Source organism: Micromonospora sp. NPDC047620 (assembly GCF_043205005.1).
In the GTDB taxonomy this organism is placed as follows: Bacteria; Actinomycetota; Actinomycetes; order Mycobacteriales; family Micromonosporaceae; genus Micromonospora.
Genome location: NZ_JBIDDG010000044.1, coordinates 1 through 43,916 on the forward strand (window position 1 = coordinate 1; position 43,916 = coordinate 43,916).

General features: G+C 73.6%; 40 protein-coding genes, 1 tRNA gene and 4 pseudogenes. 23 read left to right on the forward strand and 22 right to left on the reverse strand.

Features of this window, described 5'->3' with window-relative positions:
- A pseudogene (locus tag ACGF5C_RS32060) lies at window positions 1–389 on the forward strand (transposase); the annotation flags it as partial.
- Window positions 390–905: 516 nt separating this feature from the next.
- Here the strand turns inward: ACGF5C_RS32060 and ACGF5C_RS32065 are convergent.
- From ACGF5C_RS32065 to ACGF5C_RS32075, 3 genes are all read right to left on the reverse strand, one after another.
- Window positions 906–1,724, reverse strand: a complete 819-nt coding sequence (locus tag ACGF5C_RS32065) for a tyrosine-type recombinase/integrase (RefSeq protein ID WP_393307738.1) — start codon at window positions 1,722–1,724, stop codon at window positions 906–908.
- Window positions 1,725–1,917: 193 nt separating this feature from the next.
- On the reverse strand, window positions 1,918–2,199 hold the full coding sequence (locus ACGF5C_RS32070) for an AbrB/MazE/SpoVT family DNA-binding domain-containing protein (RefSeq protein ID WP_111132268.1): 282 nt from the start codon (window positions 2,197–2,199) through the stop codon (window positions 1,918–1,920).
- 328 nt (window positions 2,200–2,527) lie between these two features.
- Window positions 2,528–2,611 (reverse strand) — tRNA-Leu (locus ACGF5C_RS32075).
- A gap of 121 nt (window positions 2,612–2,732) precedes the next feature.
- Between ACGF5C_RS32075 and ACGF5C_RS32080 the strand changes: the two are divergent.
- Window positions 2,733–3,056: pseudogene (locus ACGF5C_RS32080) on the forward strand (tetratricopeptide repeat protein); the annotation flags it as partial.
- Window positions 3,057–4,213: 1,157 nt separating this feature from the next.
- On the opposite strand, the gene ACGF5C_RS32085 reads toward ACGF5C_RS32080, so the two are convergent.
- A complete protein-coding gene (locus tag ACGF5C_RS32085; RefSeq protein ID WP_393307807.1) occupies window positions 4,214–5,485 on the reverse strand; it encodes a hypothetical protein in 1,272 nt (423 codons plus the stop codon).
- Between ACGF5C_RS32085 and ACGF5C_RS32090 the strand changes: the two genes are divergently transcribed.
- The 6 genes from ACGF5C_RS32090 (at window position 5,460) to ACGF5C_RS32115 (ending at window position 14,594) form a co-directional block, all read left to right on the forward strand.
- Entirely contained in the window at window positions 5,460–6,212 is a 753-nt protein-coding gene (locus ACGF5C_RS32090; RefSeq protein WP_393307801.1) for a fibronectin type III domain-containing protein, read from the forward strand. The two genes, ACGF5C_RS32085 and ACGF5C_RS32090, sit on opposite strands and share 26 nt — an antisense overlap.
- A gap of 155 nt (window positions 6,213–6,367) precedes the next feature.
- Window positions 6,368–8,992 (forward strand): fibronectin type III domain-containing protein, encoded by a 2,625-nt coding sequence (locus ACGF5C_RS32095; protein ID WP_393307740.1) that lies wholly within the window; start codon window positions 6,368–6,370, stop codon window positions 8,990–8,992.
- A gap of 26 nt (window positions 8,993–9,018) precedes the next feature.
- A complete protein-coding gene (locus tag ACGF5C_RS32100; RefSeq protein WP_357700432.1) occupies window positions 9,019–10,014 on the forward strand; it encodes a MoxR family ATPase in 996 nt (331 codons plus the stop codon).
- A gap of 12 nt (window positions 10,015–10,026) precedes the next feature.
- Window positions 10,027–11,199 (forward strand): DUF58 domain-containing protein, encoded by a 1,173-nt coding sequence (locus ACGF5C_RS32105; RefSeq protein ID WP_393307742.1) that lies wholly within the window; start codon window positions 10,027–10,029, stop codon window positions 11,197–11,199.
- Between the two features lie 152 nt (window positions 11,200–11,351).
- A complete protein-coding gene (locus ACGF5C_RS32110) occupies window positions 11,352–13,721 on the forward strand; it encodes a transglutaminaseTgpA domain-containing protein (RefSeq protein ID WP_393307803.1) in 2,370 nt (789 codons plus the stop codon).
- 156 nt (window positions 13,722–13,877) lie between these two features.
- Window positions 13,878–14,594, forward strand: coding sequence for an SDR family NAD(P)-dependent oxidoreductase (locus tag ACGF5C_RS32115; protein WP_393307744.1), 717 nt, complete (start codon window positions 13,878–13,880; stop codon window positions 14,592–14,594).
- A 357-nt stretch (window positions 14,595–14,951) separates the two neighbouring features.
- Here ACGF5C_RS32115 and ACGF5C_RS32120 read toward each other — a convergent pair whose 3' ends face one another.
- The gene (locus ACGF5C_RS32120) at window positions 14,952–15,233 is read right to left on the reverse strand and encodes a hypothetical protein (protein WP_393307746.1); all 282 of its coding nucleotides are present in this window, start codon (window positions 15,231–15,233) and stop codon (window positions 14,952–14,954) included.
- Window positions 15,234–15,251: 18 nt separating this feature from the next.
- Between ACGF5C_RS32120 and ACGF5C_RS32125 the strand changes: the two genes are divergently transcribed.
- Complete coding sequence (locus tag ACGF5C_RS32125; protein ID WP_393307748.1) at window positions 15,252–15,656, forward strand: hypothetical protein; 405 nt, start codon at window positions 15,252–15,254, stop codon at window positions 15,654–15,656.
- Window positions 15,657–15,733: 77 nt separating this feature from the next.
- Here ACGF5C_RS32125 and ACGF5C_RS32130 read toward each other — a convergent pair whose 3' ends face one another.
- Together ACGF5C_RS32130 and ACGF5C_RS32135 are read right to left on the reverse strand one after the other, a co-directional pair.
- The gene (locus ACGF5C_RS32130; RefSeq protein ID WP_393307749.1) at window positions 15,734–15,994 is read right to left on the reverse strand and encodes a hypothetical protein; all 261 of its coding nucleotides are present in this window, start codon (window positions 15,992–15,994) and stop codon (window positions 15,734–15,736) included.
- Between the two features lie 203 nt (window positions 15,995–16,197).
- Window positions 16,198–16,671 carry a winged helix-turn-helix transcriptional regulator gene (locus ACGF5C_RS32135; RefSeq protein WP_393307751.1) on the reverse strand — a complete coding sequence of 158 codons (474 nt, stop codon included), beginning with the start codon at window positions 16,669–16,671 and terminating at the stop codon, window positions 16,198–16,200.
- Window positions 16,672–16,753: 82 nt separating this feature from the next.
- Here ACGF5C_RS32135 and ACGF5C_RS32140 point away from each other — a divergent pair, with 82 nt between their 5' ends.
- Complete coding sequence (locus ACGF5C_RS32140) at window positions 16,754–18,025, forward strand: MFS transporter (RefSeq protein ID WP_393307753.1); 1,272 nt, start codon at window positions 16,754–16,756, stop codon at window positions 18,023–18,025.
- Window positions 18,026–18,069: 44 nt separating this feature from the next.
- Here ACGF5C_RS32140 and ACGF5C_RS32145 read toward each other — a convergent pair.
- A pseudogene (locus ACGF5C_RS32145) lies at window positions 18,070–18,171 on the reverse strand (dehydrogenase); the annotation flags it as partial.
- Window positions 18,172–18,208: 37 nt separating this feature from the next.
- Complete coding sequence (locus ACGF5C_RS32150; RefSeq protein ID WP_393307755.1) at window positions 18,209–20,305, reverse strand: hypothetical protein; 2,097 nt, start codon at window positions 20,303–20,305, stop codon at window positions 18,209–18,211.
- 52 nt (window positions 20,306–20,357) lie between these two features.
- Here ACGF5C_RS32150 and ACGF5C_RS32155 point away from each other — a divergent pair, with 52 nt between their 5' ends.
- From ACGF5C_RS32155 to ACGF5C_RS32170, 4 genes are all read left to right on the forward strand, one after another.
- The gene (locus ACGF5C_RS32155) at window positions 20,358–20,705 is read left to right on the forward strand and encodes an ArsR/SmtB family transcription factor (protein ID WP_393307757.1); all 348 of its coding nucleotides are present in this window, start codon (window positions 20,358–20,360) and stop codon (window positions 20,703–20,705) included.
- 4 nt (window positions 20,706–20,709) lie between these two features.
- Window positions 20,710–21,399, forward strand: a complete 690-nt coding sequence (locus ACGF5C_RS32160; protein WP_393307759.1) for a cation diffusion facilitator family transporter — start codon at window positions 20,710–20,712, stop codon at window positions 21,397–21,399.
- Between the two features lie 3 nt (window positions 21,400–21,402).
- Window positions 21,403–22,038: a methyltransferase family protein gene (locus ACGF5C_RS32165; protein WP_393307761.1), complete on the forward strand. Its 636-nt coding sequence runs from the start codon at window positions 21,403–21,405 to the stop codon at window positions 22,036–22,038.
- An 88-nt stretch (window positions 22,039–22,126) separates the two neighbouring features.
- Window positions 22,127–23,032, forward strand: a complete 906-nt coding sequence (locus ACGF5C_RS32170) for a hypothetical protein (RefSeq protein ID WP_393307763.1) — start codon at window positions 22,127–22,129, stop codon at window positions 23,030–23,032.
- 390 nt (window positions 23,033–23,422) lie between these two features.
- Here the strand turns inward: ACGF5C_RS32170 and ACGF5C_RS32175 are convergent.
- A pseudogene (locus ACGF5C_RS32175) lies at window positions 23,423–24,064 on the reverse strand (GNAT family N-acetyltransferase); the annotation flags it as partial.
- A 111-nt stretch (window positions 24,065–24,175) separates the two neighbouring features.
- Window positions 24,176–24,601, reverse strand: a complete 426-nt coding sequence (locus ACGF5C_RS32180; protein ID WP_393307765.1) for a hypothetical protein — start codon at window positions 24,599–24,601, stop codon at window positions 24,176–24,178.
- A 292-nt stretch (window positions 24,602–24,893) separates the two neighbouring features.
- Here ACGF5C_RS32180 and ACGF5C_RS32185 point away from each other — a divergent pair, with 292 nt between their 5' ends.
- Window positions 24,894–25,388, forward strand: coding sequence for a hypothetical protein (locus ACGF5C_RS32185; protein WP_393307767.1), 495 nt, complete (start codon window positions 24,894–24,896; stop codon window positions 25,386–25,388).
- A gap of 97 nt (window positions 25,389–25,485) precedes the next feature.
- Here the strand turns inward: ACGF5C_RS32185 and ACGF5C_RS32190 are convergent, their stop codons facing one another.
- The 4 genes from ACGF5C_RS32190 to ACGF5C_RS32205 all read right to left on the reverse strand — a co-directional run bounded on the left by ACGF5C_RS32190 (window position 25,486) and on the right by ACGF5C_RS32205 (window position 28,260).
- Window positions 25,486–26,130: a dihydrofolate reductase family protein gene (locus ACGF5C_RS32190; RefSeq protein WP_393307769.1), complete on the reverse strand. Its 645-nt coding sequence runs from the start codon at window positions 26,128–26,130 to the stop codon at window positions 25,486–25,488.
- Window positions 26,115–26,399: a hypothetical protein gene (locus ACGF5C_RS32195; protein ID WP_393307771.1), complete on the reverse strand. Its 285-nt coding sequence runs from the start codon at window positions 26,397–26,399 to the stop codon at window positions 26,115–26,117. The genes ACGF5C_RS32190 and ACGF5C_RS32195 overlap by 16 nt, the downstream gene beginning before the upstream one ends.
- Window positions 26,400–26,497: 98 nt before the next feature.
- Window positions 26,498–27,289, reverse strand: a complete 792-nt coding sequence (locus ACGF5C_RS32200; RefSeq protein WP_393307773.1) for an SDR family oxidoreductase — start codon at window positions 27,287–27,289, stop codon at window positions 26,498–26,500.
- Window positions 27,286–28,260: an LLM class F420-dependent oxidoreductase gene (locus tag ACGF5C_RS32205; RefSeq protein WP_393307805.1), complete on the reverse strand. Its 975-nt coding sequence runs from the start codon at window positions 28,258–28,260 to the stop codon at window positions 27,286–27,288. The genes ACGF5C_RS32200 and ACGF5C_RS32205 overlap by 4 nt, the downstream gene beginning before the upstream one ends.
- 148 nt (window positions 28,261–28,408) lie before the next feature.
- Between ACGF5C_RS32205 and ACGF5C_RS32210 the strand changes: the two genes are divergently transcribed.
- Together ACGF5C_RS32210 and ACGF5C_RS32215 are read left to right on the forward strand one after the other, a co-directional pair.
- The gene (locus ACGF5C_RS32210; protein WP_393307775.1) at window positions 28,409–29,626 is read left to right on the forward strand and encodes a low temperature requirement protein A; all 1,218 of its coding nucleotides are present in this window, start codon (window positions 28,409–28,411) and stop codon (window positions 29,624–29,626) included.
- 88 nt (window positions 29,627–29,714) lie between these two features.
- Window positions 29,715–30,596, forward strand: coding sequence for a DUF1028 domain-containing protein (locus ACGF5C_RS32215; protein ID WP_393307777.1), 882 nt, complete (start codon window positions 29,715–29,717; stop codon window positions 30,594–30,596).
- A gap of 189 nt (window positions 30,597–30,785) precedes the next feature.
- Here ACGF5C_RS32215 and ACGF5C_RS32220 read toward each other — a convergent pair whose 3' ends face one another.
- Window positions 30,786–31,454, reverse strand: coding sequence for a maleylpyruvate isomerase N-terminal domain-containing protein (locus tag ACGF5C_RS32220; RefSeq protein ID WP_393307779.1), 669 nt, complete (start codon window positions 31,452–31,454; stop codon window positions 30,786–30,788).
- 123 nt (window positions 31,455–31,577) lie between these two features.
- On the opposite strand from ACGF5C_RS32220, the gene ACGF5C_RS32225 reads away from it, so the two are divergent.
- Complete coding sequence (locus ACGF5C_RS32225) at window positions 31,578–32,030, forward strand: YbhB/YbcL family Raf kinase inhibitor-like protein (protein ID WP_393307781.1); 453 nt, start codon at window positions 31,578–31,580, stop codon at window positions 32,028–32,030.
- A gap of 101 nt (window positions 32,031–32,131) precedes the next feature.
- On the opposite strand, the gene ACGF5C_RS32230 is transcribed toward ACGF5C_RS32225, so the two are convergent.
- Window positions 32,132–33,019: a phosphatase PAP2 family protein gene (locus ACGF5C_RS32230; protein WP_393307783.1), complete on the reverse strand. Its 888-nt coding sequence runs from the start codon at window positions 33,017–33,019 to the stop codon at window positions 32,132–32,134.
- Window positions 33,020–33,104: 85 nt separating this feature from the next.
- Here ACGF5C_RS32230 and ACGF5C_RS32235 point away from each other — a divergent pair, with 85 nt between their 5' ends.
- From ACGF5C_RS32235 to ACGF5C_RS32245, 3 genes are all read left to right on the forward strand, one after another.
- Window positions 33,105–33,791: a DUF3159 domain-containing protein gene (locus ACGF5C_RS32235; RefSeq protein ID WP_393307785.1), complete on the forward strand. Its 687-nt coding sequence runs from the start codon at window positions 33,105–33,107 to the stop codon at window positions 33,789–33,791.
- A 373-nt stretch (window positions 33,792–34,164) separates the two neighbouring features.
- Window positions 34,165–34,587 (forward strand): DUF5959 family protein, encoded by a 423-nt coding sequence (locus ACGF5C_RS32240; protein WP_393307787.1) that lies wholly within the window; start codon window positions 34,165–34,167, stop codon window positions 34,585–34,587.
- Window positions 34,588–34,728: 141 nt separating this feature from the next.
- A complete protein-coding gene (locus ACGF5C_RS32245; protein ID WP_393307789.1) occupies window positions 34,729–35,250 on the forward strand; it encodes a GNAT family N-acetyltransferase in 522 nt (173 codons plus the stop codon).
- A gap of 24 nt (window positions 35,251–35,274) precedes the next feature.
- Here the strand turns inward: ACGF5C_RS32245 and ACGF5C_RS32250 are convergent, their stop codons facing one another.
- The 4 genes from ACGF5C_RS32250 to ACGF5C_RS32265 all read right to left on the reverse strand — a co-directional run bounded on the left by ACGF5C_RS32250 (window position 35,275) and on the right by ACGF5C_RS32265 (window position 40,145).
- Window positions 35,275–35,526, reverse strand: coding sequence for an e9imm peptide (locus ACGF5C_RS32250; protein ID WP_393307791.1), 252 nt, complete (start codon window positions 35,524–35,526; stop codon window positions 35,275–35,277).
- Window positions 35,527–35,730: 204 nt separating this feature from the next.
- Window positions 35,731–36,153 carry a roadblock/LC7 domain-containing protein gene (locus tag ACGF5C_RS32255; RefSeq protein WP_393268154.1) on the reverse strand — a complete coding sequence of 141 codons (423 nt, stop codon included), beginning with the start codon at window positions 36,151–36,153 and terminating at the stop codon, window positions 35,731–35,733.
- Window positions 36,150–38,663, reverse strand: a complete 2,514-nt coding sequence (locus tag ACGF5C_RS32260) for a nitrate- and nitrite sensing domain-containing protein (RefSeq protein WP_393307793.1) — start codon at window positions 38,661–38,663, stop codon at window positions 36,150–36,152. Before ACGF5C_RS32260 ends, ACGF5C_RS32255 begins: the two co-directional genes overlap by 4 nt.
- Window positions 38,664–38,765: 102 nt before the next feature.
- Window positions 38,766–40,145, reverse strand: coding sequence for an FGGY family carbohydrate kinase (locus ACGF5C_RS32265; RefSeq protein WP_393307795.1), 1,380 nt, complete (start codon window positions 40,143–40,145; stop codon window positions 38,766–38,768).
- An 80-nt stretch (window positions 40,146–40,225) separates the two neighbouring features.
- Here ACGF5C_RS32265 and ACGF5C_RS32270 point away from each other — a divergent pair, with 80 nt between their 5' ends.
- Both ACGF5C_RS32270 and ACGF5C_RS32275 read left to right on the forward strand, forming a co-directional pair.
- Window positions 40,226–40,606, forward strand: a complete 381-nt coding sequence (locus ACGF5C_RS32270) for a zinc ribbon domain-containing protein (RefSeq protein WP_393307797.1) — start codon at window positions 40,226–40,228, stop codon at window positions 40,604–40,606.
- A 273-nt stretch (window positions 40,607–40,879) separates the two neighbouring features.
- Entirely contained in the window at window positions 40,880–42,871 is a 1,992-nt protein-coding gene (locus tag ACGF5C_RS32275) for a chorismate-binding protein (protein WP_393307799.1), read from the forward strand.
- Window positions 42,872–42,955: 84 nt separating this feature from the next.
- On the opposite strand, the gene wrbA is transcribed toward ACGF5C_RS32275, so the two are convergent.
- Window positions 42,956–43,573, reverse strand: coding sequence for an NAD(P)H:quinone oxidoreductase (gene wrbA / locus ACGF5C_RS32280; protein WP_357703889.1), 618 nt, complete (start codon window positions 43,571–43,573; stop codon window positions 42,956–42,958).
- Window positions 43,574–43,916 lie beyond the last annotated feature (343 nt).

Consider the following 43,916-nt stretch of genomic DNA (forward strand, 5'->3'; position numbering starts at 1 on the left):
AAAAGGGGGGGGCGATCTGACCGGGCCGAGCCCGGTCGACCGTGGCAAGCCGGGCAGCAAGATCCATGCCATGGTCGAACGTGGCGGCCTGCCGATGACCACCGCCATCTCCGCAGCGAACACGCCGGACGCGGCGGTGCTGCTGCCACTGCTGGACGGTATGCCAGCGGTCGCGGGCCGGGTCGGCCGCCCGCGCCGCCGACCCGACAAGCTGCACGCCGACAAGGCTTACGACCAGAGCACTGCGGGCTGAGGTCCGCCGGCGCGGCATCACCGTGCGGATCGCCCGCAAGAAGATCGAGTCCTCACAACGCCTCGGCCGCCACCGCTGGGTCATCGAGCACACCATGTCATGGCTGAGGCGCTACCGGCGCCTGATACACCGCTACAGCCCTACCGACAACTCCGCCAGTATGATCCGCATCGCCATGATCGACAACCTCACCAAACGCCTCACCCGACGAAACCACCCCAACCTGGCGAGACGCCTAAACGCGCATTACTCATAAAGCACGTGAATCAGACGCCCTCTTAGAGACGGCCTCGACGCCGCAGCAGGAACTGAGGCCCCTATCCGCTCGCTCGGTGCTACGACTGAAGTTCGAACCGACCAAGCCCGTAGGTGACCGAGAAGGCGACATCCGGTGTTCCCAGTTGCCGACGGGAGGCAGCAAGCACTGTTGCCTATTCGACCCGCCCGCAGTCGGAGTCGTGGGCCATGCAGCGGATCTTCCACATGATCTCGCGCTAGGACCTCGCCAGCAATGAGTTTCAGTTGACCCGAAGTTCTGTCGACTCCGCCTGAAGAGGTTGAGCCGGTGCCGACAAATTCGTTGAGGTATGAGGCGGTGACCTTAGCCGTGGTGGGACCCAGCCCCGCAAGGCCAGGCCCCACCACCACACAACTAGCTCAGAGGGTGCGGCTCATTGGTAAGCGCCGACAGAGCGGCGGCAATCTCCTGCAACGTCGCTCGCACGTAGGTAGCCGTAGTGCCAGCATCACCGCCACCTTCCGAATGACCGGCGTAGGCCCGTGCGATGGCGTAACCAAAGTTCCGTTCCACCCATGTCAACGTTGTGTGACGCAACCAGTGTGTGCTGATCTGTTGCACGTAAACCCAGGGTAAGTGCTCGCCGATCCGCACCCACAGATAGTCGTAACGCCGGTACGTAATGGGCTGCCCACTCCGGTAGCGCAGCAGCTGGCCCGTCTCCGTCGCACCCCGCTCCTCAGCATGCCGCTGCAGATAGCGCATCAGCGTCGGGGAAACTGGTTGCCACCGCATCGTGTCCCCCTTCTCCCGAAGCAAGATCAGACATTGGTCCGGGTCCAGATCGACCGGACGAAGCGCCAGCGCCCCACCGCGCCGACACGCCGTTTCGGTGTGCAGCCGCAACAGTAAGGTGTCGAGCGCTGGATCGTCGCCTGTGCTGCCTGCGACCTCGTTGATCTCGGCCAGCCGCGTATCCGCTACCGCCCGCCGCGTGCTCGGGAGTCGTCGCGGCTTCGCGACTTTCAATGCGGGGTTGTCCGAAGCGGCGATGAACCCATCAGCGACTGCTCTCTTGTAGAGACAACGCAAGGCGGCAATAAGGTGCTCCGCCGCGCTTCGGCCTCCGCGGGCATTTCGCCGAGCCACAACGTGAGTCTTGACGAACTCCGCCAGCTGCTCGATCTCCGATGGTGTGGGCTCGTCGAGCCTTCGCTGCCCCCAATGCTCCACCACACGCTTCCAGTAGGAGCCGTAGGCACGCCGCGTACCTGTCGTGACCGCAGCCGCCACCACAGGGACGTACTCTGCGAAAGTCGGCGACGGAGGCCGAGCCACGGCAGCCTCCAAGAGATCAGCAGGCGAGATTCCCATTCGAGCAAGAAGCAGCCGCGCCGCGTCCAGCTCAGCACTATTCGCTGCGGCATCACTCATGCTCGCCCCCGAAAACAGCTTCGTGGGCCTGCGCAATCATCTCGTCGAGCTTTGCCGGCGGGTAAACCACCAGACGCCCGCTGGCTGGTTCGGCCACGATGAACACGCGATCGCCGGCGGCGAGGCCGCACCAGTGACGAACCACCGCCGGCAGCCGGACGTGACCTTCCTTTGCCACCTTGAAGACGCCCTGTTGATCGGCCGACACCACGATCAACCCGCGGCGCTCCCGGATGCTCAAACGCAGCCCGGGAACCCACTGAAGCACCTTCATGGCTGCCCGATCAGCGATTCGACCATGCGCGTTCAGCGTGACCAGGCCGTAGACAGCTAGACGGCTAGGGGCGACGGCAAGACTCGGGAGCGGTAGCGGAGGCCGCCTCATCGCCGCCCCGGAGGTGCGAGGAGCACCGCGTGCGCCAGACGGCTGACCGGGAACAACGACGGCAGGAACGACAGACGAGCTGGCGCGAAGCGTCGCAGCTCCCGCACCCAGCCTGCCACCACTAGCAGTGCCGGGCGCCTTCTCAGAAGTGGTTCGGCGGTGGTCAAGCATACTTGACCACCAGTACGTCATACGTTGCACAGATGAAACATGCTCGTGTCCGAGGGGGGACTTGAACCCCCACGCCCTATACGGGCACTAGCACCTCAAGCTAGCGCGTCTGCCATTCCGCCACCCGGACTTACTCGTCCAGCCTACCGCGCCGACCTGGGGGATCTCATCACCCGCAGGCCGCTCTGGCGGGCCGCACGAGGAGTTACTGTACACGCCCCGGGTGGATCATGCACATCGGCTTCCGGCCGATGCGTCCGCGCAGGTCGGGCCGGCCCACAAGGCGGGACGACCGACGCAAATCGGCGGGCCCCGGGTGGCGTCCGGCGGGTCCGACCCGGCAGCATGACCACGTGTCCCATCCCTCTCCCCTGGCCGCCGTCCAGCACCGGGCCCTCGCCCTGCGCGCCGCGGGCGATCTCACCGCCGCCCGCCGGTTGCTCGCCGACGCCGTCGGATCCGCCGGGCCGCCGTACGGCAAGGATCACCCGGATGTGCTGAGCACCGCACACCTGCTGGCCCGCCTGCACCGGGAGGCGGACGACCCGGGCGCCGCCCGCCGGACGCTGGAGGAGGCATACGCCGCCGGCGAGCGACGCTGGCCGCCCGCCGACCCGCTGATGCTGGCGCTCTCCTTCGAGTTGGCCGCGGTGGCGCACGAGTTGGGCAACCGGCACGAGGCACGCCGCAACTACAGCCTGGTCGCCGCCCTGGGCCCCGTCGTGCTCGGTGCCGACCACCCGGCCGTACGCACGGCCCGGCAGTATCTCGGCGATGCCGCTCCCGCCCCACAGCAGGCCGCGCCGGGCCCGCGGCCGAACCTGTCGGCCCTGTCGGAGCCGACCATCTCGCTGGCCGCCCTCTCCACCGCGTGGCGACCCCACGAGCCGACCGCGATCCCCCAGCCACCCCGGTTTCCGGCCGCACAGACCCCGACAGCGCAGCCGCCGGCCGCGCAGCCGCCCGCGCCGCACGTCACCGCCGGCCCACCCACGGCACCGCCCGCGCCGCCGTACCACCGGCCGATCCCGCCGCCGCCCACCGTTCCGGCTCCGCCTGGTCCGGTTCGGGCCACCGCCACCCCGCCGCACACCCCCGCGCCCCCCTACCCGCCGCACACCGGTGCCGCGCCGGTGCCGCACCAGCCGCCGGCCCAGCCCTACCCGGGTCCGCCGCATGCCGGCCGCGTGCCGCCCCCGCCGGCGGTGCCCGCGCCGCCGCACGCCACCCCGGTGCCGCCTCCCCCAGCGGTACCCGTCCCGCCGCACACCGGCGCCGCCCCGGTTCCGCCTCCGCCGGTGGTGCCGAACCCGCCGCACAGCGGATGGGCTCCCCCGGCTCCGCCGGTCGTACCGAACCCGCCGCATGCCGCCCGGGTCCCGGCTCCGCCCGTACCGCCGCACGCCGCCGCGACCGGACAGGCCGCTCCGCACGCCGTTGCGGCGCAACAGATCCCGCCGCCCCCGGTGGTCCCGGCACCACGCAGCACGCCCTCGGCGTCGGCCCGGGCCGCGGTCCCCCAACCGCCGGTCCCCCCACCGCCGGTCGTGCCACCGCAGCCGTCGGCCGCCGCCCCGGCGCGGCCACCGCACGTCCCGCCGCCTCCGGCGGTACCGCCGCACCACGCCAGCGGTACAGCAGCGCCGCCGCAGTCTCCGTGGGCCCCTGCCCCGGCCCCCGTGCAGCCGTCCGTGGCGCATGCTCCGTCGGCGCCCGCGCCGCAGAGCCCGCCTCATCCCGCCGCACCGGCGGCCGAGGGCACCTCCCCGTCCGCCCCCGCCGCCAGAACGATCCCGCCACCGCCGCCGATCCCGCCGCACGTGGCGCGCCCCGTCTCGTCTCCCCCGCCTGCGGCGACGACCGCGGCGCCGGGCCCGCGACACGCAGCGCCTCCCGCCACCGCCGCCGTGTCGGTGCCGCCCGCACCGCCGACCGTCGCGCCGTCGCGGCCGGGCCCCGCCGTGCCACCTCGGCAGCGGACGGCCCACGAGGCGACGGCCGACGCCACGCCCTCCCCGGCACCGGAACCCACCGCCGAACCGGCCGCGTCCCCGGCATCCGGCGGTCGGCCGACCGCGGCACCGACGTCCGGCGACCAGACGCCGACACCCCCCACCCCGCCGTCGGCCCCCACCGCCGCACGCCCGGCGCCCGACGCCGAGGCACCGCGTCCGGCCGCGCCGGACGACGCGGCGTCGGCCGGGCCGGAGACGCCCGAACAGTCGACGCGCGGGCCCAGGTGGGACAACCCCACGATCCAGGTACGGCAGATCGAGCCCCTGCTCGCCGAGGAGGCCGCCCGCGCCGCCAACGCGCAGCAGGCCGAGGCCGCTGCGGGCACGTCGGCCACAGCCGCGCCACCCGGCGCGTCGGAGGCCGCCCCCGCCTCACCCGGGACGTCGGCAGTCGCTGCCGCGGCGCCGCACACGCCCGCGCCGGCGACAGCGGTCGGCGTCCCGCCCACAGCTCCGGTCAGCGCGCCGCCCGTGAGTGCGCCCCCCGTCAGCGCACCCCCGGTGAGCGCACCGCCTGCGCCACAGGTCGGCGCGCCACCCGCGCCCCCGGTCAGCGCACCACCCGTCAGTGCGCCGCCGGTGAGCGCGCCGCCTGCCCCACAGGTCGGCATGCCGCCCGCGCCGCCGGTCAGCGCACCGCCCGGGCCGGTCCGAGCGGTCATCCCGCCCCCGCCGCCGGTCAGTGCGCCGCCCGCGACCGGGCGGCAGACGATCCCGGCCCCTCCGGTGATCCCCCCGCCGCCGCGCGTGCCGGTCACCGCCCCACCGCTGCCACCCCCACCGGTGGTCCCGCCGCCGGTCAGCGCACCGCCGACGCCGCCGGTCAGCGCACCGCCGGTTCCCCCGGTCAGCGCGCCACCGATCAGCGGACCCCCGATCAGCGCGCCTCCCGGGTACCCGCCCGTCAGCGCACCGCCGCAGCCCTCGCCTCCCGTGAGCGGGGTGCCGGCGCCGCCGTGGAGCATGACCGCGCCGCCGTGGAGCAGCACGGCTCCCCCGCAGGCGCTGACCGAGCCGGCGGCCACCGGGAGCGACCGCGACCAAGAGGTCGAGGACGAGCCGGACCAGGAACCCGCGCTGGAGCGGGAGCCGGGCCGGGAGCAGGAGGGGACCGGAGAGCAGGCGCCGGCGTACCTTGACATCGACGAGACGTTCCCCATGAAGGAGGTGCCGTCGCCGTCCACCGTGCCCGGACCGGCCCACCAGGTGCCGGCCTTCCCGCCGCCGGCGGCGTACCCGATGGTCGCGGAGCCCGAGGAGCGCGGCCGGAGCCGGACGGCGGTGGTTGTCGCCGTGGTCGTCGCGGTCCTGGCCCTGGCGGCGCTCGTCGGGGTGGGCGTGCTGGTGCTCAGCCGGGAGGCAGCGCCGCCCGCGGGGCCCGCCACACCGGCCGCGTCGACGACCGCGACGGCCACGCCGAACGCGGCCGGCCCGCCGCCGGGTGACCTGGCGCTGCGGGACGACTCGGCGACGATCACCCTGAGCTGGACGGACCCGGCGCGCGGCGGCGTGCCGTTCATGGTGGCCGGCGGCCGGGCCGGGCAGAAGCTGGGCGTGATGGCCACGGTGGACCCCGGCCAGACCAGCTACACGGTCAACGGGCTCAACTCGCGGGTGGACTACTGCTTCACCGTGCTGGCGGTCTACTCGACGGACTCGTTCGCCACGTCGGGGCAGGTCTGCACCGAGCGGGAGGGCGACACGCCGGCGACCTGAGGCTGACCTTCGGCGCGGCGCGCACGCTCGGTGTCCACAGCGGGACAGCGCGGGTTCCCCCGCCCCCGGCCGGGCCATATGATGGCACCCGGCTCAGGGGAGGGTCGCCGGTCAGGGCGCGCCACCTGCCAGGACGACACGGGAGGCAGCCGGTAGTGGCCACCATCGACGACGCCGCGAACGCCGGCGCTCTGCGTCCCCGCTCCCGCCGGATGCGGGGCGGTCTGGTCACCATCGGGACGGTGGGGGCGCTGCTGGCCGCGATGGGGCTGACCGTCCTCGGTCTCGGCGCGGCGGACAACGCGGTGGCGAGCTACGACGCGAGTTCCTGGCTGTGGAGCAGCGCGCGCAGCGAGATGGCCCGGGTCAACGGGGTCACCGCGCGGGTCGACACCCGGGTCGAGATCCCGGCCGCCCGCCGGCACCCGATGCAGGTCACCCAGACCGACCGGCTGCTGATCCTGCGGGACCTGAACACCGGCCAGGTCAGCTCGCTGGACCTGGCCACCCTGCAGATCACCGCGACCACCCGCACCACCCCGGGCCTCGGGGTCAGCGTCGCCCTGCACGAGGACACGGCGTTCGTCGTCGACGCCGTGCAGGGCATCGTCCGGCAGCTCGACCCGCGGTCCCTGACGCCGGTCGGTGAGCCCGTGCGCTACCCGCCGGGCATCACCGGCGGGTCCTTCGACGGCGAGGGCCGGCTCTGGATCGCGGTGCCCAGCGAGGGCACCGTCTCGGCGATCACCGCCGCCGCGCTGCCCTCCGCGCCCGCTTCGGCCGCCGCCGGGGCCGGCCTCAGCCCGAAGCAGGTCGAGACGTACGACGTCGCGGAGGCCAGTCACGAGTTGGTCGTCTCCACCCTGGACGACGGCGTCGCGGTGCTCGACCGCACCGCCGGCGCGCTGGTCACCGTGCAGCGGGGCCAGGTCCGTCCGACGACGCTGACGATGAGCGCCCCGGGCGCGCTGCCGGCGCGGACCAGCGGGCCGGCGGTGCCGGTGACGGTGCCCGGCGAGCGGCGGGTGTACGTGGTCGGCGCTGGCGGCGAGGTGCGCGCGTTCACCGTGCCGGGCACGGGCGACCGGCTCAGCCCGGCGGTGGCGTGGGCCGGCCGGTTCTACTGCGCCGACGAGGCGTCGGGCACGGTCTACGCCTTCGACGCGAACGGCCAGCTGGTCGACACCATCCGCGGCAAGGGGACAGGGCCGCTGGAGCTGGAGGTGCGGGAGAACCACCTCTTCGTCAACGCCCCCGACTCGGCGACCGCCCGGGTGGTGGACGACAAGCACCAGGTCCGCGAGGTCGACAAGTACGCCAACGACGTGCTCGGCGGCGACCCGCCGCCGGCTCCCCCGCCGCCGCCCCCGCCGAAGAAGCCCAAGGTCGGCAAGCCGGGCGCGCCGCGCAGCGTGACCGCCGCTGCCGGCAACGCGCAGGCCCGGGTGAGCTGGCGGCCGGCCCCGACCAACGGCGCGGAGATCACCCGGTACGTGGTGGAGGGCGCCGGCCAGCGGGTGCAGGTGGGCGCCAACCAGCGGGCCGTGGAGATCAAGGGCCTGACCAACGGCGAGACGTACCGGTTCTCGGTGCACGCGGTCAACGCCAAGGGCGACGGTCCGGCGCGGACCAGCAACCCGGTGACGCCGACCGCCGCGGTGCCCGACCCGCCGGCCAGCGTCACCGCCCAGGAACGGCCCGACGGCACGGTGCTGGTGCGCTGGCCGGCGGCCAACGGTCAGGGCAACACCATCGCGAAGTACGTGGTCACGGCCACCTCGGCGGGCACCAACGCGCCGGCCGGCGAGTCCCGCAAGACGGAGCTGGTGGTGCCCGCCGGTGAGCTGGAGTACGGCACGCAGTACGCGTTCACCGTCGTCGCCGTCAACGACCGGGGCGCCGGCTCGGCGGCCTCCCCGGTGAGCAACACCGTCGTGCCGTACGCGGCGCCGGACCGGCCCGCCGACCTGCGGGCGACCACGGTCGCCGACCGGCCGGGCACGGTCGCGGTGCAGTGGTCGCCGGCCGGGGCGAACGGCCGCCCGGTGACGAAGTACCTGGTGGACGTGGGCGGGCGCACCAGCGAGGTGACCGACACCCGGGCCACCGTGGACGGGCTGGGCAACGGCCAGAACGTCACCGTGAAGGTGAGGGCGGTCAACGAGGCCGGTCCCGGCCCGGAGGCCACCGCCACCGCCCGCACGGTGGCCGAGCCCCGCATCACCGTGACCGGCTCGTCGGCCACCGCCACCTCGGCGACGGTCACGTTCACCGTGGACGCCGGCGGCGGCAAGGCCACCTGCTCGCTGAGCACGAACGGCGAGCCGACGAAGACCGGGAACTGCTCCGGCATCACGATGACGGGCCTGACCCCGGGCACGGCGTACACCTTCACGGTGACCGCGAGCAACGCCGCCGGCAAGGGCACCGCCAGCCGCGCCCAGACCACCGCCGCCCTCTACGGGATCGCCACCTGCAACAACGGCCCCGACGGCGACCAGCGGACGTACTGCAACAGGGACGTCGACGGCCGCAACGGCAACGAGATCTTCTCGGTCCCGCGGCAGGACAACAACCGGCAGGTCGGCTGGGCGGAGCCCGGCACCCGACTCAAGGCGTACTGCAAGAAGTCGGGCGAGAACGTCGACTCCTGGATCTACAACAACCAGAAGCAGAGCACCTGGTGGGTGCAGGTCGACTACTCCGGGCGCAACTACATCCCCTGGGCCTGGCTCAACCTCGAGGGCGGCGACAACATCAACGTCCTGCCCACCTGCTGACCCACCAGGCAAGGAGCACCACCGACGTGAACACCCACGAGCCGCTCACCCAGCCGGAGGTGCAGGGCTTCGCCGCTCTCGCCGCCCGGCTGGCCGAGAACGTCAACGCGGTCGTGCTGGGCAAGCCACAGGTGGTCCGGTTGGCGCTCACCGCGCTCTTCGCGCAGGGGCACGTGCTGCTGGAGGACGTGCCCGGGGTCGGCAAGACCACCCTGGCCCGGGCCATCGCCGCCACCGTCAAGGGGCAGTGGCGGCGCATCCAGTTCACCCCCGACCTACTCCCCTCGGACGTGTCCGGTGTAACCATCTTCAACCAGGCCACCCGGGGCTTCGAGTTCCACCCGGGGCCGGTGTTCGCCAACATCGTCATCGCCGACGAGATCAACCGGGCGTCGCCGAAGACGCAGTCGGCGCTGCTGGAGGTGATGGAGGAACGCACCGTCACCGTCGACGGCGTCCGGCACCCGGTGCCGCAGCCGTTCCTGGTGGTGGCCACCCAGAACCCGGTGGAGATGGACGGCACCTACCGGCTGCCCGAGGCCCAGCTCGACCGGTTCCTGGTCAAGCTGTCCGTCGGCTACCCCGACGAGGCGGTCGAGGTGGAGGTGCTGCGCGGCGCGACGGTCCGCTCCCCCGAGGCGCTCACCGCGGTCACCGACACGGCCACCGTCGGGGAGATGGTCCGGATGGCCCGCCGGGTGCACATCGCCGAGCCGCTCTACACGTACGCGGTGCGGCTGGCCGCGGCGACCCGCGCCCACCCGCAGGTGCGCGTCGGGGTCAGCCCCCGGGGCGTGATCGCCCTGACCAGGGCGGCGTGTGCGTACGCGCTGATCGACGGGCGCGGCTGGATCATGCCGGAGGACCTCAAGGCGCTGACCGAGCCGGTCTTCGCGCACCGGCTGCTGCTCACCCCGGACGCGCAGGTGCGCGGGGTGACCGCCGCCGAGGTGCTGCGCCAGGCGGTCGCCTCGGTGCCGGTGCCGCTTCCCTCGGGCCAGCCCGCCCCGGTCCAGGGCTGACCGGCAACGCCGGTGTCCGCGCTCACCGCCCGAGGCGTCGGGCTGCTCGTCGCCGCCGTCGTACTGCTCGGCGCCGGCTTCCGCTTCGCGTACCCGGAGCTGACGCTGCTCGGCGCGGCGGCCGGCACCGCCGTCGGCTACGCCCTGGCGACCGCGGCCTGGCGGCCCCGGCTGGAGGTGACCCGCAGCGCGGACCCCGACCGGGTGGCGCGGGGCGAGCCGGCCGCGATGACGCTGACCGTACGCAACGCCGGCCGGCTGCCGGCGGCGAGCCTGGTGGCCGAGGACCGGTGCGGGAACCGGTCGGTCCCGGTGCCGCTGCTGCGGCTGCGACCGGGCCGCGACACCACGGTCCGCTACGACGTGCCGACCTCCCGCCGCGGCGTGGTGCCCGTCGGGCCGCTGCGGGTGACCCGGCGCGACCCGCTGGGCTTGGTGGCGCTGGCCCGCCCGTACGGCGGCACGCTGCCCGTCTGGGTGCACCCGCGCATCCATCCGCTGCACGCGGTGCCCACCGGGGCGGGGCGCAGCCTGGACGGCCGGGTGGACAAGGTGCCGCACGGGTCGATCACCTTCGACTCGCTGCGCGAGTACGTGGTCGGTGACGAGCTGCGCCGGGTGCACTGGCGCACCAGCGCCCGGGTGGGCGAGCTGATGGTGCGGGAGAACGTGGACACCAGCCTGCCCCGGATCGTGGTGCTGTTGGACAACCGGGCGGTCGCCCACCCGGAGCGGGTCGACGGGGTGGCCGAGTCGTTCGAGTCGGCGTGTGAGGCCGCCGCCTCGGTGGTGACCGCCGCGGTCCGCGAGGACCTGCCGGTGGTGCTGCTGATGGTCGCCCCGGAACCGTCCGGGTCGGACACCACGGGCGACGGGACGGGGCACGGCGGCGGGCCGCTGGACCGGCTCGCGGCGGCACAACTCGCCGACGACGACGTCCTCCAGCCCGCCACCGCCCGACTGCGGCGGGAACGGCTCGGCGACACGCTCGTCTTCCTCACCGGTCCGGGCGGCCGGGGCGACCTGGGTGTGGTGGGCGCGCTGCGGGCCGCGTACCCGTCGGTGGTGGTGGGGATCTTCGGGGCGGCGGAGCCGGCGCCGTCGGACGCGGCCGGTCTGGTGGTGATCGACGCCCCGGACGGCGCCGCGTTCGCCGCCGAGTGGGACGGGGTGCGCAGGTGGTGAGGGCGACCGGCGGAGTCCGCAACGGCACGGCGGCACCGCCGCAGGCCGACAGCGGCGGCCAGGCCACGGGCAGCAACGGCCAGGCCGCGGGCAGCGCCGGGCCGGACCGGGATGGCGCCGGCGGCAGCGGGACCGCCGGGCCGGGGCGGGCCATGCTGCGGGCGCTGCGGGCCGTGCCGGTGCCGCTGGCGCTGATCGCGATGATCGGCCTGGCCGGCGCGGTGCTCGGCCGGGTCTACGCCGGCCCGCTGCTGACCCGGCTGGTGCTCGGGGCCGCGATCGGTTCGGTGCTGGTCAGCGTGGCGGCCCGCCGGCTGCCGTCGTGGCTGGTCGCGCCGGTGTCGGTGACCGCGATGGCCGGCTGGACAGCCTGGTCGCTGCGGCTGACCGCGACCCGGGCCGAGCTGCCCGGCGGTCTCGCCGAGGTGACCGCGGACGCCGCCACCAACGGCATCCCCCGGCTCCTCACGGCGATGATCCCGGTCGAGCCGACCCCGGACACGGTGCTGGTGCCGCTGGTCGCCGCCTGGCTGGCCGGGCTCGCCGCGGCCGAGGTGGCGCTGCGGGCCGGCCGGGTACTGCTCGGCTACCTGCCGCCGGTGCTGCTCTACGCCGCCGCGCTCTACGTGGTCGGCCCGAACGCCGACCCGGCGATCGGGCCCACCCTGGCCGTCGTGGCCGTGGCGGTGCTCGGCCTGGCCGTACCGTCGGCCGGCCCGGCGGCGGCCGACGGCGACCCGACCGCCGGGCTGGCGCCCGCGGTCCGCGCCGCCGTGCGGGCCCGGCTCGCCGCCGCCTCCATCGCCGGGCTGGCGGTGGTCGTCGGCCTGGCCGCCCTGCTCGGCCCGGCGCTCGCCGGCCAGGTCGGCGGCCAGCCGGTGGACCCTCGCCGGTACGTCGAGCCGCCACAGGTGGAGGCACTCGACGAGAGCCCCCTCATCCGCATCTCCGGGTGGGCGCTCAACCCCGGACAGAAACTGCTCGACGTCCACACCGACTCCCCCGGCGCGCCCGCGCCGACCGGGGCGCCCGGCCCCGCCCCCGACGCCGGCACCGGGCCGGACACCGGCGGCCGGCCGGCACCGATCCGGCTGGCCGTGCTCAGCGACTACGACGGCGTGACCTGGCGGGTCGGCGCGACGTACCGCAACGCCGGACGGATCCTGCCCGCGACGGCACCGGCCCCCGACAGCACCGTGCAGACGGTACGACAGGAGATCACCGTCGCCGAACTCAGCGGCCGGCTGCTGCCCGCCGTCGCCACGCCGCGCGAGGTCACCGGGGCGCGGGTGGCGTACGACCCGACGACCGGGACGCTGATCCGGCCGGAGGGGCTGACGCCGGGCCTGCGCTACACCGTGACCTCGGCCGTGGAGACGCCGGACTACAACCTGCTCAGCACGGCGGATGTGCCGGCCGGCGACGAGGTGGCCCGGGTGCTGCGGGTCGCCGACGGGGTGCCCGAGCCGCTGCGCCGGCTCGCCACCCAGCTCGCCGAGTCCAACGGCGCCCCGTACGCGCGGGCAGCCGCCGTGGAGCAGTTCCTCGCCGAGCACTATCGCCTCGTCGCGGACGCGCCGAGCGGGCACGCGTACCCGAACCTGAACTTCTTCCTCTTCGGGCCACGCGACGCCGGCGGCCAGCGCGGCACCTCCGAGCAGTTCGCGGCCGCGTTCGCCGTGCTGGGTCGGCTGGCCGGGCTACCGACCCGGGTGGTGGTCGGCTTCCGGTCCACCGGCGACGGCCCCGTCCGGGCCGGCGACGCGTACGCCTGGCCGGAGGTCCTCTTCGACGGGCTCGGCTGGGTGCCGTTCGACCCGCTGCCCCGACCCGACGAGGAACCGCGCCCGGTGGAGGAGGACTTCCGCCCGACGCCCGACGAGCCGCCCCCGTCGGAGGTGCCGGAGCCGACGGTCGAGCCGACCGCCCCGCCGGAGCCGGTGGCCGCACCGGGCGGGCCGACCGACGCCGGCGGGCCGTCCACGGCGCTGCTCGTCGCCAGCGGTACCGGCGGCACCCTGCTGCTGGTCGTGGCGGCACTGCTCGCCCTGCTGGTGATGCGCCGGGCGCAGACCCGGGCGCGGCTGGAACGGGGCGACCCCGGCCAGCGCATCGCGGGCGCCTGGCGGGAGGTCACCGACGCGCTGCGGCTGGCCGGCCGACCGGTCGGCGGGGACCTGGCCGCCGCCGAGGTCGCCGCCCACGCCCGCCGGGCCCTCACCGACGGCCGGGCCGGCATCTCCGGGGCCCCGGCCGATCCGGTCGGCACCGCCGGTCCCGCACCGACAGACACCGGCCCGCCGCGCACCACGGCAGGTGGCGGGGAGCTTGACGCCCGGGTGGACGAGCTGGCCGACCTGCTCAACCAGGCGGCCTTCGCCCCGGGCACGGTCACGCCCGAGCAGGCCACCCGGGCCGGCACGATCGCCAACGACTACGTCACGGCGCTGCGGGCCGCCCGCCCCTGGTGGCGCCGCGTCCTCTGGTCGGTCCGCCCCGGCCCCCTTCGTTGGCACCGGTGAGTTCCCCCCGACGCGGCGAGCTCCTTCAGTGCGCTGTCCGCTAACACTTACCGGGTGCGTTGAACGCCGGGCAGCAACGCTGGGTCGGCCCCACACCGAATCCGCCTGACGCTCACATCCCGCAAACGTTCATCAACGGCCCATTAAGCTGGCCTGATGCAGGGGGTGGCGTTGGTGACGGGGTCGACGTCAGGGATCGGGGCGGCGACGGCGCGGCGGCTGGCAGCGGACGGCATGACCGTGGTGATCCATTCGCGGTCGAGCCGTACGGCCGGGACCGCGTTGGCTGCAGAGCTCGGTGGGACCTATCAGCAGGCAGACCTTGCTGACGACGCGGCCGCGGCTGAGTTGGTCCCGCGGGTACTGGCCGACCATGGGCGTCTCGACGTACTGGTGAACAATGCGGGCATCAGTTGGCCTGTTCCGCACGCGGACCTGCAGGCGCTGGCTGCTGCCGACTGGCGCCGACTCCTCGACGTCAACCTGATCGCACCCTGGCTGCTTTGTACGGCGGCCCTACCCGCGCTCCGGGAGTCGAACGGATGCGTCGTGAACGTGACGAGCCACGCCGGCGTCCGCCCGAAGGGCAGCTCGATCGCGTACGCCGCCAGCAAGGCAGCGCTCAACCACGTCACCAAGCTGCTGGCCGCGGCTCTCGGCCCTGATGTCCGGGTCAACGCCGTCGCCCCCGGGCTGGTCGACACCCCGCTCACCGCCAACTGGACCGACGCGCACGCTTTGTGGAACACGTCCAGCCCCATGCGTCGCCCGGCCCAACCTTCGGACGTCGCCGACCTCATCTCCGCCGTCATCGACAACTCCTACCTGACCGGTGAGGTGATCCTCCTGGACGGCGGCCTGAATCTTCGCTGATGCGCTTCTCATGAACGTTTGCCGGGCCGCACGACGGATGGTCGAGGTCTTGTTCGCCGACATCTCGGCGTCGGAGGTGCCGGAGCCGACCGCCCCAGGGGAGCCGGCGGCCGCACCGGGCAAGCCGAAAGACGCCGGCGGACCGTCCACGGCGCTGCTCCTCGGCGGCGGCGCGGGCGGCACCCACAACCAGGTACGTACGAAGTCGATCGTGCGCGTCGCGCTCTTCCGTGCATCCTCCCGAGGCGTACCCCGAACCAGGCTCCGCATATCTCACCTCCGAGAACCCACCGGCTCTCCGATATCGTCATATGTCTGCCGACACCGAATGGCGAAGACGGGCAATCCGTGGCGTCATCAACGCTCCAGGTGGTCGGTAGCGGCCAGAGGAGGGCGCTCGGCGTTCAGGATGATCTTGAGTCTGAGACGCAGGAAGTCGGCTGGGTCCAGATGGTGAAGCTTCGCTCGATCATGGCGCGACGACATCGTTCCGTTTCTCACGAGGGCCAGCAGGCGAGTACCGCGACTCAGGCCGCCAGGAGCGTGCCGGACCAGGATCAGGGCATGACCAACGCAGGGGATGGCGAGCAGCACGACGGTGCCGTTGCGGGCCCTTCCCCTCCCCGCGAACCAGGCCACTGGGCGTACCCCTGGTTGATGCTGATCCTGGCGTTGCCCGGCGCCGCATGGTCCCTGTACGCGGGCCTCATCGCCTCCGCGCCGTTCTTCGGTGAGCAACCCTCTCCGACCGACCGCGCCACCACCACCGCCGCTGTCCTGTCCGGGGCATCTCTGTGGCTGGTGACGGCCCTGCTCACCGCAGTCGTGTTCCGCCGCGCGGTGGTGCCGGTGTTGTGCGGCCTTGTGGCGGCCGGCTTCGCCGTGGCGGCCGTGTCGGTGCGGCAGCCGCGTGCTCCGCTGAGCGCGGCGGACAGTGCGGGCTGGCTGTCAGCCTGGACGCCACCGACGAGCTGGGCGATCGTCCTCTGGGGCGTTACCGCACTGGTGCTGTCGACGTACGGCCAGGCGTCCAGGGCGCGTGGACGCCGTGCGGTTCGCTGACGACCGGGCGGCGATACTCCGTGGGCAGCGGGGTGCCTACTGCCCAGCCACCACCGCACCCTGCCGTGGCGCTGCGGTCACTTCACAACGTAGAAGTCGGGGTGGGCAATCCACGCGCCCATCGCCGCCGCGTCGAGATACACCGCGTCGCCGGCCCAGACGCACTGGCCCGCGTCGCTCAGTCGGCGGAGCAGGTCCACCGAGGGTGGTCCAGGGAACTCGACGAGGACCAGGCCCTTGGTCCGTCGCGCCAGCCGCTGCGCGATCCGGGCCAGGGCGGGTCGAGCGGCGAGGTCGCTGACGAAGTCGTGCAGCACGATGTCGCGACGCACCGCCATCGCGGTGGCACGCTCGACGAGCCGTAGCCTCCGGGTCGGTTTCGACGTCCGGCGCCTGGACGTCGTAGCCGTAGGGCAGGCCGTTGGCGGAATACCACAGGCTCGGATCGGTCTCATGCGGCCTCAGAGTGTCGTTCGTCCTTGCGACATGACAAGCCGCCCATCGACTCTCTGTGGTCGGCTGAATGGCTTCGCCCAGCAGGTTAGGGACGCGTCTCGACCTTCTGCACCCGGGTGTTGCGGTCGGTCAGGCTCTGTCCGCCGTGGCTGGCTGGTTGCAGCTCAGGCACGACAGCGGCGGTATCGTCCAGGAGAACCGAGTGCGACTCGCCAGGGGCGAACGCATGGCGCTCGCCCCATTGGCGCAGGGCGAGCACAGTGGTGAACAGGTCATGACCGGCCTCCGTCAGCACATACTCCTGGCGCTTGCCGGACGGGGCGATTTCGCGGGCCAGGATGCCGTGGGCAACGAGCCGACGAAGCCTGTCGCTGAGGATGTTCCGGGCGACGCCGAGGCTGCGTTGGAGATCCGTGAACGTACGAACGCCGTCCATCGCGTCGCGCACGATGAGCAGACTCCACCGGTCTCCGACCAAGTCGAGTGCGCGGGCCACGGGGCACTCGGGGTCTGTCCAGCGTTCGGAAGCGAGTTCCAGGCTGGCTGACTGAGACGTCACAGGAACCTCCGGATCAGTTGCGATCTAAAACCATTATGACCTAGGCTCCAATCGGTTGCATTTTGCTACCGATCGGAGGCGCATGGAACCCGCAGGGCTCAGCTCGGGCCGTCGACTGCTGCTCGCGACGTTGTCCGCGGTCGCAGTGGCGACCATCTACTACGCACAGCCCCTGCTGGCGCGCATCGGCGCCGACCTGGCCATCCCGAAGCAGCACGTGGGCTGGATCGTCGGGATCGGGCAGATCGGCTACCTGCTGGGCCTCATCGTGCTGGTCCCCCTGGGCGACCTGGTGAACCGTCGCCTGCTGATGGCGGCCCACATCGCGTTCACAGCGATCGGCGCGGGCTTGATCGCACTGTCCGACACAACGGCAGGCGTGCTGGCTGGAGCGGGCTTGGCGGGACTGACGTCCGTAGTGGTCCAGCTCGCCGTCGCCTACACGGCGGCCGTATCGAGCCCCACCGAGCGCGGACGCAACATCGGCGCCGTCACCTCCGGCATCGTGATCGGTATCCTCGCCGCCCGTACCGTCGCCGGAACACTCGCCGACACAGCGGGCTGGCGCACGGTCTATGCCGCATCCGCACTCGTGTCGCTCGCACTCGCCTGCGCCGTCCTGGCACTGCTTCCCCGTGAGGCGCGGCAGAACCGGGATCGCGAGTACCTGCGCGCGGTCAACTCCGTGGTTCGCCTGCCCCTCTCCGACCGCACGTTTCGCAGCCGCGCACTGCTCTGCTTCTTCCTGTTCGCCTCATTCGGGACACTCTGGAGCGGAATCGCCCTGCCACTGAGCGACGAACCATGGAACCTCTCGGCGACCCAGATCGGCCTCTTCGGCATCGCGGGGCTCACCGGGGCCCTCGGCGTCGCGCGAGCCGGTCGCTGGGCGGACCGGGGACTGGCGACTCCGGTCACCGGATGGTCGCTACTACTCCTCATGCTCTCCTGGATATTCACCGCACAGGCCAACCACTCCCTTCCGCTGCTGGTCATCGGAGTGGTAGCGCTCGACTTCGCCGTGCAGGCCGTACACGTGACCAGCCAACAACTCATCACGGCCCGCAGACCCGAAGCGGCCAGCCGCACCATCGGCGCGTACATGGTGTTCTACTCGCTCGGCTCCGCTCTCGGCGCGGTGAGCACCACCTGGGCCTACTCGACGGCAGGCTGGGCCCTCACCAGCCTGCTGGGCGCCGCCTACGGCGCCGCCGCACTCATCGTCTGGGCCGTCTCGCGCCACGACGCCCGGTCCGCGCCCCCGGCCGGCACCGCGACACGGGACGGAAGCTCCTCTTCGGACCGCACCTCGTCCCCACGGAGACGGACACCGTCCGGGTCGGTGACGAGCTGATACCGCAACGGCAGTTGTGGATGCCTGCAGTGCGGAATGCAGCACTACGCCCGCGGGCGGCGGACGAGTTTACGCAGGCCGGCCTGCCAGCCGTCCGGATCCTCCGCGCGGCGGATCGCGTACGCGGCGACCTCGGGGTGCGGCAGCCGGAACGGATCAACGCCGACCTGCGGCCATCCGGCGTCACCGCACCGACGATCGCAGGGCGGCGATGGCCGTGTACAGATCACGTCGCAGGCGGTCGTCCGACCACACGGTCTCGTCGTAGGAGCCGTACGTCACCACCCGCTCGTCACGGTCGGCCAACTCGACCAGCCCCGGCACCGCGTCGACCGCGCCCATCTCCACCAGCAGGGCCACCGCGCCCTTGTCGCCGTACGAGTCGGCGACGGCCGTGAGCAGCGGCTCGACGAGGTCGTCGACGGCCGTGCCGAGCCGCCAGAGCGCACGGGCGGCATCGACGCGACCGTACTCGTTGTCGAGCGCCTCCCACAGCCCTGACGCCAGTTCGGCGCCGGCCACGGGTGCCATCTCGGCGGCCAGTTTCGTGGCGGACCGGACCGGGACGTCGCCGGCGCCGAGCACGGCCGCCACGGTGGGCAGCACCTCGGCCGCGACGCCGGTCGCCCGCCACACCAGCCGTGCGGCGGCGATCTGCTCCTCGCGTCCGGGGTACGTCGCCGCCGGTGCACCGGTCAACCGGCCGCGCAGCGCCGGAACGAGGGATGCGGCGGACGGCCCGGCGTCCGCGGCGAGGTCCAGGTCCCAGGCCAGGTTCGGCCGGGACGAGGCGAGCAAAGCGGACGCCGCCACGACGAGCGGGCCGGCGTCGCCGGTGAGGCGCCACACCGCGTGTCCCGCCCGTACCTGGCCGGTGTGGGCGGCCTCGCGCAGTGCCGGCACGGCGTCCGACGCGGCCGGCCCGATCTCGGCAAGCGCGGCCGGCGTCGCCCACGGCGCGGCGGGCAGGGCGGCGAGGAGATCGGGAACCGCGTCGGCCGCGGCCGGTCCCCAGTGGTGCACCAGCGACACCAGGTGGATGACCGGGTTGCCGGTGAGGCCCGCGGCAAGCTGCGCGGCGAGTCGACGACGCAACGCCACGAAGACGTCCGGGTCGAACGCGGGCCGGTACTGGGTCAGCACGTACATGGCGGCCGGGTCCCGTCCGGCGGCCCACGCGGTCAGGACCGGTTCCCGCCACCGGTCGTCACCGAGCCGGACGAGGGTGTTCAGGGCGGTGCCCGCCGGTCCGCGGCCGTCGTCGTCCCCACCGGCGGCGATGCTCGCCAGTACGCTCGCGACGGCCGCCGCCGGCATTCCCGCGTGGGCGGCGGCCTGCACGGCTGCCGCCCGGACGTCGGCGTCGGCGTCGGTCAGCAGCGCCCGTAGGCGCGGCATCAGGTCGGCCGGCGCGGAGCGGCGGCTACGGAAGCGGTCGGTCATGGCGTGGGCGGCACGGATCCGGGCCGCCGGGGTGGTGCCCCCGCCGCGGGTGCGCCGTGACGGGCCGCCTGGACCCGGCGCGCCGTCCGTCAACGCCGCGGTGATCGCGTTCGCGGTGGCGGCGTCGACCCGGTCCAGCACCTCCGAGAGTGCGTCGGCGTGCCCCTGCCAGGGGCTACGCCACTCGTCGTCGCTGGCGAACGCCGCCGCGATCGGGGCGATGGTCTCCGGAGGGAAGGGCAGCCCGCCCCGGGCCAGCGCGAGCGCGGCCGCCGCCGGTACGGGGGACGGCTCGGACTTCGCGGCCGACCGCAACCGGTCGGCGTACCCGACGGGATCGTGCAGGGCGATGCCCAGCAGCAGAGAGGCGCGCACCCGCGCGTCCTCTTCGAGCGCCCAGCGCTCCGCCAGCGCCGGCCGGGTGTGCCGACCGCAGCACGCGAGCGCGTAGGCGGCGCACTCGCGTACCTCCGGGTCCGGGTCGGCCAACTGGGGCAGCAGCACGTCGCTGTGCTCGGCGATGGCGGCCCGCACCGCCGGCTGGTCGTCGCCGTCGCTCTGTTCGGGGTCGCAGAGCGCGCCGAGCACGTGAAGCAGTCGGTGCCGCTGGTGCACTCCGGGTGTGGTGGCCAACTCGACCAGGAACGGTACGGCCACCACCGTCACCGGGTAGACCGTGCCCTGGTGCCACAGCGAGGAGGCGAACTCGTAGCGGCCTTCGCGGGCGGTCTCCGGATCGGGTGAGGCGATGGCGCGCAGAATGTGCGGGGCTTCCTCGGCGGGGCCGTAGGCACCCTCGTAGGTCGCCCAGTCGATCTTTTCCAGTCCGGCGAGCATCGGGACAGGGTAGACGATCAGAAGCATTCGCCCTTGGCGCTATCATCACCACATGGCGATTGGTTGTACTCCGGGGTTGACCCCCGCGGTGGCGCTGTTCCGGTCCCTGGCGGACCCGACGCGCCTGGCGATCCTGCACCGGCTCGCGGCCGGCGAGGCACGGGTGGTCGACCTGACGGGCGAGCTGGGACTGGCGCAGTCGACGGTGTCGAAGCACCTGGCGTGTCTTCGCGACTGCGGGCTGATCGACTACCGGGCCGAGGGCCGCCAGTCGTTCTACGCACTGACCCGGCCGGAACTGCTGGACCTGCTGCGCTCGGCGGAACAGGTCCTCGCCGCCACGGGCGAGGCGGTCGCCCTGTGCCCGGTCTACGGAACACCGGCCGCCGCCGGGCGGTGAGCGCGTGAGCACCTCCGTACTCTCCCCGGAGCGTCGGGCGGCCCTGTCCCGGCGCAGCCTGTGGCTGGCCTACGCCACCGCCGGCTACAACCTGCTGGAGGGCCTGGTCGCGATCGCCGCCGGCGCGGCGGCCTCCTCGACGGCGCTCATCGGCTTCGGCCTGGACTCGTTCGTCGAGGTGTCCAGCGCGGCCGTGCTGATCTGGCAGTTCCGCTCCCGCGTGCCCGAGAACCGGGAACGGCTGGCGCTGCGCCTGATCGGCGTGTCCTTCTTCGCCCTGGCCGCCTGGGTGACCTTCGACGCCCTCCGCTCGCTCCTGGCCGGCGGGGACGCCGACCCCAGCCCCGTCGGCATCGGCCTCGCCGTCGCGTCGCTGCTCGTGATGCCGCTGCTCGTACGGGCCAAGCGGCGCACCGGCCGGGAACTCGGCTCGGCCACCGTCATGGCCGACTCGACACAGACCCTGCTGTGCACCTACCTGTCCGCGGTGCTCCTCGCCGGCCTGGTCCTCAACGCCGTCTGGGGCTGGTCGTGGGCCGACCCGATCGCCGCACTCGTCATCGCCGGCGTCGCCGTCAAGGAAGGCGTGGAAGCCTGGCGCGGTGAGCACTGCGACGACTGCGCACCCCTGCCCGCCGCGGCCGGCCCGGGCTCGACCTGCGCCGACAGTTGCTGCTCCGACGGGAAGGCGTAACCCGTGGCCCTGCTCGCCCTCGCGCTCTACCTGCTGGGCCTGCTGCTCGCCTTCGGCTGGCGCACCCTGACCCAATGGCGCCGCACCGGCGACACGGGCCTCCGCCTCGACGCCGGTCGCCCCGGCACCCTGCGCTGGTGGGCCAAGCTGCTGTTCGTCGCCGCCCTCGCGCTCGGCTTCGCCGGCCCGGCGGCCGCCCTCGCCGGCCTGTCGCCCCTCCTCGACCACCGCGCCCTGCACGCCGTCGGCCTGGCCGTCGCCGTCGCCGGCATCGCCGCCACACTCGCCGCCCAACTCGCCATGGGCACCTCCTGGCGCATCGGCGTCGACCCCACCGAACGCACCACCCTGGTGACCAGCGGCCCGTTCGCGCTCGCCCGCAACCCCATCTTCACGGCAATGGCGGCCACCAGCCTCGGCCTGACCCTCCTGGTGCCCAACGCCGTCTCGCTGATCGCCTGGCTGGCCCTGGTCGTCGCGCTGCAACTCCAGGTCCGCGCGGTCGAGGAGCCCTACCTGATCGCCACCCACGCCGACGCCTACCGCCGCTACGCGGCCGGCGTCGGACGCTTCCTGCCGGGCCTCGGCCGGCTGGACCCCGTAGCGCCTCCCGCCCGGATCACCCGACGGACAGGTTGACCAGCCGTCACCCCTCAACCGCCGAATTCTCGAAGTGGGCCGTCAGCGCTGCTGTCGGTTCCCTGCCCGCTGTTGGTAGAACCGCCACATGGATCAACTGACCGACCCGCTGGCCGGGCTCGACGAGGTCCCGTGGGGGTCGCTGCACCACGCGTACGGGCCCGCCGCCGACGTACCGGACCAGTTGCGGGCGTTGCGCTCGGCGGAGGCGCCGGTTCGGCACCGTGCGTTGTCCGAGCTGTTCGGCAACGTCTACCACCAGGGCACCCGGTGGGGGGCGAGCTGTCACGTGGTGCCGTTCCTGGTAGCGCTCGCTGACGACCCAGACACCCCGGACCGGGCGGCAGTGGCCGACCTGCTCCGTTGCGTGGTGCTCGGCGACCGGCGCGACGACGAGCTGCCGTTCGATCCGCGCTGCACCTTCGCCGCCGCCGAGGGAATCACCGACGAACATGCGGCGCTGGTGGAGCGGCATCTGGAGGCCGAAGACCTGTTCGAGCACGACGAGGCCGCGGAGCTGGCCGACAACGTGGCGGTCCGCTGGGCGGCCGACGCCTTCCACGCCGGAGCCCGGCACACCGACCGGTACGTCCGATGGCTCACCGACCCGGACCCGCGGCTGGCCGGGTACGCCGCCGAACTACTCGCCTGGTTCGCGCCCGACGAGGCCGCGTTGGCCGGGCTCGTCGCAGTCCCGGACGACGAGGCCCGCGCCGCCGCCCGGGCCAGCGCCAACCTGGCCCTGGCCCACTTCCCGGCCGGCTCGGATCGGATCGACGCCTGCCTCCGCGAGATGCTGTCCGCGGATGCCGCGGTCGTCCGGGTCACAGCGGCGGTGGGGCTGGCGTACCGGCTCGGCGACCAGCTACCCGACCTGGCCCTCGACGTCCTCACCGAAGCCCGCGGCTTGGACTTCGATGCTGACGTACCCGGCTGGGACCGGCCGGTGCGCGGGTTCGTAGCGCTCGCGTTGCACCGGCTCGGTCTCGGCTGACCTGCCGCTGCGATCGTGGTCATCCGCCGTCGGGCGCCGTGCCGGGATCGCGACGGGCACGCCAGGGCTCGTCCCAGGTTGGCGTGCGCTCGCCCGGCCTGCGAAAACCCCTCTCGGCATCACTCGGCATCGGCGGCCGGGCTCGACCTTGTGCGGACTGGACGAGGGCTGACGCAGGCCGCAGTGTGGCCATCTGCGCCAGATCATTCGCCGGCCCGGTACTCTACGACGCTTGCTCGGCCGGCACCCGAACCGGCGGATCGGAAGGCCCGGGCAGGAGCACCGAGAGCACCCGGGAGACCGGACGGAAACCGGCGCTGTCGTACATCCGGCGGGCGGGTTCCCGTCAGCCACCGACAGGCCGACGGCCGGCAGCCCCGCGTCGTTCGCGCCGCGCAACGCGTGCGTCAGCAGTGCCCGACCAAACCCCCGGCCCTGTGCACGAGGCGCGACGGCGAGGTTGAGGATCCAGGCGCAGACATCATCGGTCCACGGCACCGGTCCGGCACACAGGACATGACCGGCGCTTCGACCATCGGGATCCACCAGGCGGGCCGAGGCGGGTAGCAGCGGCGGTACCAGCTCACCGACGTCGAACATCGCCCGCACCTGCTCGGTGTCACTCGCCTGCCACGGCCCGTCCGGATGGCCCGGCCCGTACGCCGCTGTCAGGCCTTCGGCGAGATCGTCGTCCCATCCGGGGCTGTCCAGCGACCATCCGGCCGGCATCGGCACCGGCGCGGGCACATCGGCTAGACCGTGACGCATGTCGGTCGCGGCCCTGTGCAGTTTGAGACCGCCGGCCACCAGTGAAGCCGCCAAGGCGTCATCAGACGTCTCGAGCCGAAATCCGGCGAGATCACGGCGCACCTGCTCGGCAAGCTGGCTCTGGGCCGCCCCGGGCAGCGGCCGAACCTCGGCCGCGACCCGCGTCCCCGCGTCGTCACGTATGCGCATCCGGGCGAGCGCCGTGCCGTCGTCGGCGAGAAGCAGCGAGTCGGCGTCGTCTTCTGGATGTGGGTGTACCGGCATTCGCGCGAGCGTACTGGCTCGGCCGGTCAAGCTGTATTGAGATTCGGCCCCGCTGATCTCCGCGAGGACCTGGTTCGGGGCGGAGCCCCGGGGTCATCACGGCGCCCCCGATCAGACCCGACGACGTTCATGGACAGCGCACTCGCCGGCACGTCGCGGCCGGTGCAGCCAGGGCGCGACCCTGGGCGCCACCGCGATCAGCGCGACCGCGAGCGCAGTGAGCACCGCTTGCCCGATCCGGCCGGGCGTGATCCCCGGCGCGGTGTCCAGCACGTAGTTGGCGTACCCGTTGGCCGCCGCGTCGCTGCCGAACACGGCACAACCGAGCAGCAGCCCCTCGATCCGGCGCAGCGCCAGCAACAGCGCCGCGAGCGGATCGAACACGGTCAGCGAGGTGAAGTACAGCATCAACCAGGCGGGGGTGGACTGGCGTGGACCACCCGGCCGGATGCCGAGCAGGTCGCCCAGGTGGACGATCCCGCCGTACGCGAGGACGCAGACGGCGGCGACCACGACGACTCGAACCCACCGGGGCACGCCGGCCCACCGCCGGAGCGATGCCCGCCTCGCCGCGCCCACTGGCCCCCCGTTCCGGTCGGGCACGGCCCGACCGCGTCGCACCGATGCTAGCTAGTGTCCAGGAAACATGTGTCCCGCCGGAAACCACGACCGGCCGTTGGAGGCGTGCCGGATCGCCGCCTGGTCCTCGCTGCGGCACTGGCAACGCTCGTGGACATCGCACCATGCGCGGAGGCGGCGGACGAATCGGCACGGGCCGGTGAGTACCGCAACTCAGGCGACCCGACGCGCGCCGGGCCAGGATCGTGGCATGACCAACGCAGGAGATGGCGAGCAGCACGACGGTGCCGTTGCGGGCTCCTCCCCTCCCCGCGAACCAGGCCACTGGGCGTACCCCTGGCTGATGCTGATCCTGGCGCTGCCCGGCGCCGCATGGTCCCTGTACACGGGCCTCATCGCCTCCGCGGCATTCTTCGGTGAGCAGCCCTCTCCGACCGACCACGCCACCACCGCCGCCGCTGTCCTGTCCGGCGCATCCCTGTGGCTGGTAACGGCTCTGCTCACCGCAGTCGTGTTCCGCCGCGCGGTGGTGCCGGTGCTGTGCGGCCTTGCGGCGGCCGGCTCCGCCGTCGCGGCCATGTCGGTGCAGCCGCGTGCTCCGCTGAGCACGGCGGACAGTGCGGGCTGGCTGTCGGCCTGGACTCCACCGACGAGTTGGGCGATCGTCCTCTGGGGCGTTACCGCGCTGGCGCTGTCGGCGTACGGCCAGACGTCCAGGGCGCGTGGACGCCGCGCGGTTCGCTGACGACCGGGCGGCGCCCCTCCGCACCTGTTCCGCTGGGCGCTGCCCTCGAACGGCACCGTAGAGCAGCCAAGCAGGCCGCAGCCTGGGTGCCGTCGTGTCACCTTCGCCAGAACAGGTGGTGTGTCACGCCGCTCGGGCTGGGCACGACCTCGAGATGGAACCGGTCGAGCAGCTCATCGCAGGACTCCCAGAGTCGTAGTCCGGACCCGAGCTTCACCGGCGAAACCGCCACATGCATGGTGTCGACGAGGTCCGCGTCAAGGAACTGCCGGATGGTGGTAACCCCACCGCCGAGTCGGATGTCCTTGCCCTGCGCCGCCTCCCGTGCCCGTGCGAGGACCGTGGCCGGGTCGCCGTCGACGAAGTGAAACGTGGTGTCGGAGAGCGTGAACGAAGGACGTTTGTGGTGTGTCATGACGAACACCGGGGTGCGGAACGGAGGCTCGTCACCCCACCAGCCTCGCCACTCATGGTCGCTCCATGGCCCGCGCTGGGGCCCGAACTTGTTGCGGCCCATGATTTCGGCGCCGATGTTGCGTGCGTAGTCCCGCGTGAAGTAGTCGTCGAGGCCCCGACTTCCCCCGGGGGCGGTACGCATGGGCCAGCTCGCCGTGGCACCGGCCCAGGCGAAAAGCCTCTCGGGATCGGCATGGCCGAACGGACGCTCGAGGCTCTGGCCCTCACCGGCACCGATTCCGTCACTCGAAACGTTGAAATTCTGCACTCTCAGTAATTGAGCCACGCGTTCCTCCTGTTTTGGTCGATACGCTGGTGAGACTTCCCGGGCCCGAGAAACTCATCGCCGCGTCCGTGACCGGCCAGAAATTGGGCTACCTGGTCGTACTGACCCGACACGTTGATCGAGTCCTCGATCCCTGGGTTGGACACGCGTGGAGTATCTGTGACATCTCGTCGGAGTGCCCGCAGCACGTCGAGCTCACGGTCGATGTCTCGACGTTTGGCCAAAGCCGGCTGGCTCGCCGTGATCATCGCCGGCGTCATCTGGCTCAAGCTCGCCGACCGTCCGGAAGCAGCACAAACCCCACGCCTAGGTCTCCCCCAAGCGCCTACACCGGCACAACGCGGACCCCTGACGCTGCGTCGCAGCACTACGCCCGCAGGCGGCGGACGAGTTTGCGCAGGCCGGCCTGCCAGCCGTCCGGGTCCTCCGCGCGGCGGAGGGCGTACGCGGCGACCTCCGGGTGCGGCAGGATGAGGAATCGCTCCTCGGCGAGGCCGACGATCACCGAGTCGGCGACCTGGTCCGGGCTGAGCACCGCGCCGGAGGCGGCGATGACCCGGGCTCCGAGGTGCCCGGCGGCCAGCCCCTCGGCCAGCATCGGCGTGTCCACGCCCTGCGGGCACAGCGCACTGACCCGCAGGCCCTGGTCCCGGTAGGTGACGGAGAGCCACTCGGCGAAGCCGACGGCGGCGTGCTTCGTCGTCGTGTACGCCGCGTCGCCTACCGCGGTCAGCACGCCCGCCGCCGAGCAGGTGTGCAGCAGGTAGCCGCCGCCCCGGGCCAGCATCGCCGGGAGCACCGCCCGGGCCGCGTAGACGTGGGAGAGCACGTTCACCCGCCACGCGCGGTCCCAGCCGGCGTCGTCGACCTCCACTCCCCCGCTCGTGGTCACGCCCGCGTTCGCGCAGAACAGGTCGATCCGCCCGTACCGCCGCTCGGTGTCGGCGACCAGCGCGCGGACCTGCTCCTCGTCGGTGACGTCCAGGGCGGCGGCGTGGGCGACCGGGCCGACGCCGTCGGCCACCGCGCGGGCCGCGTCGGCGTCGAGGTCGGCCACCACCACGGCCGCCGCGCCCTCGGCGGCGAACCGCCGCGCCAGGGCCGAGCCGATGCCGCCGGCCCCGCCGGTGATCACCACCACCCGGTCGGTGAGGTTCACCCCCGCTCACCCCGACCCAGACGCGTGATCAGGTCAGCCAGCGCCGCCGTGCCGCCGGCGGCCACCTCGGGAGTGGGCAGCAGGGCCAGCACCGGCACGTCGATCCCGGCGTCGACATAGCGGCGGACCTGCTCACGGCAGTGCTCCGGCGAACCGTGCAGCACCAGCGCGTCGACCACCTCGTCGGGCACCGCCGCGCCGGCGCCCCGCCGGTCCCCGGCGGCCCAGGCCCGCCACATCGGCCCGAGCGCTTCCTCCCGGCCCAGCCAGCGGTGGAACTCGGCGTACGCGGAAACGGTCAGGTAGCTGGTGATCAGCCGGCGGCCCAGGGCGCGGGCGTGCGCGGCGTCGGAGGTGGGGCAGACGAAGATCCGCGCGACCACCTCGAATCCCGGGCGCCGCTCGCCCACCTCGGCGAGCGCCCGCGGCACGTCGCCCGCGGCGAGCCAGTTCAGGATGACGCCGTCGGCCTCCGCGCCTGCCAGTCTCAGCATGCGCGGGCGCAGCGCGGCGAGCAGCAGCGGCGGCGGTACGGCCGGCGGCCGTTCCAGGCGGAACCGGCGCACGGCGAAGGTCTCGTACACCTCGTCGACGGTCGCGCCGGACAGCGCCGCGCGCAGGAAGCGCAGCACGTCCCGGGTGCGCCGGAACGGCTCGTCGAACGGCACGGCGTTCCAGTTCCGCACGACGACCGGCGAGGACGCGCCGATGCCGAGCGCGAACCGGCCGGGCGCGGACTCGGCGAGCGCGGCGGCGCTCATCGCCAGCAGGCCGGGCCCCCGGGTGAAGACCGGCGTGATCGCGGTGCCCAGGCGCAGCTGCGGCTGCCAGGCGGCGGCGAGCGCCAGCGGGGTGAACGCGTCCGCCCCGGCGACCTCGGAGGACCACACGTCGGTGAACCCCGCCTGGTCGAGGGCGGCGTAGACCGCGGCGTGGTCGGCGAGCGGGATGCCGTCCAGCGGCACCGTCATGCCCCATCGGGTCGTCATCGGTCGATGGTGCCCGTCGGCCGCTGGCCGGATCAAGATCCCGCCCCGGTTTCCCGGTAGCCGGGCGGTCGGGTGGTCGGTGGTGTTACGACTGCGGGATGGGCGTGCGCGACGGCGGGGCGAGCTGACCATGGCCACCCACGAGGCGGGACGCCGGCTGCCTTCGGCCGGCGGCACCGGCCGGGCCACGTTCCTCGAACTCTTCTTCGACCTGGTGTACGTCTTCGCGCTCACCCGCATCTCGGTCCGCTCGTTCGAGGACCTGGCGCTGGAGCCCGGGGGCGCCCGGGGCTGGGGCGCGGTCACCGGCGGCGCCAAGACGCTGCTGCTGCTCCTCGCGCTCTGGGCGGTGTGGCAGGGCACCTCCTGGACGACCAGCCGGTACGACCCGCATCACGCCTGGTTGCAGGCTGTCGTCATCACCGCCCTGGTGGCCAGCATGGTGATGGGGGTGGCGATCACCCGGGCGTTCCGCGAGACGGGGCTGATGTTTGCCGTGGCGTACGTGGTCGCGCAGGTCTCCCGCCCGCTGATCCTGCTGCTCGCCCTGGGCTCGCACCCGTACCGGCGGCTGAACCTGCGGATGCTGCTCGCCTTCAGCGCGACCGGCGCGCTCTGGATCATCGGCGCGTTCGTGCCGACCAATCCGCGGGTGCTGCTGTGGACCACCGCGCTCGCCGCCGAGTACCTGGCCGCCCGGTTCGGCTGGCCGGTGCCGGGGCTGGGCCGCTCGACCGTCTCCCGGTGGGACATCGCTGGTGAGCACCTGGCCGAGCGGTACCAGCAGTTCTTCCTCGTCGCGCTCGGCGAGACGATCCTGGTCGCCGGCCTCGCCTACAGCGAGGGCCCGAACGGCGGCGGCGGACACACGCTCGCCTTCGCCCTGGCACTGGCCACCTCGATCGTGCTGTGGCGGATCTACGTGCAGCGGGCCGGGCAGATCCTCGCCGAGGCCGTCGTCCGGGCCCGGCACCCGGCCAGCATCGGCCGGTCCGCGGCCGACACCCACCTGGTCATGGTGGTCGGGCTGACCGCCACCGCGATCGGTTACAAGCTGGTGATCGAACATCCGCTGGACCGCCCCGAGGTCGCCTGGCTGGCGATGGTGCTCGGTGGGCCGGTGCTCTTCCTCGTCGGCCGGGCCCGGTTCGAGTACGAGGTGTTCAGCCGGGTGTCGCCGTCGCGGTGGATCGCCGCCCTCGTGCTGCTGGTCCTGATGCCGGTGCTGCTGCGCGCCGTGTCGCTGGTGGCCGCGGCCGTCGCCGCCGCGGTGCTGATCGCGGTCGCGGTCGCCGACGCCCTCCGGGCCCGGGGCGCGCCGCCGGAGGCCGCGGCGCCGCCCTTCTGAGCCCCGGGTGAACCGCCGGACCCGCCCAGGGCAGGAGGGTCGCATCCAGCACCGACGATGGCCGCCGGCCGCCGGCTAATCTCCTCGAGTGACCTTCTCGCTCGTCGCCCGCTCCGACGACGGCCGCCTGCACGGCGTCGTCGTGGCCAGCAGGTTCCTGGCCGCCGGCGCGCTGGTCCCGGCCGCCGCGGCCGAGATCGGCGCGCTCGCCACCCAGGCGCACGTCAACCTCGCGTACCGGCCGCAGGGGTTGACGCTGCTGCGCACCGGGGTGGCCGCCGCCGACGTGGTCGCCGGCCTGGTCGCCGCCGACCCCGACCGGGACCACCGCCAGCTCGGCGTGGTCGCCGCCGCGGGCGCGGGCGCGACCTGGACGGGCCCGGCCTGCCACCCGTGGGCCGGCGGCCAGGCCGGCGACGGCTGGGCGGCGCAGGGCAACATCCTGGCGGGCCCGCAGGTGATCGACGCGGTGCGGGACGCCTGGCTGGGCGGGACGGCGCTGCCGTTCCCCGACCGGCTGGTCGCCGCGCTGCGCGCCGGGGACCAGGCCGGCGGCGACCGGCGCGGCCGGCAGAGCGCCGGGCTGCTGGTGGTCGAGCGCGGCGGCGGGTACGGCGGCACCAGCGATGTCCTGGTCGACCTGCGGGTCGACGACCACCCCGATCCGGTGGCCGAGCTGGGCCGGCTGCTCGCGCTGCACACCCTGCTCTTCGGCCGGCCCGATCCGGCCACCCTGCTCGACCTGACCGGGGCGGTGGCGACGGAGGTCGGCGGGCTGCTGGCCGCGCTGGGTCTGCCGGTCGACCCGGACCGGCCGGAGGAGGCGCTCTTCGCCTGGGCCGGGATGGAGAACCTGGAGGAGCGGCTGGTGCCCGGCCGCATCGACCCCGTGGTGCTGGACCACCTGCGCGAGGCGGTGCCGCGGGTGCCCGCGCCGCGCGCGGGGGCGGACCCGCTCGCCACCACCTGACCCGCGTCGCCCGGCGACGCCCCTCCCAGGGGAGGGAGCGGACACCCCGCGCGGAGATCCGCGAACAGCCCGGCCTCCGGCCTCGCCGGTCGCCCGGACGGCGGTCAGCGCGGCGGCGTGGTCGGGGTTGCGGATCAGGTCGACGGCGGCACGCGGCGACGACTCGCGCGGTCGGCGGGAGGAGACCGGTCAGCCGCCGAAGGAGAGCCAGCGGAAGCCGGTGGCGCCCAGGACGGCCCGCTCCCGGGCGGTGAGGTCGGCCCGGCCCGTGGCCTTGCGGATCAGCGTGAGCCGGTCCCAGCCCAGCTCCGCCGGGATGGGCCGCCCGCCGGTGAGCAGGCCGGCGACGACCTCCGCCGCCCTGGGCGTCAGCCACGGCTCCCGGTCCAGCGCCGCCGCCAGGTCCAGGCCGTGCACCCCGACCTCCACCACGCGGGTACGCAGGAACTCGGCCAGCGCCATCGCGTCGCCGTGGCGGGTGCGCACCACCCGGCCGGGCGGCTGGGCGTCGACGGCGACCAGGGCGTCCCGCCAGGCCCGGTCGAAGTCGGCCACCAGGGCAGGGCCGTCGAGTTCCCGGGCCTCCCGCCGGCCACTGTCGACGCGGGCGGCGTCCACCGGCGGGGTGAACTTGGCCGCGCCGTAGTACGCGGCGGCGTCGACCTCGGCGCGGGGCGGGGCCGGCGCGGCGAGCATGTCGACCAGCCGCCCGGCGCCGGTACGCACGTGGGCCAGCAGCTCCCGCACGGTCCAGGGGCGGCAGTCGGTGGGGCGGTCGAGATCCGCCTCGTCGACGCCGCGCAGCACCTCGCCGAGCCGCGCGCACTCGTCCCGGAACGCCGCCCGTACCCGCTCCACCGGTCCTCCCCCGTCCGTGTCTGCCGCCCCGACCCTCTCACACCGCCGCTCGGCCGCGGCGTGGCCGTTTCGGCGGCCGCCAGGCGGGTACCCGCGGCGGGGTCGAGGAGAGGAGCGCCACCGATGGCCGGGATCATGCTGCGCAGCACCGCGTTCAACGACCACGACATGTTGCCGACCCGATTCTCCCGCGAGGGAGGCAACGTCTCACCGCCGTTGGAGTGGTCGCAGGTGCCGGAGTCCGCGACCGAGTTGGTCCTCTTCGTCGAGGACCCGGACGCCGGGAAGACCCCGTTCCTGCACTGGCTGGTGACGGGCATCGCGCCGACCGCGGCCGGGGCGCCCGAGGGTGGGGTGCCCCTGGGCGGCAGGGAGTGGCCCAACGACTTCGGCACTACCGGGTGGGGCGGGCCGCACCCGCCGCAGGGCGACGATCCCCACCGGTACTTCTTCCGGCTCTACGCGCTGGATCGGCCGCTGGAGCTGCCCGACACGCCGCACGCCGACGACGTGCACCGCACGCTCGTCCAGCGGGACATCGCGAGCGGGACGATGGTGGGCACCTACTCCCGCTGACGCGCGCAACGCCTGCCGGGAGGCTGCGTTCCGGGGCGGCCCTGTGCCGGGAGGCGGCAGGGCCGCTGTCAGCCCTGCCGGAGGCGGGCGGCGTGCCGGGCTCAGCCGTTGACGCGGGGCACCAGGCGGTGGACGGTGGCGAGCACCAGCGCCATCACCACGCCCATCGTCCCGGCGATGCCGGCGGCGCTGCCGGCGTACCCGACGAACAGCGGCCGGCGGGCCAGTTCGTCGGGCGGGATCGCGCGCAGGTCGAGCAGCCAGGCCAGGGCGAGCCCGCAGGCCACCGCCGCCAGCGCGCCGCCCACGCCGAGCACCGTGGCGGCGACCCGGTGCGCGTCGGCCGACTCCACCTGCGCCTGTTCGCGTTGCATGACCAGCAGCAGCAGCCCGGCCAGCGCCGCCCACACCCCGACCACCAGGAACGCCGCCACCGCGTCGCTGGGCCGGTGCCAGCCGGCGGAGAGGGTGGCGACCCCGGCGACCGCGGCGTAGCCGGCCCCGAGGAAGGCGCCGAGCGCCCGCACCTTGCGTGGCAGCACGAGCACCAGCGCCACCGCGACCGACGCGGCGACGGTGGCGTGGCCGCTGGGCAGGCTGTTGCCGGCGTAGATCCGCTCCGGGTCGATGCCGAAGTCCGGCCGGGCCAGTCCGTACTTGAGCAGCTGGGTGGTGCCGTTCGCGCCGGCGATTAGCAGGGTGGCCGTGACGGCGAGCGCGATGCGGCCCCGGATCAGCGCGATGAAGCCGATCATCGCGGTCGCCGCCAGCAGCGACACGACCGACATGGCGTTGAGGATCCGGTCCACCGGGCCGTCGATGCGGTCCTGACCGATCCGGTTGCCGGTCAGCGCGACGGTGTCGACCCACTGACCTGCCTCGATGTGCAGGGCGACCCGCCACACGGCCAGGAAGGCGGCTGCCTGAACGATCGCCAGGACGACCAACCAGACTGCGGTCCAACCCCTCGGCGTCGCTCGCACCCGCACACCGTAGCGGCCAGCCCGCCCCGGCCACCCGCTGGCCTGCCCACCGACGACGGATAGGTTGGGGGCGGACGTGAGGAGGTGGCGGGTGGTCAGCACACCGGAACGGGGGACGACCCCGGCGGACCGGCCGGAGAGCCTCGCCGACCTGCTCGGCGGGCGTCGGGGCGCGGTCGACGCCACTCTACCGCCGGTGGCGTTCGCGGTCGGTTGGCTGATCGGCGGCCACTCGCTGTGGGCCGGGGTCGGCGCGGCGGTCGTCACGGGCGCGGTGCTGGCCGGCTGGCGGTTGCGGCGGGGCGACCGACCGCGCTCGGTGCTGGTCGGGCTGTTGGCGGTCTGCGTGGCCGCGCTGGTCGCGTTGCGCACCGGGCGCGCCGAGGACTTCTTCCTCGTCCAACTGCTCTCCAACGCGGCGAGCGCGCTGGCCTGGGTCGTCAGTATCGCGGTGCGCTGGCCGCTGCTCGGGGTGGTGGTGGGCGTCGCGCTCGGGCAGCGCAGCCGGTGGCGGCGCGATCCGGCGCTGCTGCGCGCGTACGGCCGGGGCAGTTGGGTGTGGGCGGCGACCTACGTGCTGCGGGTGCTCGTGTTCCTGCCGCTGTGGCTCGGTGGCCAGGTGGTCGCGCTGACGGTCGCCCGGGTGGCGTTGACCTGGCCGCTGGTGGCGACCGCGCTGGCGGTGAGCTGGGTGGTGGTGCGCCGGTCGCTGCCGGCGGGTCACCCGGGGCTGCGGCATCCGGTCGTTCCGGCCGTCGTGGTCGCGGCGGAGAGATGAGGGAGAGGCCGCCACGGGGGGAGCGGCCTCTCCGGTGACGTACGTTACTCCGTCGCGGTCCCGCGCGTGATCCCGTGACGGCCTGTTTTTGCGGGCTTTTTCGCGCCCGTTGCGTATCCGGGTGGCGGGGTTGGTCGATCCGTTCCGCCGCGTCGGTCGGAGGGACGGTCCACCCGGCCTGACCGTGGGAGTCAGGCCGTCCGCCGACCGGGCGTCGACGTTCCCTCTCGCCCGGTCGACAGCTCCCGTGGCTATGCTGGGAGCGCTCCGATAAGGGGACCTGGGGCTGATCTCTGAGGAGGGCCGGGGTTCGGGGCGGAGCCAGCCGGCGCAGGCGGGCGACAATTGCCAGGTACCCGTCCGAGGGAGAGCAGTGGCTGACGTCGCTCCGATGGATCTTGTCGTTCTCGCTGACGATGAGGGGAACAGCGTCCGCATCAAGGTCCTCGGCCCGGAGCCGACATGGTTGGCGGGACTCGCTGGTGAGATCGTCGTTGAGACTCCTTTTGTGAGTGGCCGCACCAACCTGATCCTGAGCGCCTCCAAGTTGCAGGCCTGGGGCAACGCGCTGGACGGCCTCGACGCCGGCCAGGACATCGCATGGATGGAGATGGACGGAGGGCCTTCCGTCTTCATCCAGCTCACCGGCGATTGGGACTGCCCGGAAGTGGTCGTGAAGGACGAGTCATACTCCATGGTCACGGTCCGCGTTCCCATCGTTCTGCCCGCGGACTGGATTGCGAGCCATCGACGACGCCTCCGTGCCCTGACGGATTCCTGGAAGCGGCCCCAGTGAGGGTAGGCCTGAGCTTCAATTTGGAAGATCGTTTTCCGGCTGTCGTGATCTGTCCGGAACGCCTGCTCACCGGCGGTGTCGATGCCCGATCATGACCGCTGGGGACCGTTTGGGACCACCGAGCCCGCCATCGTTGATGCCATGGAGCTGACCTCCGATCCGGAGTTGGAGGCCCGGTTTGCGGAGTCGGCCCACCAGATCCTGGCGGACCTGGTCAGTGGAGGTGCTGCGCTGGGCTGGGTCGAACCACCCTCGCGGAACGAGGTGGCGCAACTTCTCGGCCACGTCGTCTCTGCGGTGCAGGCCGGGGATGCAGCCCTGCGTGTCGCTTACCTCGACCGTCGGCTTGTCGGGTTGGGGTACTGGCTCCGCTACGCCCGACCGACGCATCGGCCCCACGCCGATCTGGAGAAGGTCGCGGTAGAGCCTGCTGCCCATGGTCGTGGTGTCGGTCGGGCGCTGACCGCTGCCTTGATCGCTGACGCCCGGGAGGCGGCTATCGAGGTCCTCACCCTGGACGCCCGTGGCGACAACACCAATGCGCTGCACCTCTACCGGTCGCTGGGCTTCACCGAATACGGCCGTCTGCCCGGCTTCGTCGCCGTCGGCGAACGCCGCTACGACAAGGTCTTCTACATGCTGGACTTCCGCCAGCAAGGCTGACCGCTGCGTTACTGACCCACGCTCCTAGGTAGTCGACGACTCCGTCCATGGTGTGGACCGCATCGCGATCGGCTGATAGGCGCCGGCTCGGTCGACAACCTCGGCCGGCGTCAACTCGGGCACAACCGTGAAGATCAGATCCGAGATGTCCGGATAGCCCAGGTCGCGTTCGAGCCGGTCCAGCCAGTCGTTCAGCTCGGCGTCGCCTGCGTAGTCGAGCCGCATGATCCGCTCAACGAGGTGGATCGCCTCGTTTCGGGTCAGCTTTGCAGGCAAGCCGCCCTCCTCCGACCGGGGCTAATGGCACGCCAATGGCACGCCGCATGATCCTTGACCTTGGAACATCGAAGGACCGGGACTACGACGCGTTGTCTCCGGCGGCGCCGATGCGGCCCATCGATCCGACCATGCGGTCCGGTACGCCGCCGGCGGCGTGACGCCGTGGCCGAGCGATCCCGGCGTCACGCGGTACGCCGTTCGTCAGCGCGGCAGGGCCTGCTGCAGTTCCGCCCGCAGCGCCGGGGTGAGCATCTCCCCCGCCTGCTTGGCCAGCCGCGCCATCTCGTAGCCGACCACGCCGATGTCGGCGTCCGCGCCGGCCAGCGTGGCCAGGATCGACCCGTCGCGCACCTGCATGACCAGGAAGTAGCCGCGTCCCATCTCGACGACCGTCTGCTTGACCACGTCGCCGTCGAACATCTGGGCGGCGCCCGCGGTAATGCTCATCAGCCCTGACGTCACCGCGGCGAGCTTGTCGGCGTTGTCCCGGGGCAGGTGATCGGAGATCGCGACCAGCAGGCCGTCGGAGGAGACCACGATGGCGTGCGCCACTCCCGGCACCCGCTGTGTGAATCCGCTGACCAGCCAGCTCAGGTCGCGGGCCTCCTGGCTCAACGTCGTCATCGATCTCCTCCTTCGGGGCGCACGCCGGCGGGCGGCATGAAAATCTCGGTGGTGTCCTCGGCTTCGGCCCGCCGGACGCCGCTGTAGAGCCGGGACAGCATGCCGCCGACCGCCTCCGGGTCCGGGTCGTGGCGTGCCGCCGGCTGTTGCGGCCGCGCCGGCTGGGTGACGGCGGAGAGCTGGGCCATCGGCACCCGTACGGGCAGCCCGCCGGCGTTGGTCCCGCCGGTCACCGGGACGGCGGGCGGGGCGGGCGAGGTCCCCCGCACCGGGGCCGGCGCCGGGCCCTGGCGGGACCACCAGCTGCCGCCCGTGGGCGACCCGGCCGCCGCGCCCCCGGCCGCCGGCACGGGCACCTCCTCGGCCCGCACCGGCCGGGTCTGGTGGGGCACGGCGGCCTCCGGGCGTCGGCCGGCCACCGGCATCTCGTCCGGCGACAAGGCGCCGGCCCAGGCGACCGCGGAGGTCAGCATCCGCGCCGGGGCGGACGCGCCCGGCTCCGTCGCAGGCGTCGGGGCCAGCAGGTCACCGGGCAGCCGGATCCGGGCGACGAGGCCGGCGTTCGCGCCGCCGTGCAGCCGCACCTCGACGCCGAGCCGCGCGGCGAGATGGCTGACCACGAACAGGCCCATCCGCTCGACGGTCGCGACGTCGGCCGCCGGCGGCGTGGCGAGGACGGCGTTGGCCTCGGCCAGGGCGGCGGGGCTCATGCCGAGGCCCTCGTCGGCGATCTCGATGACCGCGCCGGGGCCCTCGGCCCCGGCGGTGACGGCCACGACCGTGTCGGGGCGGGAGAACGAGGTGGCGTTCTCCAGCAGCTCGGCGAGGACGTGGACCAGCTCACCGACGGCGTGGCCGACGACGTGCAGGTCGGCCACCGCCTCGTGGCGCACCCGCTGGTACTGCTCGATCTCGGCGCTGGCCGCCAGCAGCACCGCGCCGAGCCCCACCGGCCGGTTCCACCGGCGGGTCGACTCGGTCCCGGCCAGCACCAGCAGGCTGTCGTCGTTGCGCCGCATGCGGGCGGCCAGGTGGTCAAGCTTGAACAGGTTCTCCAGCTGGTCCGGGTCGCTCTCCTCGCGTTCCAGGTCGTCCAGCAGCTCCAGCTGACGCTCGACCAGCACCTGGCTGCGCCGCGCGAGGTTGACGAACATCGCGTTGACGTTGCGCCGTGTGGTGGCCTGCTCCACGGCGACGCTGACCGCGCTGCGGTGCACGGCGACGAACGCCTCGGCCAGCTCGCCGATCTCGTCGAGCGAGCGGACCACCGCCGGCGGGACCTCGATCGTGGGGACACCGCCGGTCACGGTGCGCAGCCGGTCCAGGGCCTCCGGCAGCTCCAGCTGGGCGATCCGCAGGGCCTGGCCGCGCAGCAGCCGCATGGACCGGGCAATGGACCGGCCGACCAGAACGGAGATGAGCAGGGCCACCAGCAGCACCGCGACGACCACGCCGACGACCAGCAGCGTCGTGCGCAACTGCGCGGCCCTCACCTCGTCGGCCTGTCGTACGGCGTCGTCGAGCACCGACGCCTCGACCCGGCGCAGCAGCTCCTGGCGCTGCTCGCTGGCCGCCCACCACTGTGGAGCGGGCAGCACGGCCGGCTGGGCGTCGCCCGTCGGCAGGCTCTGCTCCTCGAGCCGGGTGGCGGCCAGGAACGCCGGGTCTACGGAGGTCTCGTCGTAGCGGCCGATCTGCGCGGCCGTCGCGGCGACCCGGAACGCGCCCAGCGCGGTGAGCTGCTGGGCCCGCAGGTCGGTCAGGACCACCTGGTCCTCCACGCCGTACCGGCCGGACCGGGCGGCCTCGTAGAGCTGCGCGCGGACCCGGGAGGACAGCTCCTTGACGCGGGCGAGCTGGACGTAGCGCAGCACCGCGTCGCTGAGGGCGGGCTGGTCCTCGCCGGGAGACGGCTCGGCGAGGAGGCTGAGCAGCGCGTCGACGGCGCGGTGGTAGTTGCTGAGGATGGTGTCGCTGCCCAGCACCGCCGGGGGGATCGCGGCCCGGATGTAGACGACCTGCTGGTAGGCCTCCAGCACCTCGGAGTAGGCGACCCGCCAGGACGCGTCGGCGTCGGCCAGCGGCTCGGCCGCGCGGCGCAGCTCACGCAGGGCCTGGTCGGTGGCGCTCTGCAACGGTTTCAGCGCGACGATGGCCGCGTCCCGGTCGGCGCCCGCGCCGCTGCGCCGCAGCTCGCCCAGCTCGCCGGCGGCCCGGTCCCGCTCCTGCTGGAGCTGGTGGACCACGGCGGTGATCTGCCGGCCGATGCCCACCTGCTCGGCGAAGTCGCCGAGCGCGGTGGTCCGCCCGACCAGGGCGTGGGTCTGCACGCCGGCCAGCACCAGGAACGCCACCGACGGGATGACCAGCACGGTGGCGAGCTTGGTGCGCATCCGCCAGTCCCGCAACCGGAACGGCGAACGGCGCCGGTGCGGGACGACCCGGACGTCGAACCGGCGCCGGCGGTGGTGCGGCACCTCGCCCCGTGCCGGGCCCGGACCTGCGCCCACACCTGCCTCCTACGTCCCTCGCGTCCGCCGCGGCGACCCGGGGAACGGAGTCCATCCAATCAGGCCCGCGAGCTGTGTCAACGGGCCGGGCTGAGGTGCGGCTCAGGAGGGTGAGGCGGACTCGTCCGTCCGGCCGATGTCGGCGAGCCGGGTCGCGTCGCCGACGCGGCCCAGCGCGACCAGCGCCGCACCGCTCGCCCCGACCTCCGGGTTGCGCCCGTGCCACACGGGCCGGGGCGCGAGCGCGGCGGCGAACGCCGAACGCCACCAGCGTGAGGCGGCCACCGCTCCCCCGCCGAGCACCACCTCGACCGGTTTGTCGACGGTGGACTCCAGCACCGTGAGGTCCTCGGCGACCAGGTCGCACAGGCCCCGCATCAGCCCGGCCAGGATGTCCACGGCGCTGCTGCTGAAGCTCAGCCCCCGCAGCTCGCCGGAGCCGGCCGGCACCAGGCCGGGCGGCCGGTCGCCGCCGAAACGCACGTTCACCGGCAGGCGGCCGTCGGGCGGCAGCCGGGCCAGCGCTGCGTCCAGCTCCGCGCCCTCGGGCAGTCGCAGCTCCCGGTTGGCCCAGGCGAACAGGTTGCCGCCGGAGGAGTACGCGGCGCCGGTCACCACGTGGTCGTGGTCGACCCGGTAGCGCCAGAGCGTCTCCGGCACCGGGGGCAGCTCCTCGCCCGCCGGGCCGCGCTGCATCAGCCGGACCGCTGCCGAGGTGCCCACGGTCACCGCGACCCGGTCCGGGGCGACGCAGCCGGTGCCGACGTTCGACGCCGCGCCGTCGCCCACCGGCCCGGCCCACGGCGCGTCGGTGAGCTGGGGCCAGCGCCACGCGTACGCGGGCCGCAGCCGGCCCCGCCACCGCGCCGGGGCCAGCTCGGGCAGTTCCTCGGCCCGGCTGCCGGCCAGCGCGCAGGCCTCGGCGTCCCAGTCCAGGGTCCGCAGGTCCAGCAGCCCCGTGCCGGACGCCTGGGAGATCGACATCGGCGCGGCGTCGAGCAGCTCGCCCAGCACGTACTCGGCCAGGCCGGCGAACCGGGCGATCGGGCCGCCGGTGTGCTCCCGCAGCCACGGCAGCCGGATCGACCAGTAGCAGCGGTGCCACCACGTGCCCGTGCGCTGGTGGAAATCGTCCGGGTCGGCCGGCCCCGGCGCGCCGGGCAGGGCCGCCGGCCGGGTGTCCAGCCAGGTCAGCACCGGCCCGAGGGGCGCGCCGTCGGCGCCCAGGGGGACCACCGAGTGCCACTGCGCGGAGGTCGCCACCAGGGACACGTCCCGCAGGTGCCCCGCCGCGGCCAGCTCGTCCAGGCACTCGACCAGGCAGGCCAGGTAGCCGGGGCCGTCCAGCGTGCCGGTCCCGTCGTGGTGCACGACGAGGCTCACCCTGCGCCGGGCCAGCGCGCCGGGCAGCGGGCGGGCGTCCGCGTCCAGCACGAGCCCGCGTACCGAGGAGGTGCCCAGGTCGAGCGCGAGAATGTTCATCAGGCTCCTTCCGTGGATACCCCGGCCTTCAGGCCGGGGAGGAAACGGAACCTCCTGCGAAGCAGGTCTACAACCTGGCGTTGCACGCCCGGACCGAGGCGTGGTACCAGCGGCGGGAACGGGTCAACTACCACGCGACCAGCGTGATGCTGACCGCCTACAAGTGCGCCTGGTACGGCCGGAACCTGGTCGTGATCGACCGCTGGTACCCGTCGTCCAAGACGTGCTCGACCTGCGCAGCCGTCGCGGAGACCATGCCGCTGAACGTGCAGGCGTGGGCGTGCCGGTGTGGCACCACCCACGACCGCGACGTCAACGCGGCACGCAACATCCTGACCGCCGGGCTGGCGGTGACTGCCTGTGGAGCCGGTGTAAGACCTCAACGGGACTCCTCCCGAACGGGGCGATCGGCGACGAAGCAGGAAACCCCTGGGGCGACCCAGGGAATCCCCGTCCTTTAGGACGGGGGAGGATGTCAACGACGGCCAAGTTACCCGCTGCGCCGCGACCCGGCGTCCCAGCGGGTGGGCCGTACGCCCGATCGGCTTCCCGGCCCGTGGGCCGCCGCGTAGGGTGGTGCCATGCTCGCGCACCTGTCCTGCTGGTGGCCCGCCGACCCGGCGGCCATCCCCCGCGCGTAGCTTCCCCACGCGGCCGCCCGACGAGGCGGCCGCCGGTCTCTCCCCGGCCCTCCCGGTCGCCCCGCCCGGGTGCCGCCCGGCCCGAGGAGACCCATGACCCACCTGCCCGAGCTGCTGGCCGCCGTGGCCGCCGGCGCCGACCCCGGCCCGTTCGCGCTCGTCCGACGCGAGGGCGCCGACCACCTGGAGCTGTTCACCGGCACGGTACGCGTGGCGGAGCGGCTCGCCGACATCCCGCTGCCCGACGGGCCGCCCGGCCCCCGCACGCTGGCGCTGGTGCCCTACCGGCAGGTCACCGAGCGGGGCTTCGCCTGCGTCGACGACGGCGTGCCGCTGGAGTGCCTGGAGATCGCCCGGCACGAGCGGATCGGTCTGGCCGATGCCCTCGCCGCGCTGCCCGACGTGCCCGTGCGCACCGCCGGCGCCGGCTTCGACGTCAGCGACGACGCGTACGCGGCCACCGTCGGCCGGGTGCTCGCCGAGGAGATCGGGCACGGCGAGGGCGCGAACTTCGTCATCCACCGCTGCCTGCGCGCCACCGTCGAGGGGCCGCCGCTCGTCGCCGCGCTCGCCGCGTTGCGCCGGCTGCTGTCCGGCGAGCGCGGGGCGTACTGGACGTTCGTGGTGCACACCGGCACCCGCATCCTGGTGGGCGCCAGCCCGGAGCGGCACGTCAGCGTCGACGACGGGCTGGTCATGATGAACCCGATCAGCGGCACCTTCCGGCACACCGGCGCGGACGCCGACCGGGGCGCGCTGCTGCGCTTCCTCGCCGACCCCAAGGAGATCGAGGAGCTGTACATGGTGCTGGACGAGGAACTGAAGATGATGGCCACCGTCGCCGAGCACGGCGGCCAGGTGGTCGGGCCGTACCTCAAGGAGATGTCCCACCTGGCGCACACCGAGTACCTGCTCGCCGGCCGGGGCACGAAGGACGTGCGGGAGGTGCTGCGCGAGACGATGTTCGCGCCCACCGTCACCGGCAGCCCGATGGAGAACGCCTGCCGGGTGATCGCCCGGCACGAGCGCACCGGGCGGCGCTACTACGCGGGGGTGCTGGCGCTGCTCGGGCGCGACGACGCCGGCCGGCAGAGCCTGGACGCGCCGATCCTGATCCGGACCGCCGAGATCTCCCCTGCCGGCGACCTGCGGGTGCCGGTCGGGGCGACCCTGGTCCGGCACTCCACGGCCGAGGGCGAGGTGGCCGAGACGCACGCCAAGGCCGCCGGCGTGCTCGCCGCGCTGGGCCTGGGCCCGCAGGCCCCCGCGTCCGGCGCGCGCCCGCCGGTACGCCTCGCCGACGACCCCGAGGTCCGCGCGGCGTTGGCCGCCCGCAACGCGCCGCTGGCCCGGTTCTGGCTGGACCAGCGCGCCCCGGACGCGCCCGGCCTGCCCGGGTTGGCCGGGCGTCGGGTGCTGATCGTCGACGGCGAGGACACGTTCACCGGGATGCTCGCCCACCAGCTGGGCGCGCTGGGCCTGGCGGTGACGTTGCGGCCGTGGCACGCCGCCGGCCCCGTGGACGGCTACGACCTGGTGGTGGTCGGTCCCGGTCCGGGCGACCCGGGCAGCACGACCGAGCCGAAGATGGTCGCGATGCGCGGCCTGCTCGCCGGGTTACTCGCCGAGGGCCGGCCGACCCTGGCGGTCTGCCTGGGCCACCAGCTGCTGTGCGGCCTGCTCGGGCTGGCGCTGCACCGCCGGGACGCGCCCTACCAGGGGCTCCAGCGGGAGGTGCGGCTCTTCGGCACGCGGCGCCGGGTCGGCTTCTACTCGACGTTCACGGCCCGGGCGGACGCCGACCGGCTGGCCACCCCGTACGGGCCGGTCGAGGTGGCGCGCGACGGGGCGGACGGCGCGGTGCACGCGCTGCGCGGGCGGGGCGTGGCGGGGGTGCAGTTCCACCCGGAGTCGGTGCTCAGCCCGGACGGCCTGGCGGTCCTGGCCGACCTGCTGTCCGGGCTGCTGCCTTCCCCCGCCGGGAAACGGTCGACGGCCGGGGAACTGTCGACGGCCGGGGAACTGTCGACGGCCGGGGAACTGTCCGCGACCGGCGAGCGGTCGGCGACGGTGGAGCGTGCATAGCCGTCCCGATCGGGGGTAGGGCTGGGTGCGACCGGTGGTCCGGCGGGTCGAGAGCCCCCGTCCGGGCCGCCGGTCGCCGCCGGCTCAGCCGGCCAGGCCGGCCTTCAGTGCGACACCGATCTGCACCGCCCGCTTCGTCGTCAGGGCGGTGGCACCGAGGGCGATGTCGTCCGGCGCGGTCTCGCCGTTGTTGCTGGTGTGCGAAGCGCCGTACGGGTTGCCGGCGACGAACTGGCTCGGGTCGGTGTAGCCGGGGGTGACCACCACCCCACCCCAGTGGTAGAAGACGGTGAACAGCGACAGCAGGGTCGCCTCCTGGCCGCCGTGGGAGGTGGCCGTCGTGCAGAACGCGGAGTAGACCTTGTTCGCCAGGGCGCCCTGCGACCACAGCGGCCCGGTGGTGTCGATGAACTGCTTGAGCTGGGCGGCCATCACGCCGTACCGGGTCGGCGTTCCGAAGATCACCACGTCCGCCCAGGACAGGTCGTCCAACTGGGCCTCCGGGACGTCCTGGGTCTCCATGCGGTGCGCGTGCCAGCCGGAGTTGGAGCGGATCGCCTCGTCCGGCGCCAGCTCGCGCACCTTGCGCAGGCGCACCTCGGCGCCGGCCTCACCGGCGGCCTCGCAAGCCGCCTGCGCCATCTGGTACGTGATGCCGGTCGCGCTGTAGTAGATCACCGCGACCTTGGTCTGGGCAGCCATCAGGTGTTTCCCTCCTCATGTCGGGTCAGCTCCGGCGACTACCCGGTACTTGCGGCGTCAAACGGCGGGGACGCGACCCGGCCTACCCGACGTGCGAGATGCTGGGGGTTAACAACTGCTCGCGATTGAGTGGTCTCTAGCGCCCCTAGGGGCGCTATGGTGGCCGGGTGAATTTGAAGGAGTGGGCGGCATCTCAGGGCGTCGCGTATGTCACCGCGCGGCGGCAGTACGCGGCTGGGACGCTGCCTGTTCCTACTTACCGGCTGGGTCGACTCATCATGGTGGGCGAGCCGTTACCTGCTGCCTCGGCTGGCGTCGAGCGGGTGGTGGTGTACGCCCGGGT

Excerpts from the sequence above, each read along its gene's own strand:
- ACGF5C_RS32090 (WP_393307801.1), top strand. The coding sequence starts at position 5,460 with ATGACCGCGCCGCCGTGGAGCAGCACGGCTCCCCCGCAGGCGCTGACC.
- ACGF5C_RS32245 (WP_393307789.1), top strand. The coding sequence starts at position 34,729 with ATGGAGCTGACCTCCGATCCGGAGTTGGAGGCCCGGTTTGCGGAGTCG.
- ACGF5C_RS32070 (WP_111132268.1), bottom strand. The coding sequence starts at position 2,199 with ATGAAGGTGCTTCAGTGGGTTCCCGGGCTGCGTTTGAGCATCCGGGAG.
- ACGF5C_RS32130 (WP_393307749.1), bottom strand. The coding sequence starts at position 15,994 with ATGGCGGTGCGTCGCGACATCGTGCTGCACGACTTCGTCAGCGACCTC.
- ACGF5C_RS32265 (WP_393307795.1), bottom strand. The coding sequence starts at position 40,145 with ATGAACATTCTCGCGCTCGACCTGGGCACCTCCTCGGTACGCGGGCTC.
- ACGF5C_RS32115 (WP_393307744.1), top strand. The coding sequence starts at position 13,878 with ATGCAGGGGGTGGCGTTGGTGACGGGGTCGACGTCAGGGATCGGGGCG.
- ACGF5C_RS32170 (WP_393307763.1), top strand. The coding sequence starts at position 22,127 with ATGGATCAACTGACCGACCCGCTGGCCGGGCTCGACGAGGTCCCGTGG.
- ACGF5C_RS32255 (WP_393268154.1), bottom strand. The coding sequence starts at position 36,153 with ATGACGACGTTGAGCCAGGAGGCCCGCGACCTGAGCTGGCTGGTCAGC.
- ACGF5C_RS32155 (WP_393307757.1), top strand. The coding sequence starts at position 20,358 with ATGGCGATTGGTTGTACTCCGGGGTTGACCCCCGCGGTGGCGCTGTTC.
- ACGF5C_RS32140 (WP_393307753.1), top strand. The coding sequence starts at position 16,754 with ATGGAACCCGCAGGGCTCAGCTCGGGCCGTCGACTGCTGCTCGCGACG.
- ACGF5C_RS32205 (WP_393307805.1), bottom strand. The coding sequence starts at position 28,260 with ATGACGGTGCCGCTGGACGGCATCCCGCTCGCCGACCACGCCGCGGTC.
- ACGF5C_RS32210 (WP_393307775.1), top strand. The coding sequence starts at position 28,409 with ATGGCCACCCACGAGGCGGGACGCCGGCTGCCTTCGGCCGGCGGCACC.
- ACGF5C_RS32225 (WP_393307781.1), top strand. The coding sequence starts at position 31,578 with ATGGCCGGGATCATGCTGCGCAGCACCGCGTTCAACGACCACGACATG.
- ACGF5C_RS32275 (WP_393307799.1), top strand. The coding sequence starts at position 40,880 with ATGACCCACCTGCCCGAGCTGCTGGCCGCCGTGGCCGCCGGCGCCGAC.
- ACGF5C_RS32150 (WP_393307755.1), bottom strand. The coding sequence starts at position 20,305 with ATGCTCGCCGGACTGGAAAAGATCGACTGGGCGACCTACGAGGGTGCC.
- wrbA (WP_357703889.1), bottom strand. The coding sequence starts at position 43,573 with ATGGCTGCCCAGACCAAGGTCGCGGTGATCTACTACAGCGCGACCGGC.
- ACGF5C_RS32185 (WP_393307767.1), top strand. The coding sequence starts at position 24,894 with ATGACCAACGCAGGAGATGGCGAGCAGCACGACGGTGCCGTTGCGGGC.
- ACGF5C_RS32110 (WP_393307803.1), top strand. The coding sequence starts at position 11,352 with ATGCTGCGGGCGCTGCGGGCCGTGCCGGTGCCGCTGGCGCTGATCGCG.
- ACGF5C_RS32125 (WP_393307748.1), top strand. The coding sequence starts at position 15,252 with ATGCTGATCCTGGCGTTGCCCGGCGCCGCATGGTCCCTGTACGCGGGC.